56 protein-coding genes and 1 riboswitch (2 of these 57 cut by a window edge) are annotated in these 57671 nt (G+C 35.1%); of the genes, 38 read left to right on the top strand and 18 right to left on the bottom strand.

Going from position 1 to position 57671, the window contains the following annotated elements; all coding sequences use genetic code 11:
* Together CIB95_RS12085 and CIB95_RS12080 are read left to right on the top strand one after the other, a co-directional pair.
* Positions 1-25, top strand: partial view of a hypothetical protein gene (locus CIB95_RS12085; protein WP_094925520.1) — the end only. The gene continues 566 nt to the left of window position 1, outside the view; 25 of the gene's 591 nt are visible here — the last part of the coding sequence; its start codon lies beyond the left edge, outside the window; its stop codon occupies positions 23-25.
* Positions 26-125: 100 nt separating this feature from the next.
* Positions 126-491, top strand: a complete 366-nt coding sequence (locus CIB95_RS12080; RefSeq protein ID WP_233144128.1) for a DUF4870 domain-containing protein — start codon at positions 126-128, stop codon at positions 489-491.
* A 60-nt stretch (positions 492-551) separates the two neighbouring features.
* Here CIB95_RS12080 and CIB95_RS12075 read toward each other — a convergent pair whose 3' ends face one another.
* Both CIB95_RS12075 and CIB95_RS16250 read right to left on the bottom strand, forming a co-directional pair.
* Entirely contained in the window at positions 552-2969 is a 2418-nt protein-coding gene (locus CIB95_RS12075; protein ID WP_198949198.1) for a S8 family serine peptidase, read from the bottom strand.
* Positions 2970-3166: 197 nt separating this feature from the next.
* The gene (locus CIB95_RS16250) at positions 3167-5593 is read right to left on the bottom strand and encodes a S8 family serine peptidase (RefSeq protein ID WP_158217627.1); all 2427 of its coding nucleotides are present in this window, start codon (positions 5591-5593) and stop codon (positions 3167-3169) included.
* Between the two features lie 233 nt (positions 5594-5826).
* Here CIB95_RS16250 and CIB95_RS12065 point away from each other — a divergent pair, with 233 nt between their 5' ends.
* The gene (locus CIB95_RS12065) at positions 5827-7755 is read left to right on the top strand and encodes a cell wall-binding repeat-containing protein (RefSeq protein ID WP_094925518.1); all 1929 of its coding nucleotides are present in this window, start codon (positions 5827-5829) and stop codon (positions 7753-7755) included.
* 68 nt (positions 7756-7823) lie between these two features.
* On the opposite strand, the gene CIB95_RS12060 is transcribed toward CIB95_RS12065, so the two are convergent.
* The 5 genes from CIB95_RS12060 to CIB95_RS16245 form a co-directional block, all read right to left on the bottom strand.
* Positions 7824-9245 (bottom strand): HD-GYP domain-containing protein, encoded by a 1422-nt coding sequence (locus CIB95_RS12060; RefSeq protein WP_094925516.1) that lies wholly within the window; start codon positions 9243-9245, stop codon positions 7824-7826.
* 11 nt (positions 9246-9256) lie between these two features.
* Positions 9257-10483 carry a GGDEF domain-containing protein gene (locus tag CIB95_RS12055; RefSeq protein ID WP_094925514.1) on the bottom strand — a complete coding sequence of 409 codons (1227 nt, stop codon included), beginning with the start codon at positions 10481-10483 and terminating at the stop codon, positions 9257-9259.
* An 82-nt stretch (positions 10484-10565) separates the two neighbouring features.
* On the bottom strand, positions 10566-12311 hold the full coding sequence (locus CIB95_RS16635) for a S8 family serine peptidase (RefSeq protein ID WP_094925512.1): 1746 nt from the start codon (positions 12309-12311) through the stop codon (positions 10566-10568).
* 45 nt (positions 12312-12356) lie between these two features.
* Positions 12357-13997, bottom strand: coding sequence for a S8 family peptidase (locus CIB95_RS12045; protein WP_094925510.1), 1641 nt, complete (start codon positions 13995-13997; stop codon positions 12357-12359).
* A gap of 136 nt (positions 13998-14133) precedes the next feature.
* Positions 14134-14207: riboswitch (cyclic di-GMP riboswitch) on the bottom strand.
* Between the two features lie 240 nt (positions 14208-14447).
* Positions 14448-14606 (bottom strand): hypothetical protein, encoded by a 159-nt coding sequence (locus CIB95_RS16245; protein ID WP_158217626.1) that lies wholly within the window; start codon positions 14604-14606, stop codon positions 14448-14450.
* Positions 14607-14759: 153 nt separating this feature from the next.
* Between CIB95_RS16245 and CIB95_RS12040 the strand changes: the two genes are divergently transcribed.
* Positions 14760-15197 (top strand): DUF2269 family protein, encoded by a 438-nt coding sequence (locus tag CIB95_RS12040; RefSeq protein ID WP_094925508.1) that lies wholly within the window; start codon positions 14760-14762, stop codon positions 15195-15197.
* 38 nt (positions 15198-15235) lie between these two features.
* On the opposite strand, the gene CIB95_RS12035 is transcribed toward CIB95_RS12040, so the two are convergent.
* The 3 genes from CIB95_RS12035 to CIB95_RS12025 form a co-directional block, all read right to left on the bottom strand.
* Positions 15236-15337 (bottom strand): YjcZ family sporulation protein, encoded by a 102-nt coding sequence (locus CIB95_RS12035; RefSeq protein WP_094925506.1) that lies wholly within the window; start codon positions 15335-15337, stop codon positions 15236-15238.
* 148 nt (positions 15338-15485) lie between these two features.
* Positions 15486-18512, bottom strand: a complete 3027-nt coding sequence (locus CIB95_RS12030; protein WP_094925504.1) for an efflux RND transporter permease subunit — start codon at positions 18510-18512, stop codon at positions 15486-15488.
* A 177-nt stretch (positions 18513-18689) separates the two neighbouring features.
* Positions 18690-20003, bottom strand: coding sequence for a putative bifunctional diguanylate cyclase/phosphodiesterase (locus tag CIB95_RS12025; protein WP_158217625.1), 1314 nt, complete (start codon positions 20001-20003; stop codon positions 18690-18692).
* 204 nt (positions 20004-20207) lie between these two features.
* Here CIB95_RS12025 and CIB95_RS12020 point away from each other — a divergent pair, with 204 nt between their 5' ends.
* The 4 genes from CIB95_RS12020 (at position 20208) to CIB95_RS12005 (ending at position 23586) form a co-directional block, all read left to right on the top strand.
* A complete protein-coding gene (locus CIB95_RS12020) occupies positions 20208-20894 on the top strand; it encodes an ABC transporter ATP-binding protein (RefSeq protein WP_094925609.1) in 687 nt (228 codons plus the stop codon).
* Positions 20891-21916 carry an ABC transporter permease gene (locus CIB95_RS12015; protein WP_094925501.1) on the top strand — a complete coding sequence of 342 codons (1026 nt, stop codon included), beginning with the start codon at positions 20891-20893 and terminating at the stop codon, positions 21914-21916. Before CIB95_RS12020 ends, CIB95_RS12015 begins: the two co-directional genes overlap by 4 nt.
* Before the next feature lie 137 nt (positions 21917-22053).
* Positions 22054-22263: a hypothetical protein gene (locus CIB95_RS12010; protein ID WP_094925500.1), complete on the top strand. Its 210-nt coding sequence runs from the start codon at positions 22054-22056 to the stop codon at positions 22261-22263.
* Between the two features lie 6 nt (positions 22264-22269).
* Positions 22270-23586 (top strand): ATP-binding protein, encoded by a 1317-nt coding sequence (locus CIB95_RS12005; RefSeq protein ID WP_332893319.1) that lies wholly within the window; start codon positions 22270-22272, stop codon positions 23584-23586.
* Between the two features lie 91 nt (positions 23587-23677).
* On the opposite strand, the gene CIB95_RS12000 is transcribed toward CIB95_RS12005, so the two are convergent.
* Entirely contained in the window at positions 23678-24193 is a 516-nt protein-coding gene (locus tag CIB95_RS12000) for a CBO0543 family protein (protein WP_094925497.1), read from the bottom strand.
* A 103-nt stretch (positions 24194-24296) separates the two neighbouring features.
* Between CIB95_RS12000 and CIB95_RS11995 the strand changes: the two genes are divergently transcribed.
* The 12 genes from CIB95_RS11995 (at position 24297) to CIB95_RS11955 (ending at position 35522) form a co-directional block, all read left to right on the top strand.
* Positions 24297-25205, top strand: coding sequence for an aminoglycoside phosphotransferase family protein (locus CIB95_RS11995; protein ID WP_094925495.1), 909 nt, complete (start codon positions 24297-24299; stop codon positions 25203-25205).
* A 207-nt stretch (positions 25206-25412) separates the two neighbouring features.
* A complete protein-coding gene (locus CIB95_RS11990) occupies positions 25413-27077 on the top strand; it encodes a sensor domain-containing protein (protein ID WP_094925494.1) in 1665 nt (554 codons plus the stop codon).
* Positions 27001-27579: an EAL domain-containing protein gene (locus CIB95_RS16525; RefSeq protein ID WP_094925492.1), complete on the top strand. Its 579-nt coding sequence runs from the start codon at positions 27001-27003 to the stop codon at positions 27577-27579. The genes CIB95_RS11990 and CIB95_RS16525 overlap by 77 nt, the downstream gene beginning before the upstream one ends.
* A gap of 78 nt (positions 27580-27657) precedes the next feature.
* The gene (locus tag CIB95_RS11980; RefSeq protein WP_094925491.1) at positions 27658-28776 is read left to right on the top strand and encodes a PRK06851 family protein; all 1119 of its coding nucleotides are present in this window, start codon (positions 27658-27660) and stop codon (positions 28774-28776) included.
* Positions 28777-29089: 313 nt separating this feature from the next.
* Positions 29090-31072 carry a phospholipase D-like domain-containing protein gene (locus tag CIB95_RS11975; protein WP_094925489.1) on the top strand — a complete coding sequence of 661 codons (1983 nt, stop codon included), beginning with the start codon at positions 29090-29092 and terminating at the stop codon, positions 31070-31072.
* A gap of 142 nt (positions 31073-31214) precedes the next feature.
* Positions 31215-31388 carry a hypothetical protein gene (locus CIB95_RS16240; protein ID WP_158217624.1) on the top strand — a complete coding sequence of 58 codons (174 nt, stop codon included), beginning with the start codon at positions 31215-31217 and terminating at the stop codon, positions 31386-31388.
* A gap of 516 nt (positions 31389-31904) precedes the next feature.
* The gene (locus CIB95_RS11970; RefSeq protein WP_094925488.1) at positions 31905-32318 is read left to right on the top strand and encodes a YkvA family protein; all 414 of its coding nucleotides are present in this window, start codon (positions 31905-31907) and stop codon (positions 32316-32318) included.
* A 114-nt stretch (positions 32319-32432) separates the two neighbouring features.
* A complete protein-coding gene (locus CIB95_RS16235) occupies positions 32433-32606 on the top strand; it encodes a hypothetical protein (protein ID WP_158217623.1) in 174 nt (57 codons plus the stop codon).
* A gap of 291 nt (positions 32607-32897) precedes the next feature.
* Complete coding sequence (locus CIB95_RS11965) at positions 32898-34151, top strand: helix-turn-helix transcriptional regulator (protein WP_094925486.1); 1254 nt, start codon at positions 32898-32900, stop codon at positions 34149-34151.
* Between the two features lie 20 nt (positions 34152-34171).
* On the top strand, positions 34172-34333 hold the full coding sequence (locus tag CIB95_RS16230; RefSeq protein ID WP_158217622.1) for a hypothetical protein: 162 nt from the start codon (positions 34172-34174) through the stop codon (positions 34331-34333).
* Between the two features lie 39 nt (positions 34334-34372).
* Entirely contained in the window at positions 34373-34834 is a 462-nt protein-coding gene (locus tag CIB95_RS11960) for a hypothetical protein (protein ID WP_094925485.1), read from the top strand.
* 94 nt (positions 34835-34928) lie between these two features.
* On the top strand, positions 34929-35522 hold the full coding sequence (locus CIB95_RS11955) for a hypothetical protein (RefSeq protein WP_094925483.1): 594 nt from the start codon (positions 34929-34931) through the stop codon (positions 35520-35522).
* Between the two features lie 78 nt (positions 35523-35600).
* Here the strand turns inward: CIB95_RS11955 and CIB95_RS16225 are convergent, their stop codons facing one another.
* Positions 35601-35762 carry a hypothetical protein gene (locus tag CIB95_RS16225; protein ID WP_158217621.1) on the bottom strand — a complete coding sequence of 54 codons (162 nt, stop codon included), beginning with the start codon at positions 35760-35762 and terminating at the stop codon, positions 35601-35603.
* Positions 35763-36006: 244 nt separating this feature from the next.
* Here CIB95_RS16225 and CIB95_RS11950 point away from each other — a divergent pair, with 244 nt between their 5' ends.
* The 4 genes from CIB95_RS11950 to CIB95_RS11935 all read left to right on the top strand — a co-directional run bounded on the left by CIB95_RS11950 (position 36007) and on the right by CIB95_RS11935 (position 37722).
* Complete coding sequence (locus CIB95_RS11950) at positions 36007-36228, top strand: DUF1659 domain-containing protein (protein ID WP_094925482.1); 222 nt, start codon at positions 36007-36009, stop codon at positions 36226-36228.
* Between the two features lie 42 nt (positions 36229-36270).
* On the top strand, positions 36271-36489 hold the full coding sequence (locus CIB95_RS11945; RefSeq protein WP_094925480.1) for a DUF2922 domain-containing protein: 219 nt from the start codon (positions 36271-36273) through the stop codon (positions 36487-36489).
* Between the two features lie 76 nt (positions 36490-36565).
* Entirely contained in the window at positions 36566-36709 is a 144-nt protein-coding gene (locus CIB95_RS11940) for a YvrJ family protein (RefSeq protein ID WP_094925479.1), read from the top strand.
* 122 nt (positions 36710-36831) lie between these two features.
* Positions 36832-37722, top strand: a complete 891-nt coding sequence (locus tag CIB95_RS11935) for a helix-turn-helix domain-containing protein (RefSeq protein ID WP_158217620.1) — start codon at positions 36832-36834, stop codon at positions 37720-37722.
* A 157-nt stretch (positions 37723-37879) separates the two neighbouring features.
* Here the strand turns inward: CIB95_RS11935 and CIB95_RS11930 are convergent, their stop codons facing one another.
* Entirely contained in the window at positions 37880-39070 is a 1191-nt protein-coding gene (locus CIB95_RS11930) for a beta propeller repeat protein (RefSeq protein WP_094925476.1), read from the bottom strand.
* Between the two features lie 329 nt (positions 39071-39399).
* Here CIB95_RS11930 and CIB95_RS11925 point away from each other — a divergent pair, with 329 nt between their 5' ends.
* A complete protein-coding gene (locus tag CIB95_RS11925) occupies positions 39400-40179 on the top strand; it encodes a hypothetical protein (protein ID WP_094925474.1) in 780 nt (259 codons plus the stop codon).
* A 481-nt stretch (positions 40180-40660) separates the two neighbouring features.
* Positions 40661-41248, top strand: a complete 588-nt coding sequence (locus CIB95_RS11920) for an LPXTG cell wall anchor domain-containing protein (RefSeq protein ID WP_094925473.1) — start codon at positions 40661-40663, stop codon at positions 41246-41248.
* A 73-nt stretch (positions 41249-41321) separates the two neighbouring features.
* Here the strand turns inward: CIB95_RS11920 and CIB95_RS11915 are convergent, their stop codons facing one another.
* From CIB95_RS11915 to CIB95_RS11905, 4 genes are all read right to left on the bottom strand, one after another.
* A complete protein-coding gene (locus CIB95_RS11915; protein WP_158217619.1) occupies positions 41322-41900 on the bottom strand; it encodes a nuclease-related domain-containing protein in 579 nt (192 codons plus the stop codon).
* Positions 41857-42042: a DUF3805 domain-containing protein gene (locus CIB95_RS16610; protein ID WP_158217618.1), complete on the bottom strand. Its 186-nt coding sequence runs from the start codon at positions 42040-42042 to the stop codon at positions 41857-41859. Before CIB95_RS16610 ends, CIB95_RS11915 begins: the two co-directional genes overlap by 44 nt.
* Before the next feature lie 215 nt (positions 42043-42257).
* Positions 42258-43568 carry an O-antigen ligase family protein gene (locus CIB95_RS11910; protein WP_158217617.1) on the bottom strand — a complete coding sequence of 437 codons (1311 nt, stop codon included), beginning with the start codon at positions 43566-43568 and terminating at the stop codon, positions 42258-42260.
* 186 nt (positions 43569-43754) lie between these two features.
* Positions 43755-45731 carry a cell wall-binding repeat-containing protein gene (locus CIB95_RS11905; RefSeq protein WP_094925468.1) on the bottom strand — a complete coding sequence of 659 codons (1977 nt, stop codon included), beginning with the start codon at positions 45729-45731 and terminating at the stop codon, positions 43755-43757.
* Between the two features lie 354 nt (positions 45732-46085).
* Here CIB95_RS11905 and CIB95_RS11900 point away from each other — a divergent pair, with 354 nt between their 5' ends.
* Positions 46086-47036, top strand: a complete 951-nt coding sequence (locus CIB95_RS11900) for an SGNH/GDSL hydrolase family protein (RefSeq protein ID WP_094925466.1) — start codon at positions 46086-46088, stop codon at positions 47034-47036.
* Between the two features lie 94 nt (positions 47037-47130).
* Here CIB95_RS11900 and CIB95_RS11895 read toward each other — a convergent pair whose 3' ends face one another.
* Positions 47131-47646 carry a hypothetical protein gene (locus CIB95_RS11895; RefSeq protein WP_094925464.1) on the bottom strand — a complete coding sequence of 172 codons (516 nt, stop codon included), beginning with the start codon at positions 47644-47646 and terminating at the stop codon, positions 47131-47133.
* A gap of 131 nt (positions 47647-47777) precedes the next feature.
* Between CIB95_RS11895 and CIB95_RS11890 the strand changes: the two genes are divergently transcribed.
* The 11 genes from CIB95_RS11890 to CIB95_RS11845 form a co-directional block, all read left to right on the top strand.
* Complete coding sequence (locus CIB95_RS11890) at positions 47778-49529, top strand: hypothetical protein (RefSeq protein ID WP_094925462.1); 1752 nt, start codon at positions 47778-47780, stop codon at positions 49527-49529.
* A 148-nt stretch (positions 49530-49677) separates the two neighbouring features.
* Positions 49678-49965 (top strand): hypothetical protein, encoded by a 288-nt coding sequence (locus tag CIB95_RS11885; protein ID WP_094925460.1) that lies wholly within the window; start codon positions 49678-49680, stop codon positions 49963-49965.
* Between the two features lie 135 nt (positions 49966-50100).
* Positions 50101-50430, top strand: coding sequence for a hypothetical protein (locus CIB95_RS11880; RefSeq protein ID WP_094925458.1), 330 nt, complete (start codon positions 50101-50103; stop codon positions 50428-50430).
* Between the two features lie 95 nt (positions 50431-50525).
* Positions 50526-50840 (top strand): hypothetical protein, encoded by a 315-nt coding sequence (locus CIB95_RS11875; RefSeq protein WP_094925456.1) that lies wholly within the window; start codon positions 50526-50528, stop codon positions 50838-50840.
* A 155-nt stretch (positions 50841-50995) separates the two neighbouring features.
* Complete coding sequence (locus tag CIB95_RS11870) at positions 50996-51382, top strand: hypothetical protein (protein ID WP_094925454.1); 387 nt, start codon at positions 50996-50998, stop codon at positions 51380-51382.
* 99 nt (positions 51383-51481) lie between these two features.
* Entirely contained in the window at positions 51482-52870 is a 1389-nt protein-coding gene (locus CIB95_RS11865) for an SIR2 family NAD-dependent protein deacylase (RefSeq protein ID WP_094925452.1), read from the top strand.
* A 76-nt stretch (positions 52871-52946) separates the two neighbouring features.
* On the top strand, positions 52947-53936 hold the full coding sequence (locus tag CIB95_RS11860; RefSeq protein ID WP_094925450.1) for a WG repeat-containing protein: 990 nt from the start codon (positions 52947-52949) through the stop codon (positions 53934-53936).
* Positions 53937-53954: 18 nt separating this feature from the next.
* Positions 53955-54113 carry a hypothetical protein gene (locus tag CIB95_RS16215; protein ID WP_158217616.1) on the top strand — a complete coding sequence of 53 codons (159 nt, stop codon included), beginning with the start codon at positions 53955-53957 and terminating at the stop codon, positions 54111-54113.
* 12 nt (positions 54114-54125) lie between these two features.
* Positions 54126-55076 (top strand): hypothetical protein, encoded by a 951-nt coding sequence (locus CIB95_RS11855; protein WP_094925448.1) that lies wholly within the window; start codon positions 54126-54128, stop codon positions 55074-55076.
* 20 nt (positions 55077-55096) lie between these two features.
* On the top strand, positions 55097-56590 hold the full coding sequence (locus CIB95_RS11850; RefSeq protein ID WP_094925446.1) for a Sir2 family NAD-dependent protein deacetylase: 1494 nt from the start codon (positions 55097-55099) through the stop codon (positions 56588-56590).
* 175 nt (positions 56591-56765) lie between these two features.
* Positions 56766-57671: the 5' portion of a Sir2 family NAD-dependent protein deacetylase gene (locus CIB95_RS11845; protein WP_094925444.1), read on the top strand. It continues 429 nt past the right edge of the window; the window shows 906 of its 1335 coding nt (coding positions 1-906); it begins with the start codon at positions 56766-56768; the stop codon falls past the right edge of the window.

The following is a 57671-nucleotide window of genomic DNA, read 5'->3' as shown; positions in this document are numbered from 1 at the left end:
GAAGGAAGCCGCTAAAAAGTTCTAAGACTTAGCAGCTTCTTTTTATTGTTTTTTTAACATTATTTAAAATATTTCTATATAATATAGGTAGGTACCAAATTAAGGGGATATAGGGGGAATTAAAGTTGAATACTGAAAAAGAAGTAGTCATGTCTAACGATGAAAAAATGTGGGGCATGCTAAGCCATTTATCAGCGCTTGTCGGCTTATTAGGAATTCCATTTGGCTTCATTCTTGGACCATTAGTAGTATATTTAATAAAGCGAGATGAGTATAGCTTTGTTAACACGCAAGGAAAAGAATCACTAAACTTCCAAATTAGTATTTTAATTTACTATGCTATCGCTGGAGTTCTTTGTCTAATTTTAATTGGATTTGTACTGCTAGCAATTATTTTCTTATTCCATATCATTTATACTGTTATCGCTTCAATTAAGGCGCATAATGGTGAACATTACCACTATCCATTAACGATCAGATTTTTGAAATAACCTATAAAAAAATTAAAGCCACCTCAATTTAATTTGAGATGGCTTTAATTTTTTTCTTACTTAATAGTTATTAAAGAAACGAGTCATTGCAACTGCAAATTCACCACGAGTTACTTTATCACTTGCTTTAAAGTTTGCATGGATCGTAGGTTCTAAGTCATACGGTCCTTGTGTTGTGCTGTAGTATACATTCATAATTCCTAAATCGATTGCTAGTTGTACATATCCTTTAAGGTCAGCTGGGAAATCATCTTCTACAATAATACTTTCCCCTTTATAATCAACTGTTACATCACCTGAATGGCTTTGTGCAACATCTTGTAAACCTAAACTTTGGATTAAAGAGTATGCCAGTTCTGCACGAGTGACATCGCCCTTTTCATTAAATGAGCCATCTGCCTCTAATTGCATAACCCCTTGGTGATGTTGCGCACCTTTCATTGCAGCACCTTGAGCAAGTACTGCATCAATTGCTGCTTTACTTGATGTTTGTGCCACCTGTCTAATTCCCGCACCCATCACTAAATATTCTGCTAAATCTTTACGTTTCAAATTATGATCCGGGCGGAAATTATTGCGCTTATCTGAGTCAAATAAATGTTCACTTACACCTAATTTAATTGCACTTTCAGCTGCATGGCCTTCAACATCATTAATGCCAGTAAAACCGTTTATCACTTTTCTTGTGATAGTACCGTGAATTTCTTCAGGAAGTCCAACACCGTATAAACCATCAACCTCTAACGTCCAATCTCCAGGCATTGGATTGTTAACTGTTACAGTTCGGTCCATTGTAATACTGAATAATACTGGAATTCCCGCTCGATATTCTGTTCCATCAGGACTAGTTAAGATAATTCTTACTGTATTACCTTCTTCAATATCCGTTATACCATACGCACTAATTTTAGCTGATAACTCTGCAAGTCCTGCTTCAACTTTTACTGGGATACTATTATCACTCGATAATGGACTATAGTCGATGACAATATCTTCTCTTTCCGCTGTTACTTCAGCATTTGCATTAAACGATTTTGTAGCATTTAATGTTGTACCATATACATGGTCTGTATTCATTGCTTTATCTACCGCTGCATAAGCGTTTAAGTAACCTGCCCCAACTTCCCAAGACTCATGTCCTGGCATGTTCGTTGCTGTCATTTCAAGGATATCTTTTACTTCTTGTGGTGATAATAATGGATTTGCTTCTAACATTAATGCTACAACTCCTGCAGCATGTGGTGTAGCCATTGACGTTCCACTCATAAATGAGTAGTAAGGAATGTGTGCTGGATCAATTCCGTTAACATCTTCTTCTACTGCTAATGCTCCAAGTGGTGCAATTGCACGTGCTGAAATTATGTCAACTCCTGGTGCTGTAATCGTTGGCTCATCTTTCCACGTCCACGTTTCACCATCTGCTGTAGTGAATGTTCCACCTACACCTTTTGTTCCACGAGATGAAAAGTCTGCTAATGTTGCATCTTTCGTACCTGCAGCTACTGAAATTACCCAAGGAGCTTTTGCATATGGGTTATGTGTATCTTCTCCAGGACCTTCGTTACCTGCAGCAAATAAAACGACAATTCCACGGTCATAACATTTTTTACTTGCGATATTTACTGGGTGATCTTTGTTAAATCCACCTGAAGATCCCCAAGAGTTTGTAATAATGCGAATGTCGTGCTTGAACTGGTTAGTAAGCGCATAGTCGAATCCACCAATTGTATCTAAAATTAATAATACTGCTCCAGAACCGTATCCGATTAAGTCAGCCCCCGGTGCTGCACCTTCATATTTTCCACCGGAAGCTGCTCCAGTTCCACCAACTGTTCCTGCTACGTGTGTTCCGTGTCCAGAGTTGTTATCTGTATTTGGAATACCTTCTGTATAAGTAACGGGTAATAAGCCACTTACAGAGTTAAGATTTGTTGTACCTGCTACGTTTTCTACTAAATTTTCACCTAATTTTAAATCTGGGTGTGTCCCATCTACACCACTATCATTTACTACAACACCGATACCTTTACCAGAAACAGGTAAGCCACCATTAGCGACACGCATATCATTATCTGTGCGAACTTTGTTCACACCAGTTAATTCATTTGCGTCTGCATTATAATACTTTACTTCACTATTTAAAAATAATGATCTTACTTCAGCCTTTTCAGAAAGAGCTAAAATTTGATCTGCAGTAGCAAGCACCCCAGCAATCGGTAACGATTGCATTGTCACTCCTGTATTGATTCCTAAATTTGTTAATAAATCTAATTGAGTTGCTGTTGGAGCACTATCTCCATGGAAAGAAACAATGACATTAATAAGACCACTGTTTTGCTCCATTTCCTCTAATAATAATGGATCCATTGTTACATTGTTATTCGTAATAATTGATGCATTTGTTGTTGCTGGTAAAAACAAACCAACAATTAAAACTAATGCTGTAACTATTGAAAATAATTGTTTAGCTACTCTCATTCGGTATCTCCCCTTCAAATTTTAAATTTTTAGATTATTCTTGTTATTACAATTATTGCACCTATCTCGGGATAACTCTATTGCACAAATGACGTATTTTTTTGGTTAAAAAGGTAGTAGGTCAATCTAGTAACAAAGTAATATGCGGATGATAAAAGCCTTACTCTTATCGAGTAAGGCTTTCTCTGTTTCAAGATTTATTTATAATTATTGAAAAATCGTGTCATCGCTACCGCGAACTGAGCTCTCGTTACACTTTCATCTGCTGCATACGTCGCATGTAATGTAGGTTCTAAGTCATATGGTCCTTGCGAAGTAGTGAAGTATGCATTCATTATCCCTAAGTTTAGTGCTAATTGAACATACCCCTTCAAGTGTGCTGGTATTTCGTCTTCGATAACTAGTGCCTCTCCCTTATAAGAAACGGTAACTGTTCCCGAGAAGTTTTCCGCTTCATTTTGCAAGCCTAAACTTTGTACTAGCGAATATGCTAATTCAGCACGTGTGACATTTGCTTTTTCATTAAAGCGACCATTTTCATCGAGAAGCATAACGCCACGATCTTTATGCGCACCTTTCAACGAAGCTCCTTGTGCTATAACCGCATTTACTGCTGCATCGTTTGCTAACTGATCTACTTGACGGATTCCAGCTCCCATAGTTAAGTATGTTGCTAAATCCAATCGAGTTAACTTTTCATTAGGTTTGAATTCACCATTATTCATAGCATCAAACAATCGTTCATTTATTCCAACTACAATTGCTCCTTCAGCAGGATGTCCCGCAATATCTGTAAGTCCTGTCATTATAGACGCAGTTTTTTGTGTAATTGTTCCAACAATTTTTTCAGGCAGTGCTATTCCTGCATACGGTTCAATTGTTACTGTCCATTCACCTGCAACTGGATTATCGACTGTTATTGTATCAACGAGATCAATGCTATAAAGAAGGTTAATCCCCGATCCATAAGCTACACCATTTGGATCTGTAATCGTAAACCCAACTGGATTACCACCTTCTTCGGTCGGGTGATCCCCATCAGCGTAAACTTTAACTACTAATTGTGATTGTCCTTCCATTACATTAAATTTCTCAGAATCATTTCCAGTCAAACTATAATCTATCTCGAATTGATCTCGCAATACATTCATTGAAGTATATGCGTTAAATTTTTTCCCAATTGTTAATGTATTGCCATACTTTTTATCTTCATTTAAGGCTAAATCAACTGCTGCATATGCATTTACATAACCTGCACCAACTTCATAAGCATCTCGGCCTGGCATATTTGTAGCTGTTTTTTGTAATATTTCTTTGACATCCATTGGTGAAAGTAATGGATTTGCTTCCAATAATAACGTTACAATACCTGCAGCGTGTGGAGTTGCCATAGAAGTTCCACTCATATGTGCGTAAAAAGGTACATGTGCAGGATCTAAGTTTATATCTTTTGTAGCTGATAATGCACCTAGTGGCGCAATTACGCGAGTTGAAACGATATCAACTCCAGGTGCTGTTATCGTAGGTTCATCTTTCCACGTCCATGTTTCACCATCTACCTCAAATGTTTCCCCCACTCCTCTAGTACCACGAGATGAAAAGTTTACTAATGTTCCATCTTTTTTTCCTGCTGCAACTGAAATGACCCAAGGCGCTTTAGCATATGGATTATGCGTATCTTCTTCTGGACCTGAATTTCCCGCTGCGAATAAAACGACAATGCCGCGATCATAACATCTTTTACTTGCTACGTTTACAGGATCATCTGGGAAGAAATCATCATTTGTTCCCCATGAATTAGTTATAACACGAATGTTATGCTTAAATTGATTAGTAATAGCGTAATCAAACCCACCGATCATATCTAAAATGAATACTACTCCACCAGATCCGTATCCAATTAAGTCTGCTCCTGGAGCAACTCCGGCATGTAAACCACTAGACATTTGGCCAGTTCCACCAACAGTACCGGCAACGTGTGTACCGTGTCCTGAGTTTGTATCAGTGTTTGCCACATCTTCTAAATAAACGACTGGTGCTAATCCGTCAAACATTGTCATATTTGTTGTGCCTAATACATTTTGTACTAAGTTCTTTCCTAATTTTAAATCTGGATGTGTGCCGTCAACACCACTGTCATTAATAATGACTCCAACACCTTTACCAGAAACAGGTAAGCCACCATTAGCTTTACGCATGTCATCATCAACACGAACTTTATTAACTCCTGTTAACTCTGTCGCATCAGCATTGTAAAACTGGACTTCACGATTTAAGTAAATGGAACGAACTTGTTCACTTACTGCTAATGCATTGATTTGTTCATTCGTAGCAAGAACACCGGCAATCGGCAATGACTGCATCGTAATACCAGTATTAATGCCTAATGCCTTTAATAAGTTTACATTTTCATTTGTTGGTGCACTTTCACCATTAAAAGTAACAATGACGTTTAGTAAACCAGAATTAGATTTCATTTCTTCTATTAGGTGACTATCGATTGTTACCGATTTTGTTGAAATATTATTTGAACTTACAATTGTTGCATTTGCACTTGCTGGCAAAAACAACCCTAGTAGTAAAACAAAAGAAGCAATAATTGCAGATAATGATTTTTTATTCACTTTTACACACCTCTTTAACAGAATTTTTAAAATTCTAACAACTTAAAGTATGACATTAATGGTTATTAACCTCTATTACGCAAAAGTCATATATTTTAGGGTAAATAGTAGTAACTGTAATAGTCATAAAGAATTACACGAATTTACATCCCTTTTAATAATGTTTGTAAATATTGGATAAATCTTGTATTCTAATAATCTAATTAAAATACATATAGCAGGAAGGAACAAAAATGATGGCAAAGAAAATTTTATTACCTTTATTAATCTTCATTTTCACTATCTCTTTATTTTCGTTTCCGAGTGACTCAACAGCAGTAGGTGACTACTATCGAATCGCTGGTTCTAACAGAATTACCACTGCAATCGAAATCTCGAGACATGTTACACAAAGTCCTAATGTTGTTATATTAGCGAGATCCGACGATCCAGCAGATGCACTTGCTGCGGCAAGTATCGCCGGTTATCATAATGCTCCAATCTTATTAACAAAAACGAATAAGCTTTCTGACTATGTCATTGCAGAACTCAATTCTTTGCAAGTGTATGATGTATTCATATTAGGCGGATCAAAGGCTATAAGTAATGAAGTGGAAGCAGAATTAAAGCAATTAGGGTATCGAGTAACACGCTTCGCAGGTAGTAGTCGATTTGAAACAGCGGCAAAGATTAATAATCATTTAGCAAGTGAAAAAAATCTTTATGAAGGTGAAGGACCTAATACACCTAAAAAAGATAAAGCAATTATAGTTAATGGTTATACTGTTGCAGATGCTCTATCAGCATCAAGTAACGCTGCAATAAATGCCATTCCTATTTATTTATCAAAGAAATCACACCTTCCAATTGAACTGCCAAGCTATGTAAAGGAAGTAACAATCTATGGAGGAGAAGGTGTAATTAGTAAAGAGGTCTATGATAGCCTTGTAGCTAAAGGTTTAAAAGTAACAAGAATTGGCGGTAAAAATCGCTTCGATACGAATATAAAATCTTTGGATCCTTCAAATGGGGAAAATATTATTTTAGTTAGGGGAACATCGGTAAGTTTAACGAAAGAAGATTATCCTGATGCTGTTGCATCTTCTGCATTAGCAAAGAAGTTAAACGCAAACATCGTATTAGTTCACCCTACCAAACCAATTGCTGAAGTAGTTGAACACTTTAGTAAGAATCGTTATGTAAATATTTATGTGTTAGGAGGAGAAAGTGCAGTTTCTTCAGATGTTGCTATTAACTCAACAGCATTTGTTGATACGACACTTAGCTTTTTAATTGAAGATGGAATAAATGATTCCGTTATTCATCCGACAGAACCTATCATTTATTACACTGCAAAAAATGTAAACTTATTATGGTATATGAACTTTGAAACAGGAGAATCTGATTATATATGGTTCTCACGTAACCCAGAAAGTTTATATTTTGCAAATGGAAAATTATATGTAGCATTACATACGGGTCAACGAAGTAATTATTGGAACGTAGAATCACAATTAGGGTCTGTCGCAATTATTGACCCTGTCACATTTCAAGTAGAAAAAGAAATGGAATTAAATCTCGATCCATATGATATTGTTATAGATAAAAATGGTATCTTGTATGTATCTAGTGGCTCTGGACAATGGACAGATATTAGAAGTTATGACACTACTACTGAAGAACAACTTTCAAGAATGCGTATTTATTCAAAACAATATATACAGTTAGATCCGAGTGAAACACACATTTACACAGTAGACTGGAGCACTATTGAAATTTATACGATTGATTCCGGAAAATTAATCGAAGTTAATGAAGATAATAGAAATTATGAAGGGCATTATATTGTTCCAGATGGAACACTTGACTTTTCTCCTGATGGAAAATACATGTTTAATAATAGTGGAAATATTTTTCACACGGATAGCTTATATCACTATAAACAATTGGAATATGAATACGCAGACATTGGATTTGATGAAACTTACAACCTATTTATGATTGGTCGAAAAGGATTAATCTTATTCTATGATTACGATACGTTTGAAATAGTAAGTGCAATATCAACTATAGGAGAAGTCGATTCGTTACACTTAAATAACAATTATATCGTCTCATTAACGAAATTTACTGATCCACAAACAGAAGAGATAACTTACGGTGTAGAAGTATTTCCTAAATAAAAGTTTCGCAATAAAAAAGAACCTAACTGGGCAAATAGTTAGGTTCTTTTTGTTGTGGGGGTATTACTTTATGAAGCTGAAATATTTTTTTCCTTATGAAGACTTTCAATTGTCTTTTTTACACTAATGCGATTTACAATTTGACCTGTAATTTCCGCTTCATCCACTAGTTTGGCAGAGTTTTTGAAAACGTCATCGCCTAATTCTTCTCTTAATTCATTTAACTTATCAACAACATCGGGATGGAATTGTGTTCCTTTCCAGCGGTTTATTTCAGAAAGAGCTTCCGATGGTGGTAAACCTTTTTTATAAGAACGGTCAGACAAGATTGTATCCAACGTGTCCGATACCGCGATAATATATGATCCAATTGGGACATCATCTCCGCCTAATCCATATGGGTATCCTTTGCCATCATAGCGTTCATGATGCATTCCTACTAAATTAGCAACTTCTTTTAGACTAGTAATTTTTGATAGAATTTCCTCACCAATTTTCGCATGCGTTTTAATGACTTCATATTCTTCTTTTGTTAACCTACCTGGTTTGAACAAAATATCTTCTGAGATAGAAATCTTTCCAATATCATGTAACAATCCTGCGATTCGAATCTTCTCCACTTCATGCTCTTCAAGATTTAACTTTGATGCCAAAACTAGCGAATAGTTTGACACTTGCATTGAATGGCCATATACGTAAGGATCCCTGGCATCGATTGTTGACGTCAAAGATTGAATAAATTCTTCTAACGTTTGGTTTAACTCATCTGCTAGTTTACTAGCCCTACTATTACTTCCTTCTAACTCATCAATTCGCTTCTTCGCACCTTCTGCAGTAAAGCGCAAAATCGAACCAATTAAAAAAACGAATAGCATTGTAAATAAGAGTGCGAAATACCCATATTCTATGAACATTACTCCTAATAAGCCACCAACTAAAGCTATTAATAAAGTATGTGGTAAGTGTGGCGCTAACATATCGTTCATAATATCTCTGTAACGTTTCCCCGTTAATATTTTCATTAAAACAATAGCAAAGCAATAATTACTAAAAATGTATAACATGGAAACAACAACACCAAAGACGATTGGCTCACTAAATATATATGGAATTTCTATAAAATGTGCTTTTAAGTAATTTGTTACTATTAATGTCGCTACTAATGAAGAAATATTATATAAAAACTTAATCAATGGTAAACGATTAGGATATAGCGATGAGACGATACCAGAGATAATATTTACAATAATAGCTTCATTAATACCTACACCAATTAAGGTTCCTATACTTAATATCGTAGTCCAAGATACCGCTACTTGTTCTTTACTTTCTAGCATGTAAACTTTAACTTTAGACAACTCAGCTAGAATTGTTAAAAAGATTATCGGTAAAATAATTGTTGCTGCAAGTGGGTACACAGAAAATGAATATATAGTATAACCAATCGCTACTAAAGTTAAAAAAGTAATATATGCTCTTAGTTTAATCATATTCAATTCTCTCACCCCAATTTAGATGCTTTAATTTCACCCATCTCTTCAGTGTAAACCTTTACTAGGTTCCTTCCAGAGTTTTTAGCATGGTACAATGCTTTATCTGCAGCTTCAACTAAATCTTCTAAATTCATCTTAGTATCCGGATATGTCGCTACACCTAAACTAATAGTTAAACTTACTTCTTGATCATCTTTCACTACTAATATATTTTCTTCGACTTTACGTCTAATTCTCTCGGCTACTCTTTCTCCTTCTAGTAATCCTTTATCTTTTAAGATGACAACGAACTCTTCTCCGCCGAAACGAGCACAAATAGAATCTTCACCAGCTTCTTGATGAATAATATTCCCTACTACAGAGATTGCTTCGTCACCCACATTATGCCCATATGTGTTATTAATTTCCCTTAAATGATCCATATCTACAAAAATAATCGACAAAGGTTCCATTCGTTCCTCTGCTTTTACAAATAGTTCCGTTAACTTTTCATCAAAGTAACGATAGTTGTAGAGCCCTGTTTTTTCATCAATATATACAAGTTTTGCATCCTTTAAGCGACTTAATAACTTATGCAAATATAATAATGGTACTAACATAAAGATAATGATAAATGGATCAGCCATGTACATTTTACCTAATAATGCACCTGTAAAAATGAAGACCGTTTCAGATATTAGTGAATCTGTTGTTAAGGTAGGTGCCTTAAACCAATTGATCTTCTCATCTAATGCAATGATTGTTGTTATTATTGACATTTGGAATAATGCAAATGAAACAGTAGCTAAAATTAATGCTAGTGTTGGAGCGAAGCTATATTCACCGAAAGATCCATCCATAATAAAGTGAAAAAAGTTAACACTAATAAAACCACTAATTACGATATTAGAAGCATTAAAATCTGGTCCAACAAATGGTTCAGGATGCTTATCAATTACACGTTTACTAATAATTAATATTGTTGAAATCAGTAATGTTAAACATAATAAGGGAAAAGGTAAGATTAATACTGCTGCAAATTCAACAGCTGTAGCCCAACCATATGATAGTTTGGATCCAGTAAATGCAAATAAACCGCCTAATCTTGCGATAACAACAATACCCGTCCAAATAACAAAATGAACCCATGTTTCTGTGCTAAAGTTAAAATGCTCAAAATCCAAAACAAAGATCGTTATTGCTAGAAGATTACAGAACCATATAAATGCATACGTGGACAATGGATGTTTTTTCATTTGTCTACCCCCACTAAAATAAGAAAATAATAGTAAACAGGCGCCACCATAGGGCGCCTATTTTTATTTAATTTGCTGTTTTTTAATAATCGAAGCTATTGGCCCATGTAACGTTTGCCCACGTTACATTCGCCCAAGTGACGTTTGCCCATGTAACGTTTGCCCATGTGACATTTGCCCATGTAACGTTTGCCCATGTAACATTTGCCCATGTAACATTTGCCCATGTGACATTTGCCCATGTGACATTTGCCCATGTAACGTTTGCCCATGTAACGTTGTTATGAAGAACACTATCATCAGAGTGCGTTAAGATAGGATTAATTTGGTAATCCATATTAGCGCTAGGAATAACCTCCTCTTTTAACGCCCAGTCTACTGCTTTATCAGCAGAAACTATTCCAGGGATACTCATTGCAACTTCGAGATATTGTGGATCAATATTGTCAATATCTAAAGCATCTAATTCTTCTCTAGACAGAGACTGTAAGTATTCTTTATTAATGCTTACATAATCTCTAGCTGAGTGCATTAATATATACTTTATTTGATTTGGCGTTAAATTAGGATTTGCTTCAAGCATTAATGCTACAACACCAGTAACCATAGGAGCTGCCATCGACGTCCCTCCCATACGGAAGTAATCTGCATTATTTTCAACATTACCTTTAGCCATCTTCTTTAATTCACCCTCAGGCATATATGAAACAATTTTCGCACCAGGTGCCATAATTTCCGGTTTAGAAATACCAGCCATAGTCTCACCTGATGAAGACCAAGGTTTTTCATAATCATCATCTGTGGACTTTGTACCGTTGTCGTCAACAGCCCCAACTGTTATTACAAATGGATCGTTCGCAGGAGCATGACAAGTTGAACATTCTTCATAACCTGAGTTTCCTGCTGCTACAACTACTACTACTCCTGAAGCCCAAAGTAATTCTACAGCTGCAGAAACCATACTTTCTTGATAACGTTGCTTTGTTGCTAATGTAGATGAAATATTTACAACACGAATGTTGTATTCATCTTTGTTTTCATACACCCATTGTAGTGCATTTAATAAATCCATTTCCGATGACATTCCATTATCATCTGCAAATTTAACACTGATTAAATTTGCATCAGGCGCAATTCCCATATATTTGCCACCACTATTTTTTCCATCTCCAGCAATGATTCCTGCAACATGGGTACCGTGACCATATTTGTCAGCGCCATTTGATGCGTTCGGGTTCACATTTACCGATTTAATTAATCGTTTATTAAAATCGCTGTTAGGACCTTCATAAATCCCTGTATCTAAGACAGCAATTGTGACACCTTGACCTGTATAACCCTTTTCCCATACTTTGTCAGCTTTAACCGATGCATTAAAAGCATTCTCAATGATACTTCCATCAAAAGGACTGGCAACTTTATCGTCTGTAGTTCCCTCATCCTTCTCTTTTGTCGACATAACATGCCCTTCTTCAGTAATCATATAAACATCAGATAGGGTTGCTAATTCATCTAACATACTAGCCTTTATATCAATAGCAAAAGCATTAATAAATTCCCATTCTGCCTTCACAGTTGCCCCTAATAACTTAGCTGTATCAACTGCACTATTATTAGGGCTTTTTGCAACAATGACACTGACGATATCTTGAGAACTATCTTTCATGACAGCTCGTAATGCAGGATGAATTTTATTCATCTCTGCATTTACTGCTGAAGGCTTAGCTATTTCATTTTTATTAGGAGCACTATATGAAACCGATTGTGCTGTTGAAAGTAACATAATAAAACTTGTCGTTATAGCAAAAATACTTTTTAAGAGCTTCATGTGTAAGCCCCCTTTCTTCTACCTTTACTAGGCTTCATCAATTTTTTATTTCCAATAAACGTTTGACCATGTCGCATTTGACCATGTCGCATTTGACCATGTCGCATTTGACCATGTTGCATTTGACCACGTTGCATTCGACCATGTCGCATTTGACCATGTCGCATTACTGAACGTTACATTCGAATCATTCCCCCAAATCATTGGTGAGAACGTGAAATTCATATTTGCACTAGGAATCGAACTTGTTTGATAATTAACTGCGTAGTAAACTGCTGCATCAGCATTTACAATTCCGTAATCTCCACTACTGTAAGCTCGATAACTATGGTGAACGTTATCAATATCTAAATTATCTTTTTGTTCTTTACTTAATTGGCGTAAGAAGCGGTCTTTAAATTCTAAATAATCTCTTCCCGTAGCTTGTAAGATCCACTTAATTTGATTAGGTGTTAAGTCTGGATTCGCTTCAAGCATCAAAGCAACGACACCAGATACTACTGGAGCAGCCATCGATGTACCACCCATTTTAAAGTAAGCGCCATCAACTACATTTTCAGGTTTAACATTTCTGTTATTGCCATATGGCATATAGGCAACGATGTTCGTTCCTGGTGCCATTACTTCTGGTTTAGATACCCCTGACATTGTTACACCTTTACTTGACCAAGGTTTTTGGAAATCGTCACCTAAGTATTCTGTTCCATTATCATCAACTGCCCCTACAGTGATTACAAATGGATCATTCGCTGGTGCAGAACAAGTTGAGCAAGAGTCATAACCATTGTTTCCAGACGAAGTAACAACTACTACTCCAGATGCCCATAATAATTCAACAGCTGCTGCCGTTGCGCTTTCTGTATACCTTGACTTTGTACCAACTGTTGAAGAGATATTAACTACACGAATGTTATAATCTTGTCTATTTTCAAAAATCCATTGTAGCGCATCTACTAAATCAGCTTCTGTTGACATTCCATTTGCATTACTATATTTAACACTTAAAATATTTGCTCCCGGAGCAATACCTACGTATTTTCCGTTACTTGCTGTTCCGTCACCTGCTATTATTGAAGCAACGTGAGTACCATGGCCGAATTCATCTTGAACATTACTATTTAGGGTAACACGCCCAATTAAGCGCTCGCCGAAGTCATTCCTCTCCGATTGTGAAACCCCACTATCTACAACTGCAACCGTGACACCTTTTCCTGTAATCCCTCTTGCCCAAGCACCTTCTACTTGAACAGCAGAGTTATATGTGTTTTGAATGGCAGCAACATCAGAACTATTTGTAACATCAAATCCTGTAGAAACAATTTTACTATCTTCATTAATTACTAACACACCTTCATGTGCTGCTAACTCATCTAATAAGCTAACTTTAATTTCCGCTGAAAACGTATTAATGAATTCCCATTCAGACTTAATTGTTGCACCTAATAATTTTGCAGTTTCTAATACCCCAGTAGAACCTGGCTTTTTAGAGACGATAACATTGACTGTTCCCTCTCTATTCGTATTTAGAAGATCTACTAAATTAGGATGAATTTTGCTAGTTTCTAAGTTATCTTGCTGTTTAACTTGACCTAATGGTAATACAGAACTAGCTTGTCCACTGTGTACACTCACTAAAATCATACTTGCACATGCTGCTAAACCAAGTAATGCTTTAATTTTTTTCACAAAAAAATCTCCCTTCTTCCATAAGAAAAAACATCAAGCGACACAAAAAAAATAGACTAATGACTAGGTGGTCAACAGTCCATGCGCATGATGTAATTTTTCTTAGAAGTTAGGAGACTAATTAAACCCTAATCATTTCGAAAGCTGGCTGGCAGTGAAGCCCCTATAGCTTTGCGTCACTAGATTTCTCTAGCTTTGCCTTTCTCGATGATTTGGAATTTTTCCTTATGTAGTATTATTTTTCCAATAATTATACTATAGTACATAGCTACTAGCATGTCTACTATTTTTCTATAACTTTCGTTCGACAAAATACTAGTTTTTGTAAAATTACTAGTTACAAAGGTCTTAACCCTATTATTCTTAAGAATATTATTAAAAAAATCTTAAATTTAACCTAATATAATAGAGAAGGATGCACACTTATCATGAAGTGACATCCTTCCGAAATTATTCAGCGTTTAATTGTTGAGGATCACGCAAGTCATATGCATCTGGATTACTGTCATTTTCATGTCTTGCTAAAATTTGTGGCGGCATTCCTTTTTCGACAATGAGGTCTTTATCGGTCATAACCTCATCATGTTCAATTTTTTTCTTTTCATTCATTAGCTTTGCACCTCCATTAATAAAATGTGCTTTTTAAAGATTTTCATGCATTTTTATGTATAATCGCTACGCCAGTTTAATAAATATTAGTAGTTTAATCTTCTTTTGAATCTCCTCAACTTTATTTTAGGAGGGATAATTATTCTTTACAAAATGTTATTATCTATTCATATCTTATCTGCAATTGCAGGAATTGGAGCTACGTTTCTTTTCCCATTCATTCTTGCGTTACCTAAAAAAGTAAGCGAATTAACCCTTGCTTTACGTCTCATTCAAAAAGGAGCTAACTATCCTAAATTCGGCTCTATATTGTTACTTCTAACAGGTTTAGGAATGGGAGCATTAAATACTGACCTTTTTCTTAAGGGTTGGTATATTACAGCTATCGTTTTACTATTAGCCGCCGTTCTCATTTATGTAATTAAAATTTTACCTGGAATACAAAACGCATTAAATGTAGTGTGCGAAGTAAAAAGCGAGGAAATTCCTGAAACGTACTGGACTATAAAAAAAGGATTGAAACCTTTAATGATTACAGCATCAACAATTGACGTCTTTATTATCATCTTAATGATTTGGAAACCATTATAAGGAAAAACGCCCACAATTTATGGGCGTTTTTTTATCTATTAGTAGCCTTTTACAAAGCCGCCAGCACCGACAATAATTAACAAGATAAATAAAACAACGATTAGCGCGAAGCCACCGCCATATCCGAATCCGCCAGACATAATATCAACTCCTATAAATCATTTAAGGAATTTTTCGTCCTTATACAGTCACTATATGCCCTGATTTCACGAGTGATTGGACGTTTGTACCATATAAAAAAGCGAGACAAATAAATTCCTCATTTGCTCGCCTTACTTTTCATGTATTTTATGCTTGTTTTTTCTTAAGTCTTATTTTCTTCGTCCCGTTTGCAACATCTTCAAAAAGCATATAAACTCCTGGAATTAAAATGAGTGTAATCATTGTTGCGAATAATAAACCGGCAATGATCGCAATTGCCATTGGCGCTTGGTAGTTACTTGCATTTCCAGTCGCTAATGCAAGTGGCAGCATTCCGAACACCGTCGTTAAAGTTGTCATAAAAATTGGACGTGTTCGATTAATTCCAGCTTCAAGTAATGCTTCAGGTACTTTCTTTCCTTCTTGACGTAACTGTTTTGTGCGGTCAATAAGTAAGATTGCATTATTTAAGACGATACCAATTAACATGACAACGCCCATTCCTGTCATGACACTTAATTCTTGTTGTGTAATAAATAAACCAATAATTACTCCAACAATCGTCATCGGAATGACAGACATAATTACAAATGGATGTTTTATACTATTAAACTGAATAGCCATCACGACATATACAAGGAAAATAGCGATCGCTAAGATCATAACCATTTCTTTTACTCTTTCCATTTGTGTTTCTAAACCACCTGCTAGAGAGATAAAATAACCCGCAGGAACATCAATCTCCTTAATAGCATTTTGCACATCTAAGTTTACAGACGCTAAATCTTTTCCATCTAATTGAGCCCCGACTTTCACAATTCGATTTCCGTCAATGTGCTCAATCTCAACTGGTGCTTCATAAGGTTCTAGTTTTACATAGTCTCCAATTTTCCTAATGCCAATCGGCGTTATAAATTCCTTTTTTAATAATTCACTTTTGGAAGAAATAACATCGTCTGAGAACATAAAATATATCGGTAAATTTTGATAATCTAGCGTAATGCTACCTACTGGCATTTTCGTAAACGCTTGTTGGATTTGCGTTTTAATCTGTTCCTTCGTCAAGCCATCTTCTTTTATCTTGTCATGTAATACAACAATTTGTTGTTCAGTCTTTGTTTTATCCACGGTTGAAGATATGTCTGTTAACCCTTCAACTTCACTTAATTTGCTTTCTAACTTTTTAGTTAGTTGTTTTAATGTTTCATAATCGCTTCCGGAAATTTCAATTTGAACAGGCGAACTACCACCATTAAACGCTTCCATCCCACCGACAGCTTCAATTGGGTGAGCATCTACCATTTCCCGAAGTTCCTGCATGATGTTTTCATTAATCGTTTTTTGTTCTACTGTAGCATCTTCCGCCGGTGTCATATTAATAAATACACCTAAAATATTTCCAAACGTATAAACGATATTGCTATCGACATCTGTTACCTTTTGCATTCGCTCATTGATTTCTTCAGCAATTGCATTAACTGCTTCAGGTGTTGTGCCTTTTTCAAGCGTAATGTATATTTCAGCTTGACGATTATACATATCAGGCATCACTGTTTTCGGGACGAACATTAATAGTAAAAATGAACTAAAGAAGATTAGCGCAAATAACGAAATAATTCCGATACGACGACGTTTCTTCCCAGCCATCCACGTAATAAATCTTCGATAACTGCGTACAATACGACCGCCTTCTTCACTCTTGCGCTCCTTCGTTTTCAAAAACTTCTCTGACATTGTAGGAATTAACGTGAAAGCGACGATTACTGAACTTACTAACGTAATAATGACGACCACCGATAAAATGATCATTATCTTCCCAGCTTCTCCACCTAATAAGCCGATTGGTAAAAAAACAACGATCGTCGTTAGCATTGATGCAAGTACCGCTGTGGCAACTTCTTTCGTCCCTTGTAGAACAGCCTCACGATTTGCAAATCCTAACTCTTTCTTTTTGTAGATGGACTCTAAAATAACAATTGACGAGTCAACCATCATCCCAATACCTAGACCGAGCGCAATCAAACTAATCATATTAAAACTGTAGCCAAGCATACCCATTGTAGCGAATGTCAGTAAGATGGAAATCGGAATCGAAAGCCCGATAATAATCGTTGCCCGGATATTTCGTAAAAATAGAAATAACACAACTAATGCAAGTAAGCCCCCATAAAGCACATTATTGGAAACTCCTTCAATGGAATCCTTTACGTAATCTGCTTGAGCCATCATTTCATTTAACTGAAATCCTTCTATTAATCCTTCTTCTCGGATCTTAGCGACTTCTTTTCGGACCGCTTCAGTCATTTCAATTGTCGTCACAGATGCAGGACGACCAATTTGCACGAAAATAAATTCACTTTCGCCATCTTTCCAAGCAGTGGAGGAGTACACAGCTGTTTCTGTCTCTACGGACGCTACGTCTTTTAGCTTGACTAACTCTCCCAATGCGTTCGATAATTCTAATTCTTCTAATTCATTAATTGATGTAATTTCTGACTTCCAACGTACCGTTGTATCCGTTTCTCCCTCTAGTTTACCTATCGCAATGTTTTCGTTTGCTTGTTGCAAAACAGCGATAAATTGCATTGGATCGACGCTATTTTTCTGCAATTTTTCTTCATTAAAAGTAATAATAATTTCTTTTTGCTCTAATCCCATATAAGCTACTTCACGCACTTCTGGCAATGCTTCTAAGCGAGGCTTTAATACCTGGTTGGCAAAGTTAGTCATATCTTCCATACTACCTTTTGACAAGTCCATAAACATTTCATGTGGAGCAGTTGTTGCAAATTGATACGCTTGCACATCTTTTATTTCTTCTATTTCAGCGTTTAGCTTGGCAACTTCCGCTTCTATTTGCTTGAATCCTTCTTCCCCTTCACCAGACTCAAACTGTACGGTCAATGAACTTCTACCAATCGCACTCGTTGACTGGTACGATTTCACACCCTTCATACTACTTATCTTTTGTTCTAAGAGATTAGTAATCTTACTCTCTACATCTAGTGCAGGGAGATCTCCAGCAGAAATTTCTACCATTGCCATATCAAACGTAACAGCAGGCATTAATTCTTTTTCTAATTTTTGCGAGGCAAAAGTACCTAACAATAAAATAAACAAGATTAATAAGCCAACAATAATTTTTCGGTTCAATAACAAATGTAAGACTTTCATAATTTTTTGTATCCTCCTATGTACTACTTTCTTATTAGATTATAATACTTCTGCTCTATACATTACATCGTAATCATATTTCTATCTAGATATTCCATTCTCCTTTTCTTTATAATATAAAAAAGGCACCTTAGCAGATGCCCTTCCCGAATTTTCTTCATTTTTTTTCTTCATTTTTTAGGAACTGAGCTTTCCTTTTTCTTGCATCTTCTCCATCTTTTCAAGCATTGTCTCTTTGGTTATCGCAAAAGACATCGGTTTACTTATATAGTAGCCTTGAATTAAATTCGCCTTTATTTCTTTTAAAAGTTGCAATTGTTCTTTCTTTTCTACACCTTCGACAACAACTTCCATGCCTAGCTTATGAATCATTTTTACCATTGATACTAGGATTACTTTCATATTCTCTTTTTCATACTGATCTATAAAACTTTTACTTAACTTCACGGCATCTGCTTCTATTTTCGCTAAGTCTGAAAAGGAAAAGTAACCTTCCCCAAAGTCATCGATAGCTAATTTTATCCCCGCACGTTTCAAATAATGTATTTTTTCTGCCACTTCTTCTAATGAATATAATTTTATGTTCTCCGTAATTTCAAAGCAAATTTGCTCAGGAGGAATATCGTGAGCGTTAATAATTTCTAATAATTCATCCATGAAGTTTTCCTTCAACAATTGGTTAAACGAAATGTTAACGGAAAATGATAGTTGCTGACTTTCCATGGATGCAAATTTCACAATACTTTCACATACTTGCTTCATCATCCACTTCGTCATCTTATTAATATAGCCAGTACTTTCGGCATAAGTGATAAAGTCACCAGGGCTAATCAGTCCATATTTTGAGTGGTGCCAACGTATTAACGCTTCAAAACCTACTATCTGACTACGCTTTACACATAGCTGTGGTTGATAGACAACTTCCAGTTCCCCTTTTTTTATCGCATACTTTAAGTCAGTTTTTAAAATCATTTCTTGCGATTGCAACGAAGGATTTTCATAAACGACAACACTGTTTTCTCCTTTTTCTTTTGCGTGATGCATTGCAACCTTCGCATGATGAATTAATTTTTCTCTATTCTTTGTAATCGACGGATACATAGCAATACCTATATATGTACTTAAACTTACTTGAAAATCATGAATGTTAATTTCTTTGCTGACCGCCTCTTTTATTCTTAAAATAATGGCTTCTGTCTCTTTTTCTGTAACGCTTGTTAAGCATACGATAAAATCGCAGTCACTAATCTGTTGAATTGTATCAACTTCCCTTAAATTACAATAAAGTCTTGTGTCGATAATTCGTAACACTTTATTCATCATTTCATTACCAAAATGCTTTCTAATGTCACTTATCCCTGTTAGCCGCATATAACAAACGGCAACATTAATATTAAAACGATCGGCAAACACCGTCGTCAGTTCCAATCTATCAGTTAATCTACGAAACTTAACGTTGAATTGGCTTTGCTCACTCGTTAGCCTTTCCATATCGTCACTCCTTTTTAATAGCTCTACTTGACTATATGTATCTGCCATAAAAACATGACACTTTACTAGAGTTAATTAAGAAAAAAGGATAATATATTCCAAATCTTTCAAGTATACTCGTAATAGAAGCTTTTAATAGAAGAAGATCTAAGGTAGGTGTAAAAATTGGTTGAATTAGCTATTACTGTTGAGAATGTTGGGAAAATGTACGGAAAACAGGAAGTCTTATCAACTATTGAACTAGCAGTTAACAAGGGAGAAATCTTTGGTATTCTCGGCCCATCTGGGGCTGGAAAGACGACTCTCGTAAAAATTATTGCTGGCATTGAACATGCGACTACGGGGCGCACTATGATACTAAGTTCACAAATGCCTAATTTAAATACGATGGAAAACATAGGTTATATGGCACAATCTGATGCACTATATAATGAATTAACTGCATTAGAAAACTTAAAATTCTTCGGAGAAATTTACGGATTGAAAGGGAAGGAATTAAAACAGCGCATCTCTAAAGTCCTAGAAATCGTAAACTTAACGGACCATGTAAGAAAAAATATACATCAATATTCTGGCGGCATGAAACGAAGGCTCTCCTTAGCTATCGCACTACTGCATGAACCGGATGTCCTCATTCTTGATGAACCAACCGTTGGGATCGATCCAGTATTAAGACAACAAATATGGGCAGCCTTGAATGCGATACGTGCACATGGCACAACAATTCTTGTAACGACACACGTGATGGATGAGGCAGAAAAATGTGATAAGTTAGCGATGCTTCGCGATGGTAAGTTAATTGCCATTGGTAGCCCGCAGGCACTAAAAGATGAAACTTCTGCCACGACAATTGAGGAAGCCTTTTTAACGTTTGGAGGTGCTAGAGGATGAGGGTGAAAGCATTAATATTTCGCATTATTAAACAATTCTTTCATGACAAGCGGACCTTGGCGTTAATGATCGTCGCCCCAATGCTCATTTTATGGATTATGTCTCTCGTCTTTAATGGCGAAAAATATACGCCGCATATTGCAATCGTAGATGTTCCGGCGCAGATGCTGACGATTCTGGATGGGCAAGATCTTACACTGACTGAAATGAGCAATACAGAAGCAGAAAAGGCGATTACCTCGCAAGAAGTTGACGCGATAATTACAATAGAAGGAAATTCGCCAGTGATCACGCTAGAAGGTAGTGACCCTGCAGCAAATAAAACGGTTTTATTCGCTATTCATTCTGCGTTGCAACGCACTGGGGAAAAAGAACAATTGTTCCAGCCTACTATTCACTATTTACACGGTTCAGATGATATGGCTGCTTTTGATAATTTTGGCCCTGTGTTAATAGGCTTTTTCGTTTTCTTTTTCGTTTTCTTAATTTCTGGGGTAGCCTTCTTACGTGAACGAACGGGTGGCACATTAGAACGATTACTAGCAAGTCCACTTCGCCGTTGGGAAATCGTTCTTGGCTATGTTGGCGGATTCGGTATTTTCACTTTACTTCAGGCAACATTAATCGCTTTTTTCTCCATTGAAGTATTAGATATGATTATGGTCGGGTCGTTTTTTTATGTGCTATTAATAACACTTTTGCTAGCATTAACTGCCTTAACGCTAGGCACGTTATTATCGTCTTTTGCTAGTAATGAACTACAAATGATTCAATTCATTCCGTTAGTCATCGTTCCGCAAGCATTTCTATCAGGACTCTTTAACATGGATACCGTTGCTGATTGGTTAGCTAACTTAAGTGTTATCATGCCTTTAACATACGGTGCTGAAGCGCTGCGCGATGTGATGATACGCGGTGCAGGTTGGGAAGTTATCGCCCACAATGTCTATGTGTTACTAGGATTTTCCCTCACCTTCATGTTAGCGAATGTCTTCGCACTAAAGAAACATCGGAAAATTTAACAATATTATTAGAAAAAGTCTCAATTCTGGGACTTTTTTTATATTTACAGAAAGGAATTTACCGTTTCTTAGCGAAAATAGTTAGGGAAATAATTTGGAAATAACTACAAAATTACGAATTGGAGAGTAATAGAAAAATGAATAATGATAAAGTGCAACATCCATTTTATGAAAGTTTACAAGCTGCTGCAGATCACACCTTACATGTCATAAGTCAATTTGTCGGGGTTAATACATTTTGTGTCGCAAGCAATGATAAAGTAACTAGTTTAATATTTAGCGCCTTTCATCGAAAAGACCATTTATTTGATGCGGGGACGGAACTTCCTTTCACCGATGCCTACTGACACTTAATAGCAAAAGCAGGGCGTGACCCTGTCATTATAAATAATACGGCACTGGATTCGATTACTTCTCAAATGGATGTAACAGTGAATCTAAATATAAAAAGCTTTTTAGGTGCACCTATCCGATTAAAAAATGGAGAAATGTACGGAACACTGTGCGCAATTTCTACTGAACTTTATTCATTTTCTGATAAAGATATTGCACTTTTTCAATCGATGGCATCCTTTCTCTCCTATTATATTGAATTAGAAAATAATGAAAGTCTTTACAGGCAAGTAGTTGAAAAATCTCCCGATGGTATTTTAATCGAAAATAATGACGGGATTATATATGCTAACCATTCTGCAACAGAAATGCTCTCTGAACAAGAGTCTGATGTTATCGGGAAAAGTGTAGCCTCATTTATAGATATTCCAAAATTACATCTACCCCACTCCTCTTCACATCCTTCGAAAGATATAGATACCAAAAAAACTTCTGAGATGCAATTAATGAAAGATGATGGAAAATCAGTTGATATTGAAACGATTACGACACCGATTACATATAAAGAAGAAATCGTTAGCCAAGTAATGCTCCGCAATGTTACAAAGCGAAAAGAAATGGAAGACTTACTATTAAAAGCAGAAAAGCTCACCATTGCCGGGCAGTTAGCCGCTGGTGTAGCACACGAAATTCGTAATCCGATGGCCTCTATTAAAGGGTTTGTCCAATTATTAAAAGCTAGTCATATTAATAACGAAAAATATTGTGAGATTGTCCTAACAGAAATTGAACGAATAAACATGATTGTCAATGAATTTTTGTATCTAGCAAAACCGGAAGTGTACCAATATGAAATGCACAATTGTATAGCTATTTTAGAAGAAGTAATTACCTTATTAGATTCCCAAGCAAATATGAATAATGTACAATTCATTAAAAACTTCAATGAAAATTTACCGTTATTTGAATGTGAGAAAAACCAACTAAAACAAGTTTTTATTAACATTATCAAGAATGCAATCGAAGTTATGCCTTTAGGTGGAAACATCCAAATCATAATTACTAGTAAAGAGGATTATGTCTATTTCAAGTTCATTGATGATGGACCTGGGATACCGAAAGAACGCCTTGCACACCTTGGTGAACCTTTTTACACAACCAAAGAAAAAGGAACAGGACTAGGGTTAATGATTACTCGAAAAATTATTGAAGAACATAACGGTTCAATCGTGTTTTCAAGCGAAATTAATCAAGGAACGATAGTCGATATATCTCTACCCATATTTCAAGAACAGCAAGTAGACAAGAGCAAGCTGCAGAATTCAACCATTGCCTAAATAGTAGAAGTCTCCATTTCAATAAATGGAGGTTTCTTCACTTGTTACCACAGAAAAACCCTTTGAATCTCTATACTGGACTCAAAGGGTTTTATTTTTTAAAGATTGGATAATTAAACATAATCAAATAGAAAACGATCATTACGCTTGAAAGAATAATGGCTAATAATGGTCTGCGATGGTGTAACGCTACCATCGGGTACATTGTACTATAAAAAAACACTTCCCAACCAATGTTCCAGCCATTCATTAATTCAATATAATTAAGTTTAATAAAAACATATTCTACAAGAAGTGAAATACTTACCCATCTTCCGTATCTTAATACTCTGTGCTTAAGTGGTGCATCTTCTCTTTCATTGCTTAAAAACCAAATAACAAAAGCAGGGTAGGCAACAAATGCATAAATGGTGTCAGTTAGAAACAAGTTATAAATTGGTTTTTTTAGTTCCCACAACTTCTTATCTAAAACAAAAGCAATATATTGGTAAAATAAGTTACACAATGAAAAATAATAAATTGTCGGTAAAAAGCTCCGCCATTTCCGCCAATCCCCCCAATAAAGGGAAGCAATTAGAAAAAAAATGATTAAAAAGGCATGAAGCATGATATCCCTCTTTACTTTGGGTATAGTGGTACATACATATACTAAATTACCCTAACTTTTTCTATTTAATACCATTTCATAACAATGAGAGGGATGATTTAAGATGAATTTACCCGAACAATTTACTTCTAATATCCGAATGTTTTTTGGAGAAGTAGGTAAAAAATGGCTTGCTGATTTACCAAATATAATTGCTTATTGTGAAAAGCGTTGGAAAATTACTGTTCATGAACCTTATAAGCTTTCATTTAACTATGTTGCCCCAGCTACGACGAAGGACGGAAAAAAAGTTGTCTTAAAACTATCCGTTCCAGGATTTGAATGCGCACAGGAACTACAAGCACTAAAAATCTATAATGGACAAGGTATTAACAAATTACTTGATTTTGATGAAGAAAAAGCAATTATGATCTTAGAGCACATCATTCCCGGAGAGATGTTAAGTACCATTGAGGACGAAGAAGATGCCGTGATTATTAGTTCTAAGGTGTTATCCGACTTGTGGAAACCGGTAAGCACACATATCAACCTTCCAACAGTGGACAGTCGCGCTAACGCTATAAAAGAGTATGCCCTAAAGCACCCAAATGGTTTTGGGCCAATTGATGGCGCAACATTGCAACAAGCTGCCAAAGTGTTTACCTACATGGTCGACACATCAAAAGAGACAATGTTATTACACGGAGATTTTCACCATTACAACGTCCTTTCCCACGACCAAGGATGGATTGCCATCGACCCTAAAGGGTTAATTGGTGAGAAGGAATATGACTTATCGCAATATATGTTAAATTGTATTCCAGAAACGATTGAGGCTAAGGCGAAAACAATCGACCTCCGCGCTGAGCTTTTTGCCAAGCAATTATCATTAAATAAAGAACGGATATTACTTTGGGGATATTGTCACGCTGTGCTTTCATTATGTTGGTCCGTTACAGATGATGAAGAAAGTAATAACAAACTTTCGACTAGTAGCATCGATGCTTACAAACTATTGATTAATATGAATTAAATTAACTTTACGGTTCCCCTTTACATAAAAATTCCAATTATGTTACGCTAAATAAAAGCCGACAGAAGATTTATTTTTGTTGGCTTTTTATTTTTTACATCAGAAGATCAGAAGAGATGCATCAGATGTTTGACTTTTGATTTCTTAGGGTAATTTAAAAGAAATAATTGTTTGAAAAAAGTCTCATTATAAGGTGGTACTATTTCCATGCATTATAAAGGAAGACTTACAGCAGTTGCTTTCATTTTATCTTTTAGAGGCATTTGGTTTTATTACTACAATTTTTTATATGGGCACACATTACACTTTAGTGAAGTTACTATAACAATCCTATTACTTTTTCCAGCATGGTGGATTGGAAAGCAATTTGATCAAGTTTCAGAGCTTAAGCAGAAGTTAGAACTGCGCAAAGAAAAGCTACTAAAGGAGATTCGTGTTAGTGAAAACCGCTACAATAACTTTGTAGAAAAATCCCCAAACTTTGTCGTTATTTATGACACAGAAGGGAAAATAACTTATGCCAATAAAAAAACATTATCGCTACTAGAAGCTGAGAACGAATCAGAGGTACTAGGTAAAAGCATGTTAGACTTTATTGACCCTATTCAACATGACGAAGGACGAAAAAGGTTGAATGATGCTTTACAACACATCCCAGTTGAACCTATTGAGTACAAAGTAATTACGCTTAAGAAAAGAATAATCTACATTGAATCTGTCGTAATGCAGATTACTGATGAGGGCAAACAAGCCCTTATGTTTGTTGCATTAGACGTGACTAAGCGAAAAGAAGCAGAAATGCTAAGAAATCAACAAGAAAGAAATTACGAATCGTTAGTTAAAACATCTCCTATTGGTATAATTGTCCATAAAAATGAAAAGATCATTTGGGTTAACCCTGCCGCTTTAAAGATAGCTGGGGTGCAACATGAACATGACTTAATTGGAACATCACTTACAAAGTTAATTGAACCTACGAAAATAGATATAATTAATGAACGTATTCAAAAAATTGAACAAGGGCATCAAGTAAAGCCAATTGAATATAAAATCATTCGCCCTGATGGTTCATTTATTTACGCAGAAATAAATGGCTACAAGACAAATTTCCAAGGTCAAGATGTTATCTTATCTTTTGCAGTAGACATTACCGAGCGAAAAAAACAGTTAGAAAAAATAAATGATTTAGCCTATTACGACACATTAACGTCATTACCAAACAGGAATCTATTAACTCGCCACCTTGAATCCGCGATTACAGATGCAATAGAAAATGGCAAGAAAGGCTATACGCTATTTCTAGATTTAGATCGCTTTAAAAACATTAACGATACGTACGGTCATTCTTCTGGAGATGAATTACTAAAGAAAGTAACAGAAAAGCTTAAATCAATGTCGCTATTAAAAAACGAATTTATTTCTAGATATGGTGGGGATGAATTTATTATTGTTATTAATAGCAACAAATCAATTAGTGAAGTTGCTTTTATAGCCGAGGAAATTAGTAGCATACTCAGGAAACCAGTTTTTGTTAGAGGATTACCTATGTACATTTCTACTAGTATTGGTATTTCTATATTTCCGCGGGACGGACAGGATAGCGATACATTAATAAAAAATGCTGATATAGCAATGTATACTGCTAAAGAATCCGGCAGAGATAATTATAAATTTTATTCGAATAATTTATATGAAGAAAACGTCAGACGAATGGAAATTGAACGAGAGTTACGCACAGCAATAGAAAAAAAGCAGCTATATTTACAATACCAACCGAAAGTTGAAATAAAGACAAATAAAGTTATCGGCTCAGAAGCATTATTGCGTTGGAACAACAAGAAAATGGATAGACGAAGGCTGGCACGATGTTAAAACCGCTATTAACGTTTCTGTTCTACAGTTACAAAGACCAAAATTCCCTCAAGAACTAAGGGAAATTTTAGAGGATGAAAACTGTCATGGCAGCAAAATTGAAATTGAAATTACCGAGAGCCTTTTACGAGACAGTAAGTCAATTAAAAGTATTAAACGGATTAAAAAAATGGGTGTTAAAGTTGCCATTGATGATTTCGGGACAGGTTATTCTTCACTTAGCACGTTAAAACACGTCCCTATCGACTGCTTAAAAATTGATAAATCCTTTATAGATGATATTCACACACAAAATGAGGCCATCGTAAAAACAATTATTAATATGGGAAGCAACCTCAACTGTAAAATCGTTGCAGAAGGTGTTGAAACACGAGAACAAGTTGAATTCCTCCAACAACTAGATTGCCACTATATTCAAGGCTACTACTATAGCAAACCAGTATTAGCCTCGGAAATACCAAAGATCAAAATGACAATTCAGCAAGATACGCAATTCATTTAGGCACTCACCTACTCACTCCTTCTTGCATAAGTTATTTATGTGTTTTAATAACTACTGCCTAACATAGGAGTGATTTTTTTGAGTGGAAAAATACGAAATTATTATGCTGGTGGAAACACCGCTAAAGGCTTTTATAACTTATACGACTCTAACTTAGCTGGTCTTGAACGCTTGTTTATTTTAAAAGGCGGCCCCGGGACTGGAAAGTCTACATTAATGAAAAAAGTAGGAAAAGAATGGTCGGAAAAAGGGTATGACATTGAATATTTACACTGTTCATCTGATAACAATTCCATTGATGGAGTAATTATCCGTGAACTAGGCTGTGGCATCGTTGACGGCACTGCACCACATGTCATTGAGCCAAAAGCACCTGGAGCTGTCGAAGAGTATGTTAATTTAGGTGAAGCTTGGGATGCTAAAAAATTAGCTACGCAAAGGAAACAAATTGAAGCGCTACAAACGCAAATAAGTGCTGCTTTTCAAGCTGCATATGATGACTATGCTGAAGCACTTGCCATTCACGATGAGTGGGAAGAATTCTATATTAATAATATGGATTTTGCGAAGGCTAACGACCTAACATTACAACTAATCACGCAATTTTTCGGGGAGAACTCTCTAAATAAACCTGCCGATATCCGACACCGCTTTTTAGGAGCTGCAACTCCTAAAGGTCCAAACGACTTCATTCCAAACTTAACAGCAGATATAGAAAAGCGTTTCTTCATTAAAGGACGTCCGGGCTCAGGAAAGTCAACAATGTTAAAGAAACTCGTAACAGGTGCGGAAGAACGAGGTTTTGATGCAGAAGTATACCATTGCGGTTTTGCTCCAAACAGCTTAGACATGGTCATACTTCGTGAATTAGGAATTGCAATCTTTGATAGCACAGCTCCCCATGAATATTTCCCTGAGCGCGAAGGTGATGAAATTGTCGATATGTATGAAAAGACAATAACACCTGGGACAGATGAGAAATATGCTTCAGAAATTGCCGAAGTGGAAAAACGTTATTCCGAAAAAATGAAACAGGGAACTAGCCATTTAGCTGAAGCAAAAGCATTACACGACGACTTAGAAGAAATTTATGCCACTGCGATGGATTTCAAAAAGATTGAAGCAATTCAAAGCAACATCCAAAAGCAAATTACAGAACATGCAGGTGGAAGCGCGACCGACAAAATCGCTAAGTAATTGAAAAAGGATAGCCTAACTGTTTCTACTAACAGTCGGGGCTATCTCTTTTTGTTGTGTGCATAATACTTCACTTTTTTCACATCACGCCACAAACTTAACAATACTGTATATTTTAGTTTTAATATTCGTGTTTAAGTGCTTACATATTCTGGTTATACACCTTTTTTTCAATTGTTTATTTATAAATACGAAAATATAATACTTTTGGTCGGTGTTCAAAAAGTGAAATCCCTTTTATAATGAAAAAGAAGCAACAGTTTCGACACATACCGACAAAATATTCCAGTTTAAAGGGAGAGTAGGAAATTACATGAGAAAAATTCTATCAATCTTTAGTCTAGCAGTCTTACTTATTGCATCATCATTACCTGTTGGAACAACCCATCAACAAGTTATCGCAGCAGGACCAAACGATATCGTTATTAACGAAATAGCTTGGATGGGAACGACGACGTCATACAGTGACGAATGGATGGAACTTTACAACACTTCTAGCTCTGACATTGATATAACAGGCTGGACTTTAAATGCTCAAGATGGCTCACCTTCTATTACATTATCAGGTGTCATTCCAGCAAAAGGCTATTTCCTACTTGAAAAAACAGACGATAACTCAGTGAATGGAATTGCTGCAGATTTAATCTATAGTGGTTCGTTATCAAATACGACAGAAGTACTTGAACTTCGTGATGCAAGTGGCACGTTAATCGATTCCGTCGATGCTTGGCACGCAGGTGATAACACTTCTAAGTCGACAATGGAACGAACAGTCGCATTAAGTAATGGTACAGACTCTACAAACTGGAATAATGCCACAGCTACATATATTGGTGGTTACGGAACACCGAAAGCTCTAAACTCAAATTCAACAGAAGATACAGGTTCAGGCACTGGTGGAGGAACACCACCAACTGGTGAACAACTAAACAGTGTAAGTGACGCACTTCATGCAATTAATGTTTACTTTAATAAAAGTGCTGATACAAGCTATGCTACTACTGGTAACTTAGCAAACTATAACGTTAATTTAGAAAATAGATTAATCCAACGCTTAAATGAAGCAACAACATCAATTGATTTTGCAACGTACGAAATCAATTTACCAGGAATTGTCGATACGTTAATAGCAAAAGCAGCAGAAGGCGTTAATGTTCGTGTCATCGCTGATGCAAAAGATGCAACTGACCCACACTATACGGAAAGATATGAAACAATGCGTTTATACGTTGAAAAGATGGTGCGTGGTGCTGACATGAAAGTCGGAACGAGCGATGATATCACGGTCTTTTCTGATTCACCAATGTTTGTCGTGGAAGATAGCACAAAACGTGCTACCTATGGATTACCGAGCCAGTTTAATGACTTCCCTCAAGTGACGGTGAAAGTCGGAAGCACGATGACGACAGGATACTTATTCGTTGATGCCGAAGAAAAAAATCCTGGTGAATATTACTCTCCAGGTAACCAAATGCATAACAAGTTTGCCCTTATCGATCGCAAGTGGGTATTTACAGGAAGTTGGAACTTTACAGTAACAGGGCTTTACGGAACAGATGAAAATATGGCTGCAGGAATTCTTGATGGCAACCAGCAACATGTTGTTGAGATTCACTCTCCTGAATTAGTAGATATATATAAAGTGGAATTTAATGAAATGTGGGGTAGTGCCACATTAACGCCGGATAAAGCAGCTGCCAACTTTAGCACTCGTAAAATCGACAACACTACAAAGCTTGTAGATGTCGGCGGGACGACAGTTGAAGTTTACTTCTCGTCTGGTGATAATGCAGTTGGACGGATGACCGAGTTAGTAAAAAATGAAGCAGACATTAACACGTACTTCTCGATCTTTGCCTGGAGTGACCAAGCATTAGTGGATGAATTGAAATATAAATGGGAAGGTTCTTATAACGACATGGAAGGAACTCTTACAGGCTTTGATGTCAAAGGACTTTTCGATGCAAGTTTCTGGAACCAATGGTGGAGCGCAAGCATTGAAATGACTGGACGTACGGCTAGTCAAACGAGCATAAACAATCCGAATGTTCGCTGGGCAAATCCAGCACCCGTTTATAAAGGCAATGAATCTCGTAAACTTCATAGTAAAACAATGATAATCGATGCTGACACAAACAGTGATCCAACAGTTATTGTCGGTTCAACAAACTGGAGTACAAATGGAAATGACATTAACGATGAAAACATGTTAATCATTCATGATTCGGAAATTACAAACCAATTTGTACAAGAGTTTAACGCTCGATACGTGCAAGCTGGAGGAACATTAAACTAATTAACTATTAAATTAAGAGGTGCTTACGAATGCGTAAGCATCTTTTTTTATTAGATTATTATTTTTCCACTTCCTTCTTAATATACTAGTAGTAGCGTATCCATCAGCACCTAGAAAAATTATAAGGTAGGGGTTGAATTGTATGGATTGGATAATCATGTTTGGCGTTGTTGTCATCCTTGTAATAATTAACATCATCCGGGTAAAAATGACCGGCGGCAATTCTTCTAGCGGCGTACAACGAGAGGTAGACTTCGAAAGTAATGAAACGTACTTTGATAACGATACTGACAATGATGTAGATATCGAGTCTTAAACAATTTAATAATAAATAACGATTGCAGAATCTAGCCTAGCTAGATTCTTTTTTTGTGCACCCTCGACTAAATGTCCAACTAAACTGGTTCATCAATTAATACTTTTACTTCAGCTTTAATATACATAGATAGAGCATGTCAGATGCAAAACTCTAAAACATTTACGAAAGGAGTAAGCTCGGATGATGACTTTGTTTTTTATTTTCTTTTTTGCAATGTGCGCACTGCTATTCATTGGGATTTTCCTCTGGTTCATGCACCATGTAAGCCATGGAAGCCTCGCAAGTTCACACAAACATACGATTGATCCACTTGAACAAAGTAGTGAAACGACCTCCACCAATGATAAAGATTAACTTTTTGAACAAACAACATCAGGCGACAATTTTTCTACCGTTGAATATTTTTTTGACCTAGTAGATGTGCTAGGTTTTTTTCATGTGGAAGGATGAATGATACAATAGATGATAACAATAAGCATCATATTTCCACTATAAAAATAAGGCGGGTCTCCTATGGCAGATAAAGAAAAATATGAACATGGCATGAAAAAATATGAGTCAAAAGCAAAACAATATATTGATGATAAAGATAAGACAGAAGGCCTTCTAAAAAAAGCTCTATCAAAAGCGAAAACTCGCCAATCTTCCTTGGCTGATGTGTGGGAGAAGCTTCATTTACTTTTAGAATTAGTCCAAGCCTGGAAAAAAGGTGATTACAAAGAAATTCCACGTAAAACAATTGTCACGGTTATTGCTACTATTCTTTACTTTGTCTCTCCTCTTGACCTTGTCCCTGACTTTATCGCAGGACTAGGCATTTTTGATGATGCTGCTGTCATCGCTTTTGCAGTGAAGCAAATTTCAACTGACTTAGATAAGTTTAAACTGTGGCAACAAAAAAATAGTGAAAACATCGAGACAGAGTAATATTGAAAAGTACTAGGACATCTTCTTCCTTTAATAAACATACATTAACAAGCTCGTAACTCTCCTTACTACTAAGGTGGTCTTCCTGCTTGAAACTTTAAAGGACGTGATGCCATGAAATTGCTAGCGATTGATTGGAATATCGTACTTTTTACAGGTTCATCATTACTCCATGATTATTGGGTGACACTTGGTTTACCACAAGTTTATTATTTTACAGTTGAAGATAATACTCCAATAAGTAACGATCAAAACAACCCAGATGAAAGTGATGACAAAATAGCTTAAATTTGACTTACCTTAGGCAATATTTCTTGCCGATTGGTGAGTTTTTTTGTTGGGAAATGTTTCATTGTCCTTTTGAAAATTATATAACTTTGTAATTATCTTTATAGAACCATTGTTTACATTTATACTGTATTTTTTCCTTTTATACGCTTAAATGTGTTCTTTTTATGAAATATTTCCTAAAAAACGGCTTTTTTACCCCATTAAAGTGCAAATGTTTTTGCAATTTTCCCAATATATTATAATGTAGTTTAAGTATATAATAGTAGTAAGCAATGGGGAGGATAGCAAATGAAGATTGGGACGAAAATAAAATACTATCGAATTAACCAAGGAATGACCCAGGACGATTTAGCTCAAGGTATCATTTCCATTCCTTATCTATCTAAAATCGAAAACAACTTAATTGTCCCTTCTGAAGATGTCATCGAGTTATTATGTGAACGGCTAGAAATCAGCCCTGTAAGTGTGGAAAATAAAAGGGTTGAACAGTTACTCATAACTCTAGGTGAAACATTGCTTCGCAACCAGAAAGAAGAATCACAAGAAATTTTTACAGAGCTAGAAGAATTGAAGAGTTTTATGGAAGATCCTTCTGACGTAATGCTTTTTCAAATTTACAGAGTAAGGTATTACACATTAGTAGCTAAATATGAAGCTGCTAAGGAAACGTATGAGCTGGTTAAAGAGGAATATCAACACTTTGACCAAACATTACGCTACCTCTTTCATAAACATGCTGGGAACTTGCACTATGTTATGAATAATTTCCAAGCGTCTAAGTTAGATTTGCGCGAGGCGATAAAAAGTTTACCTCTTGGCATGAAACACTATGATGAGGAAAAGGCTGACACGTTATACTTAACCGCTTTAACATTTAGTAAGCTAGGTAGTGATGCATCAGCAATACAACATGCCAATGCATGTTTACAATTCTATCAATCTACATACCATTTTAAAAAATGTGCTGATATTCATCTCATTTTAGGTGTATCGTACCGACGAATTAAAAACATTGATGAAGCAATTGTGCATTATGAACATGCAAGTAATATTAGTGAAAAAATTAACTATGATTACTTATTAGGTAAAATAGAACATAATCTAGGCTACCTAAATTCTTTAAAAGGAAACCAAGAAAAAGCAATTACTCACTATAAAAGAAGCTTGCAAATGAAAAATAATGATGAAGTTGGTAGGTTAAATACATGCTTATCACTTCTCATAGAGTACCATAAGGTTGGAGACACCAAAAATACAGCCTATTACCTCAAGGAAACTGAGCTAATGGCAAAGGATGTAAATCCAGAGACGATAAAAGCTCAACTTTATGAACTCCAAATTTATCAATACTTACTAAGCGAGAAACATGATGAGTTAGAAAATTTATTAAGAACAACAGCACTACCATTCTTCAAGAAAAACAATAGGTTCTTATTCGGATTTTACTCTCAAATGCTCGCCGAACACTACGAGGCAAAAGGCAGATATAAACTTGCCGTTCATTACTATAAAGCAACACTCTCGATCTACAAAAAATTATAAAATAAAAGGAGTGCTAAAAAATGAAAAAATTTCTATTAATCGCTTTTACAACTGTTCTTTTATTATCCGGTACTAGTATGGTTATGGTAAGTATGCCTGAAGAGGAATTACCTCCACCAAACAGTAGTCAAGAAGAAGTATCTTCAGGTGAAGAAACTCCTTCAAATGTAACTTGGGCATAATTTAATTTTTTGTACTACACTAAAGAAAGGCTGGATAACATGGCAAGTCTACTAGCTGTTTGGAAAAATAAAAATGTTCAACACGCTTGGCCATCTAAGCGTATTCCTATCATTAATATTAACAGTTCAAAAAATGCCCATGTCATCGGTGTCATCGCAATCGGATCAAAAGCATATGGTTTAATTGCAATTGGCGGCATATCAGTCGGATTTATTTCAATAGGTGGCATTTCGATTGGTGCTCTTTCTTTAGGCGCAATATCATTTAGTTTTCTCGCAAGTTTAGGCGTCATTTCTGTGAGTCTTCTGTATAGTATTGGAGCAATAGCCATTGGAAAGCTTGCAATCGGGATTATTTCCGCTGCTGTAACAAGCTTCGGGCTCATAGCTTTTGGTAAATACGCATACGGTGGAATTGTCATCGGGAAAACTGGAGTTGGCTTAGTACCGCTAACATTAGCGTGCTATAAATGGTTAAAAGAATTTTTCATATGTTATTGACCCCCTATCAATTTCATATAACCTTCTCTCAAGCTGGCAATTTGCCAGCTTTTCTATTGTTGTAAGACTTTTTTATTGGGACGGTGAGAATAAAATGAAGCGACCTCTTTTACTAGCCAATATCATTGGGTTAATTGCAATTTTATTATTAGGCATCTATTTTAATATGCATTTCCACACTTCCGATAAAGGTGCCCAGCAAGAATTCATTGAGTCATGGGATGGCACAATAATAAGCAAGTTCATTTCTATTGATGAACACTCAAGAGCATTTGCGATTGACGAGTCTGGAACTATTTTCGTGGCATTGAATAATAGTTATCAGCTTCCTTTCGGAAATATTTATACTGACTATACCCTCTATGAGACAAGCTTAAACATTCATGAATTACCTGAGAAAGCCGAATATTACTATACGGAAATTCAGCATAACGATAAACCTTTTCATTTGTTGCTACTATCAAATGATGAGGTATTCACTAAAGTAATTAATCGGGAAAACATCGCAAGAATAGGAATTTCTGGAGCCGAAAAATATTTAATAAACAAGGATCAAAGTTCACCCATTCAATTGTACTTACTAGGATTTTGGGATCATGACAATATGACAAACCCGAAAGAGCAAATCTTCTTAAGTAGCGATGGGGAGCAAAAAGAAATCGTCTTAAAAGCTATCAAAAAAGACTAAAAACTCGCAGATGCGAGTTTTTTTAAATACTTATAGTGTTTTGGCAATTAGGAAAAGTAGCAATCTACTTCAGATTAGTTATGCTTTCAACTCATCTTTATACATTCCTGTTGCTCTTTTAACTTGCGCTTCAATGAGCGATAAAAAATCTGACACATTGTCTATTTTATGTGCTTCTTTTTGTGCTTTCGTTAATATTTCTTTCAATTGTTCTTGAGTTAATTGATTTTCTTTTTCCATTCTAAATCCTTCCTTTTACCTACTATCTATCCTACCAATGTCCACTTACATAATATGTAAGTACTATATTACAACACATTTTATGAAAACTGTGTCGAAGATTGTCTACAGTTATTTTTTTATTGTTTTTTCTTCATTTAATAGATATTCGAACTCCACTTACAATTTAAGACTTTAAAAATGAGACTAGTATGCCCCTCTCCCCTCTTAATCTCGTATATACAAAGTGAAGGAGGTGATAGAGATGGCAGCAGAAAGTTTAACAGATAGCGCACTTAAACTGACGTTCGAAACAGGTGTTGATGCAAATGGTGAACCTATCTTTAAATCTAAGTCACTAAACAATGTCAAAATCACTGCAACGCCAGACCAACTTTATGTGATTGCAAATGCTCTGCACCCGTTGCAAACTCATAATTTAACGAACGTCGAACGCAGAGACACTTCAGTCGTAACTGGACCATAATCCACGAGAAACAACTATTAATTAAGAAAGGAGGGATAATTGATGGCGAAAAAACTACAATTACAGTTTTACAATGAAGACAATAAGACGGTAACAATTTCGTTAGATGACCCAATTGAGCCAGCTGATCCCGCTGCAGTTTCTCAAGCGATGGATGACATTATCGCTCAAAATGCCTTATTTTCAAGTGGTGGCGACTTAGTGGCAAAAAAAGCTGCACGCATTGTTGACCGAAATGTGCAAGAAATCCCATTATCGTAATGTACTTTGAACATGGAGGAGGGCATACTGCCTTCCTATTTTCTAATAGTAGCCATTAGAAAAGGAGGTTATAAGTGTGGAAAACATTCTTCCCTTCATCTCTGACGTCGGATTTCCAATTGTCGTTACGCTTTATCTGCTGCACCGAATTGAAACAAAGCTAGATACGTTAAACGAATCGATTGTAACACTGCCAGACCGGTTGAAGGAAGTGAAGTAACATCAATGAGGGTGTCTAAAAGGCATCCTCTTTTTTAGTTACCACCAAAAGACAGTAGTATGCCATATTTGGTATATTATAGTTAATAGTTTTAAAAATTCCAGATGCTTGGAGCGATATGTATGGATTATTCACAAATTGGGAAAGAGATTAAAATAATACGAAAAACACAAGGAATATCACAAAAGCAATTAAGTGAAGGTATATGTACACAAGCACAAATTAGCAAGATAGAAAAAGGTGAAGTACACCCGCTGTCATCGACATTATACTTACTTGCAAAAAGACTTGGCGTTGATGTGAACTATTTGTACCAAGTTGGCTATGCCCCTCACCATCAATATGTACAAGAAGTAGAATTACAAATAAGACAAGCCGTCCATGCTTTTGATTTCGACATAGTTAAGGAAATGATTAAAGTGGAAAAGAAAAACCCACTCTACAAGAAATCAGTAGATTTTAAACAATTTATCCTTTGGAATGAAGGCATTAGTATGTTTCATGTACATAAAGACCCTGAGCGTTCAATTCTTTTACTTGAAGAGGCTTTACAATTAACGAAGTTTCATAAATCATACCTATCAGAAAGAGAAATTGAAATTCTAAATAGTATTGGTATTATTTATCAAGAAACTGAGGAGAATGAAAAAGCGATTGCTGCTTTATCAGAAGCATTAGAAAGCTATCACCACCTCTCTTATATAACAAATGAAAAGCTCTTTCCTAGAATCTGTTATAACTTTGCACGCGTACTATCAAAAGTAAATGAATTTGACCGCTCAATAACTCTTTGTAAACAAGGAATCGATTGGTGCAAAAAGTATCAACTACTTTATTTATTAGGAGAATTATATTTTCAAACAGGATTAAATTATAAAAGAATGAAAGATTTCGAACGAAGTAAAAGTTATTTTATTAAGGCTGTCCCGGTTCTTAAGCTTTTAGATAAACAACATCTAGTTGATCATATTAATAATAGATTTTTAAGCAAGGAAGAGTATACAAACGTATAAAAAGCTGTGTCACCATAAAGGCTTCACAGCTTTCCACTTACTTCTTAAAACAGTTCCCATCCACAAGGTCTGAAAATATATTGATAGTATTATGAATAATAATAGTTTCCCAACGTTGTTTTTAATTGCCACCATGCCTACGTCAACTCCTCAATTTTTACATTTCTCTTACTGTCATTAATTTTGGGTTCGTGAAATTCCATGTCATGCCACCGTCATTTGTATCGCATAAAATATACTTGTTTCCTTCCCCTCTAATAATGAGCCAACCTTTCGTTTCTGAAACAAACTCCAACGAAACAATTACGCTATCGGTAGTCTCGCCCATAATTTCCTTTACTGCCATGATTTGTATCCAGTTTTGCAAGCCGGCTTCTGTTCGATAAAGTGATTTCCCATCTGACATCCAACCATTTGTACTGCTTACAAAATCATGCATCAAGTAATCAGATTTATTTTCAATTGTACCGCTTTCTGACCACGTTTCCCCACCATCATTTGTCGTATAAAAGTGTGAGAATGCCTTATCTCGCGAATACGTTTGGACGAATAACATACCTACTTTGTCATTAAAGAAATTCGGCACTTCTGTCCAAACGCCTTCATATTTATTATTTTTCGGAGTAGGAATATCCTGTTTCTTCCAAGAGATTCCGCCATCCGCTGTTTTATAAATCCAAGGAACTTTATGCTGTGACTTCACGCCGACTATCCAGCCGTTTTTATGATCTTTAAAAGCAATTCCTGTTTTGTTCCCACTATGAGGAAGCATATTTTCACTATTATCTTTCGTTTCATCTATAACTGCTGACCAGGATTTTCCACCATTCTTTGTTGTTAATAAAATTACTTCACTATAATTAAGACCAGGATTTTTTGTAATCATTAATGAGCCTTCTGTTTTACTGTGAAAAGAAAAATTAGCAAAAGCACCTGCAACTGGTATGTCTTCGCCTGTTTCCCAACTTCCACCGCCATTTTTTGTATAGTAGATTTTCCAGTGCGTATTTTCATTTGACGCAATGAATGCTCGATTTCCTGTATGAAAGTAAACATAATCTGATGTTGTTGTAATGCCGCTCGGAGTTACATCTAGCCAAATTCGCCCACCATCTACCGTTCTATAAATGGAGTTATTAAAAACCGACCAACCTACGTTTTCATCCATCATTTGTACGTTTGGAATATTCATCGCATCTTCATCTAAAACATTTCCTCTATCAACATTTAATCCTGAACCCCCTTGCAAATCTCCATTTATTGAGGTCGAAGATCCACATGCTACTAAACTAATAATAAGTAAAACAATGAATAGAAAGAATACACCAATTTTCTTTACGTTACTCATTACGTTACACCCTCCTGCCTTAAACTAAGCTCTGTTTTCATTGTAGCTATTCTTCCAGATACTTTCTTTCCCTGCTTGAGTTAATAACGGTGTTAAATCAGCCAGTAATCTGCTATATACTCCCATTACCTCATCATAATATAACTGTAAGAATATTTTTATGAGTTTAAACTCTAGTCCTATAAAAAAATCTTTTTCTACTTCTACTAGTAAATAACTATTAGTAAAAAAATCTTTTAGTTTTTTCGTAGATTTTAAGCATGTCTCTAGAACTGTTGAATAGAGATTAAATAGAGATTAAATGAAAACTTATTAGGGATGTGGTTTATGTGATATCAAAAGAGAAATTCGATGAGTATAGAGAGTTCATTAAATCAAATGACCCGATTGGCAAAATACTAGTTTTTTTCGATAACTATAATAATGCTAATCACCGTGCAACTTTAGCACGACACTTAAAAAGGCATTTTAGTAAAGAGCACCCTGAACGAAGAAGAGATGCTATTCAACTAATAGAATCTTCTATCGAGATGTTCTATTCAGAGAAGGATGAATACGGAAAAATTGAGTATGACCAAATTATTCGGGCTTATAAAGATTTAGCAATATGGTATTGGCAAGAAACTCAAAATGCAAACAAACCATATGAATTAACGAAAGAAGCCTTAAAAATAATAAAACAATTAACGGATGCAGATGTGCCCTTCGGTATTAGGGGCCAAATTTGGTATCAACGATGGTTTTTTCTCTCTATTTTAGGACATGAGAAAAAAGCCAAAGCAGAGTGCGCAAAAATGATTGAAGACATAAAATATAAATACCTATCTTATAGCGTCAATAGTATATATTACTTCGGACACCTCTTTCTCTCAAACAGATACCAATGGTCCCAGGATTATTTAAGTGCAATAAAACATCTTGAAGAAGGAGCACAATATATTGACCTTATTGATGGTAGCTGGAAGTTTCAATATAAGAAATATAAAAACCTTTTAGAATTAAAAGATTCTAATCCTAAACAATGTTATGAAAATCTTTCTGTCTTAATTGAAAACGCTAGCCACAACTATCCTGACTGGGAGTTTGATTCATTTTATATAGCAAATTAATGTATAACATTTATATAATAAAGCCCTACTGACCATTTTCACATGGAAGTATGGCTTTTTGTTTTAAAAGGGACCTCGGTTGTCGAGGTCAAAAAGGGGATGCTTTATGCCATCTAGGCATTGTTCGAACATAACGGGAGGACGTTCGAACTTGTTTAACTATACCCTCTTTTAAAAAAGTTAAAACATATAATAGGGGGTTTTTTCTATTTTCTATTATATAGATCAAATGTAATAGTTCTGTTAGTGAATCATAGCTAATATATTGTAAAGTCACAGAGAAATACTAGGAAAAATTCTACCATTAAACAGCTAATAGAAATGTATAATTCCAGTATAAATAGGTGATATTTATAGTTAGGTAGATATTGTCGTTATGCCCCTTCCATACTAAGCAATGAATAGGATAGGGTTACATAAAATGTTGCGTTACTAGAGAAACTCGGAGAATCTTAAAAATGATAAATATAGGGGTGTTACAGTGAGAAGAATTCTATTTATGTTCGGCTTAGTTTTTCTAGTATTATTGCATATAACCATTAGCCCAGTTTTAGCTACAGCAGATACTAATACTCAGTCAGAAATAAAAATTAAATTACTACCCGAAAGTATCCTTTTTACTATAGAAAATATGAAACCTGGCGATTCTGCCTCTAGAACAATAGCTATTGAAAACTCAGGAGAAGATGAATTTAAGTTTAATATGCAAATTGAAGACGTTGGCTCGGAAAAATTATTTAACGAATTAATGATCGAAATTAGTGATGCAAAAGGTTTATTGTATTCCGGTAAAATGACTGATTTTGATGGGTTTGAAGCAAGAAATTTAAAGACAATGGAGAAAGATGAGTTTTATCTAACCATACATTTCCCTGAACATTTAGGAAATGAATACCAAGGATTAGAAGCAAAGTTCAATATCGTTTTTATTGCACAAGGATTAGAGCTTGGTGAGTTTTTTGAATTACCAAACACTGCAACAAATTATATTAATTATATGTTAGGTGGAGTTATCCTACTTCTATTTGGTATAACCGTTTATATAGTTAAAATAAAGAAGGGACTCTAGTAAATTAGAGTCTTTTTTTCTTTAGATTATAGCAAGTTGATTGAGAACATACATTGCCAGCTTTCACGGCCAGTTAGGAAAACTTTCTCTTTCTTCTAACTTCCTTCCTATGATTCTTTTTGATGAAATACCTCTCTTTCTTACCTTTTATTTTTAAATTTTCAAGTGTTTTGTTAATTTTTTTCAGTTCATAATCACTAATGATATAGTGGTCAAAACTTTTGATCACTTTCATTAACTTTGGAATAGTAGTGACATGCGCAGATGTAAAGTGCCCTTTAACTTTTAGTTTTGCTTTCGTTGAGAACACTATGATGGAATGTAATTTCCCTTCATTTAATTGAAGAAATTTAGTTACAGCACGAACATGGCCATAATTTTGTCTAATAGGGTTATATAATCTCTCTTTTCGCTTATATAGGACTTGTGTCCAGTATTTTTGGTATTCCTTTCCGTAGATCCATCCACTATAGTTTTTTGTCTCAATTACATAGATTCCAAAAGGAGATGTAACAATGTGGTCAACTTGTGTTGTTTTCCCGTTTATTGTTGGCACGTATAAATCATGAAAGACAGTATACATATCGCCAAGCCTCTTTAACTTATAATTAACATACCATTCTCCTAAATAACCTTTTAATGACGGTTTCATTAATTTTAATAGAATTGCTCCTATAATTAGTAAAAGTAGCATTAATGCAGGTGATCGAGTTAATAACATGATTGTCGCCATAAATCCAATGATGATTAGTATAGTTGAACCAATGATCTTCATATTCTCCCTCCCAATGCACATACCTTATTGCACTTAGCTCATGTAAAAAAAGTTTTTATTGAATTTGAATTAATTAAGTTATTGTACATATACCCCCACTGAAATTATTTGAAACATACATTGGATAACCGAATAACTTTATAACATTCATTACTTATAAGAAAATAGAGTATTTCAAGCAAAAAAATAAATAAAAACCAGCCCAAACTCTAAATTAGAGCTTGAACTGGTTTTTTAATTTGAGAAATCCCTGGATGTGGTCGGCAACTTATACGCTATACCTAAAATTAACCAAAAGAATGGAGCTACTGGAATAACACTTATATTAAAGACTAGTTTAATTGAATAACTAATTATTACTGCAGCTAAAACGTAAGCAAAAATTTCATCATTCCCCTTTAGCTGTCTAGCTTTTAAGAAAGTGACACTTACTATCGTTAATATAAATGCAACATAGACAATTAGCGCAGGTATCCCCATCGAGAAACCTATTTCCAAATACTCATTATGAGAGTTATCTATTGCATATCTTTCATCGTGTGAATGGTATGGGAATACATTTGAAAAGGTGCTAGGGCCGGAACCAATTAAGTAATACTCACTTATCAGTGGTACCGTCCTTTTCCATATCCCCCAGCGATTTGAACCCGCTTGATCTTCCTGTTCAGCTTGTGTAACGACCGCATTCACATCACTGCCTACACTAGCAACTCGATCATTAACAAAATTATTTTCTGTTACATTGACAATAACGAATAAAAATAGAAAGCTAACCATCAAAACTAACCAGGGTTTCCACAAATGTTTATTTTTCCAAACTACTAATATAGTAAGAATAACAGTGCCAATAAACGCAGCAATCCACCCACCACGATTTACTGTATACAAAAGAGAAACAAACAGCGTACAACTTATAACTCCATTGATACTCCTTTGTTTCCAACTATTCGCCACAAGAAACAAACCTAAAGAGAGAATAAGCATTATGACTAAGTATGAGCCAAAGTGGTTTGGATTATCAAAGAGTCCCCAACTGCTTACAAATCTAGCTCCTTTTCTTTCACTATCAATAATCCCTACAAAAAAGTGCTGAATGATGCCATAGATACCTACAATAAACGATGTATAAACAATCATTCTTACAACTTTAACGAGTTTATTTACAGGAATAAAGTGATAGGAAAAGATAAAAAGAGATATGTAACAAAACCAAGAAAGAAAACCATGATATTTCGAATAACTTCCTTGAAATGCTGTTACTGGGTCATGTGAAAAGAGTGTTGACAACAAGGCTAATGTTAAAAACGAAATGGCTAGTTTATCCCCTGTTGATTGAAAGAAATTAGGATATTGCTTCTCTTTATACAAGCGAAAAACTACTAATAACCAGAGGAAAAGAATAAAAATCACAAAATAATTAAACTTATAAAAAGTAGAATAATAGATATCCTTTATTGGATAAATTAAGAAAGGAAAAAGCATAATAAAGCCTACTAGCGTAAAGTAGATCGCCTCATGGAACTTTATTTCTTTATTCAACTGCATAGCTAGTACCTTCTCTCCTGTATATTGTACTCTCATTTTACTATATATACAGGTGACAGGCACCCCCATCGTAAATATCGAGAAGTGACAGGCACCATATGATTTAAATAAAAACCAGTCCAAACTCTATTTCTTAAGAGCTTGAACTGGTATTTTATTCGACAACTCTCGGGAAGTGACAGGCACTTAGCGTGGAAGATCGTCAATTACGTCCTCACTTACTGCACCTGTTCCTCCAAGAATAGTAAATGAATCTAACCCCATCTCAGAGATTAATGTTTGCATTTCAGCCGGGATACTATTTTGTCTAACTAACATTAATGGAGCATTTAGTTTAGCTGCTAGTACAGAACCTGTAAGTGCATCTGGGAAATTTATTCCCGTTGCTACAATTGCATTGGTTACAGGAGTTTGAAACGTTTTAATTACTTGATAAGCCGTGTCAAAACGACTTTTACCTGAAATCCTTGTTGGGTTAGGTAGTTCAGCTAATACCGTATCATAAATAACTCCAGTACCACCGATAACAAATGTGTTATCTACACCCATTAAAGCGCTACTTGTTTCTGCTGGAAGGGAACTTTTTCTCGTCAATAGGATTGGGTAGCCATTTTGTGCAGCGTATGAAGCAACTGCTAGGGCATCCGGGAAGTTCCCACCATATGCAATTACAGCAGTATTCGAAGTCCCAACCTCAGCTGCAATTAGTGCTGCTGTTTCGTAACGAGACTTACCAGCAATGCGGCGTACTTGTAAATTCATATTTTCTAATTCTGTTTGTACACTTTCTTCAACTGCACCAGTTCCACCGAGGATAATAACATTAGTTGCACCTAAACGCTCAATTTCAGCTTTTGTTTCTGCTGGTAGTTTACTAGTTTTAGTTAATAAGATTGGTGCATCTAGTTTAAAAGCAAGCGGTGTTCCTACTAATGCATCTGGATAGTTATCTCCACGAGCAATGATTACAGTGTTAGCTGTTTCCCATCCTTGTTTCGAAATCTCTACAGCTGTTCCGTAACGAGATGAACCTTTTATACGCGTTACATCCTTAGACTGATTTAATTCATAGTCATCTACATCAATAGAAATAATTCTTCCATCATGTGTATTAAAGTATATTTTGCCGTTTTTCCCCCAAGTACTATGTGGTGGAGATTCATTAAAATCTACCTTATTAATAACTTCCCAAGTTGTAGGATCAAGTGCAACAAATTCCCTTGATGCACCTCTATTTATAAAATATACACCTTTTTTCCCAAAGAAAATTTTGTCCATATTATAATGAGGGATTGTTATCTTTTCACCTTGAGCATTAAAACGTAGTGTTTCAGGACCCCTTACAGGAAGAATGACATCATTATTAGGAGCAACTTGAATGCTCATATACATTGTTTCTCCTTCGTTTACAGGATGTCTCCATAATTCATTTCCGTTAGCATCTAAGGAAATAACATTTCTCTCACCTAAGAAAGAAATATTGCCATCAGATGAAACAACAACGTTTATGAAAGAAGGATCTACCCCAACCGTTTTCTCCCATACCTTTTCACCAGTCGTTCCATTATATGAAGCAATTGAATTCATTGTAGATACGATAAGTGAATCATCATGGTTCGAAATTGCTCTTATTTCAAACCCACTAGGGTGAGACTTCTCAAAGACAATTGATCCATCATCACTATTTAAAGCAACTATTTTTCCATTCTCATTGTCAGAAAGATAAACGATTTTTTCATCTTCACTTAAATAGATTTTCGAAGGATATAAACCTAGTGAGTAGTTCCACTTTTCAACTCCATCTTTAGTAAGAGCTACTAATCCATTTACGTCATCTTTTTCGTAAGTTATGTAGAGATTATCTTGACTATCTATTTTAGAGCGATATTGATAATAAACACTCTCATTTCCAACACTCTTCTCCCAAAGTAAAGTTCCGTTAGGGTGAATAGCTTGGACAAGTGACGAGTGGTCTGTTATTGAATAAATTGTGTTATCTGATCCTATTAGAAGTTCACCGCTACACTCCCACATAGCTCCATCACAATTAATTTGAAAGACTTGTTCCGTTTCTAGCGTTGCATTGTTAGCCGTAATACTAGAAGGAAGTAATGCAACTAGTAAAATAAATGATAAAAATACTAAACTACTTTTCTTTAACATGAAATTCTCCTTATTATGTAATTTTTTGAATTTTTAAAACTAATTACTACATTACATAATTATACATAATTAGTCAATTAATCCTATGTCACTCATTTTAAAATTACAATCGCAGGTAACGTTCTTACCTTGATTCGGGAAATCATAGACTCATATTTTTGTGCGTTTAGTACATATGTAATCAATAATTTATAAAATAACAGCCCCGACTCTTTTCTAGAGCTTGAACTGGTTATTTATTTCGACAAATCCTGCGAAGTGTCAGGCACCATTTGTTTTTGCACTATTTGTTGAATTTTGTATTTTCTAAGGCTATCATTATAGTAATGAATACTATAAGAGGAGAAAATTGGAATGAAGAATATTATTGCAATCGTTTTCGCTGCACTTGGCCTGCTAATTATTGTTATTGGTCACTTTCATTACGAGAATAAATTAAGTGAAATTAATGAACGAGCAACAAAAGCAATTGAAATGTCTAATGAGGAAAATGAAAAGGACGATTCGGACAAAGATACAGTGGATAATACTCCTTCAAGCGATGATGATACGGAATCTACTAATAAAGAGGAAGAGGATTCTAGCAACAAAACTGCTGAAAATGACGGAGACGATTCAACCGAAGACGATGGTTCAACTGGTGAAGGCGAGAATGAATCTAGACTAACAGATGAACAAATCGCCTGGATGGTTGCTAACCTCCCAGAACAACTCCAAAAGAAAGTTATTAAAAAACTTTTCTACTCAGAAACAATTAAAATTGTAGCAATGGGATCTGAGTCTACCTCTCCTGAAGATACAGGTTGGCCTGCACTTTTAGGCGAGGAGCTGATCAGCGCTTACGGAGAGAATACGTTTGAAGTAACAGTTGCTAGTTTTGGTAAAAAGAATTCGATGGAAGTTGTAAACGAAGCCATGTATGAAGTAGTTTACGACCTGAACCCTGACATCATCATTTTTGAACCTTTCATGTTCCGCGATAATGGTACAGTCCGAGTAGAGCATACCCTCGAAAATCTTACGACGATTATCAATGATATAACAACGGAATTACCAGATGTTTCTTTCTTAATTCAACCATCGCACCCGATCTATAACGCATACTGGTACCCGAAGGAAATTGAAGCGTTACAAGCATATGCAGAAGAAATGAACTACACATACCTTAATCATTGGACTGCTTGGCCAGATCACCAAACAAGAGAAATCTTTCCATACTTAAATGAAGATGGCAGCGCACCTAGTGAAAAAGGACATGAAACTTGGGCGGCATTTTTAAATGAATATTTCATTGCAAGTGAGTAAGTTTCAAAACATACATCACCATATTTTAAAAGGTAGAGAATCTTAGATGATTTTCTACCTTTTTTGAAGTGACAGGCACCCAAAGAAATCCGTCCTACAACTCATTCTGTCTTTTAATAAATGTATGTAATTGCTCTAGGAAATTATCTGAAGTGAGCTCACCAACAAGCAATAATTTATTACCATCAAGTTCTTTAGTTGGATGGTTATATTGTGCAAAATGGTTTGCAATAACTTCGGCGTTGACACCTGTTCCTCCCATCCTTTTCCCGCGATGTAAAAGAAAAACTTTATCACCTTTAGCAGCAAACAATCCTTGCGTTTTACGCTCTCCATATAAAGGAACATTAACTTCACAAGTCGTAGACATTCCTTGGAAAGGTTTTTCAATTCCAAATGTATTCCAATATTTATAATCTGGATGAAATAATTTTTTGTAATAGTACCATATGTTCATACTACTATTCCAAAGAAGTGTTGCATTTGGTTCATACCCTCCAGGATATACAAATCTATCTAATGTAATCTCTTCAAATTTTCCTTCTTTCAGTTTTTGTTTTAATAGCAATTGACATAGTGAAATTTCATCATTACTAGTTATTAGTCTCAAAATTATCCCCCCTTAGATCTATTCAATTTTAAATATGTAAAAACAACCCCTTTTATTCATAAATCTAGAATTTTTGTAGTATACGTTTATTAGCACATATGTACTAGCTCAAAAAAACGAGGAGGGTTAATATGGAAAATATAGGTGATTTCGAAAAGTTTATTACAGATGATCCAGCAAATTGGCAGTTAAGAGAGAAATACAATACACATCTTTACAAATTAGAGCGGGATGAGGAAATTACTATAGGAGACTATATTCAGCGGGTAGAGAAAAACACTAGAGAATTTTTAAAAATAGAACTTAACCATAAAATTGCAAAACAAACGCTTGCATATATCCTAAAAAAGAAGCTTGGAGTAGTTACCTCAGAAAGTAAATTACATATTTACCGAGAGCTCGTCATACTTTCTAATAGTAAAACAGTGGAAAATGAATATATCAAATACCTATATACTAATTTAAATGTTAATACTAATAACCATCGCCTAGAGATGATCACTTTAATATTACAAACAGAAAACTTTCCTGAATACTTCTTATCGGTGTTCGATCAACCGAAAAATTGTTGCGATAAAGCGACCAAAAATGAAAATGAACTTATGCAAATAGAAGTGATATTAAGGAGACTTCATAAGTTAAACTTACATGTGAAATATAGTGACACACTTGCAATGTTACTTTACAATCGCATAGACTTTTCATGTACATTAACATTGCAAGACTATGAAAATATTCAAGTATCCTTATCCGAAGTGAATAAGATCTACTCAAGCAATAAGCAAATTAAAAACAAATACATCGAATTTATGCAGTCGATGGAACAGTTTGTTTTATCGGATGTTTCTAACGAAGAACAGCTAGTTTATTTGCTCGTATCAATATATCAAACGCTATTTAAACTTCAACCAGAAAACGAAGAAGTAATTGATAAATTTGAAAAAGCATTATTACAAAACATTTCTATCATCGAGCGGAATTTTCGCGGAATTTCCGCCACCAAACATAAATTAAATATCTATAAAAAACTTATAAATTGTCGACCGGAAAATGGTAACTATAGAAGGCAATATCAAGACCTAATATTGCAGTCCGGCAGAATGTCGAAATCTTACAACAATTTTCATTCAGCACACAATCAGTTTGATAGTCTACTTGCTGATCGTACGTTATCAATTAGAGACAGAGCGAAAGCGAACTATTATAAAGGATTAGCATATATGCAAGAACAAAAATGGAACGATGCGTACCAATGTTTTAATATCGCCACTAGGGATTTATCTGGTTTATATGAAGAATTACAATTTGAATTTTATTTAGCATATGCTATTTGTTGTATGCACAACAATAAACATGATAAAGCACATTCAATATTACATACGATGCGCAATAAGGATCGCGAGAGAACCTATATTAAAGAAACTGAATTTGTGAATATGTACATTAATTTATTCAGTAATATTAAAAAATTTAATCTTTTTGAAGCTTCTAAAAATGAAAACAAAAAAATTACACCGCAAGAGTTAGATAGATTATTAGATAGCACACTAGACGCAAATTCGACTATACTCATTCTCGACCGAAGAAATGAATCCTTACCTATTCTTTACGGTCCAAAAGGAAATGTAACTTTAAATCCAATAGCTGCATCAGTTTTAAGTTACATCATGCACTTACGTTATCCAGTTCCAGGGAGAATTATCTTGGAAAACACAGGTACAGCAGATAAGCAACACAGACCATTTTTCCAAGAAATAAATAGGAAAATAAAAGAAGTTCTTCCAAACCAAGAAGAGTATTCTGGCAAACTAGCTAATTATTCCGCTCCGAATGGCTACTTATGGCAATACCCACATCCAGCGTATGTTATTGAAGAGGAGTAAACCAACTTAATCGTACTACTACTGTCGGCCCATGAAAATGGGCCTTTTTTGTTTTCCTAAGTATGATCTGTTGCCGTAAGCTCTGCTCCTACACCCCAAGAATATTGGTATTAATGTCTTTAAAAAAAACATTAAAGGAGCGGGTATTATGGAAAGAAGCTTAGTTTATTATCTTGATCAATATAAACGAAATCCAAATTGGGTATTAAATTATTTAATAACTTTCCGTCAAGGGAAGTTATTTTTAAATGAGCCAACAATACAACGCACTTCCAAAGATTATCTAGCTTTAAATTCTGCAACTGAGGCTTCACAAAAACAAGTAATTAATACACTGCATTTTACGTTCGAATCTTTAAAAAATCAGAGCGAATCATTAACACATCATGAAATTGCAAAAACTTTTGAAGAAAACTTAAAGAATAATAAAAGTTAATTAAATATTTTAACAGTAGCAGTTTTCTTCCTGCTACTGTTTCATTCCTTTTGATAGATCATTAGTGTATGACAAATTCCTACGCCCCCTTCATAACGTATGAAGTGTAGTAAATCTTTAATCAGGAGTGATTCAATGGGAAAAGTAATTATTTGGTCGGCTAAGCAATATAAGCGGACAGGTAATAAAAGCTTACTTAACAACGTATATGAATTCCGAAATGGACGGTACATTATTAAAGATCCTACCATTCGCACTTTAGCTAATAAACATAAGGCACAATATAGATTAATGCTTGGTAAATCATGTGATTTCATTCACATTCTAGCTATTAATAGTACTTTTGAATCTATTAAAAATGAATCAGGAAACAAACGCATTACTTTAAGAAAAATTGTCAGTTACTTTAACATGCACCTTTTCCGCCGAACGAACAAACTTAAAAATGCTAAAAATCCTCAGTAACATGACTGCTGTTAATCCAGTGTAAGGCGTTTCCCTACACCACCTCTTTATATTAAGAAGTGTACATCACTAAAAAATATAAAGAGGTGTGTTTTATGGGCGAAAAAAATTTAACATTTTATATCAATGAATTTTTAGTTGGTAATGAGGTCGCTTTAGAACAACTCGTTACTACCCGCTTCATGAAATTTCACATAAAAGAACCTATCCTCCACTCTATCTCCCAACAATTTATCTTGCGCCATTGTTCTCTCCTTGGTAGAGAACAGTGCGAAAAATTAGTGAAATATTCTATTCGTGATTTATTTCTTCTATTAGATCGTAGTGAACTACAAATCGATGAAGGAGGATTTATCGATCTATTTCAAAGAAAGCTGAACTATCATATCTCGGATTATTACATGTATTAACAGTAGTAGATCTTTCTACTACTGTTTTTTACTAGATTCTTCACTTAAACCGGAGTTCATGTCCGCATATTCACAAACAAATTAGACCGTAGAGCGTTTCCCTACACCCCAAAAATACATTGTTCATTGTAACTAACTTAAGGGAGATGATTGTATTGACTAAGAAAATTTTCAATCCGAATTTACCAAATAACACTTCCATAAATAATTCTCGTTTTGACAGAAGCTTACGCACATATATTGAGCAATATCGTAGAGGCGGTAGCACTTGGGTAACTAACCACTTAATCCGCTTCCGTAGTAATGGCACACTTTTTATAAACGAACCTACACTTCAAGAAATCAACAAACAATTTATTACTCAATTTGCTTCGGCTTTAGGTAAAGATGACTGTTACTCTTTCATCATGGAAGTGTTATTAGATACTTTTGAACACCTCGGAAGAAGTAATATCTCTTTTACTCACCAGCAAGTTACTAAAATTTTCATTTCGAAAATAAACAAACGATTAGAAAAAGCGTCACAACTTAATAATCAATAGTTTGCCAGAATATGAGGTGTAGGTTAACCTCCTACACCTCTTTCTTATCATTAGAAATGTACTACTTAACTTAATAAAATGTAAAAGGAGTTGCTTATTTTGAATAAAAACACGTTAGTATTTGCAAAAAATGATTGGCACGAGCCACTTACAAACGGAAAGCATATCGATTATTACGGAGAAGAATATGTCGTCATCGATGAAAGTTATACAAATAACTACGGAACGTTTGTCCTACTACAATCTACTTCACCATTTGAAGACGATACTAGTCTTTGGACAGTAACGAAAGGTATTGAAGCTCACCCTAATAACCGATATGAATTTATAAAAGCAATCTCTGTTCCAACATTCCCAAACCAAATGCAAGCTGTCGGTTACCTTTTAAAAGATAAGCAAAGTGGTGAAAGCAAAGCCTATTCTTATCGTGAAGCATTTCGAATCATTCATCAAAACGGAGCTACAAATGCATACGCAACAACAAGCCGCCTGAAAAATTTCACTACACAATTAATTGACACCATCGACTGCCTCCCTGCAATGGATAGTACATTTTGGAAAGTGCCCGCTTATAACGACAACGGCGAACCTTACTCAGTCTTCACTCCTGCACTAGAAAAAGAACTTAAGCAACGAATCAACACCACAATTAATATGAGAATTGGTCAGCGAGTTAGAAAACTAAAATCACAAATCACTACTTCCTATACTAATGAAGAAATAACTAAACTTAATGAGCTAATCAAAACAGCAAATAAAATTACAGTCTTATCAGGCGCAGGAATTAGCACACTAAGCGGCATTCCAGATTATCGCTCTATGCTTGAAGGTATTTGGCGTAAAGATCCAGACCTTATCAAACAATTAAACCAAGCTAAGTTTGAAAACAGCCCAGCTTCCTTTTGGCAAACTTTTCATCAACTAATTCAAAACATCACAAACGGTATTGTCCCTTTTGAAAATCATAAAAATTCATTACAAATGACCATTGAAGCAATGAAACCAAACATTGCACATGAACTTTTTGCAAAATTAGAAACACATGGAAAAGACGTTACAATCATCACCCAAAACGTCGACCATTTACACTCTAAAGCAGGTAGTAAACACGTATTCGAAATTCATGGAAACTTTTATAAATATTTCTGCCCGACGTGCATGTCCAAGTACACGTTCGAATATATCTTAAAAGATAAACTTCCAAAATGTGGTTGCGGGGCAATCATACGACCTGATCTAGTCTTTTTCGGTGACGAAGTCCAACACTTGAGTGATGCAATGGCTCGGGCAAAAAACTCCGACTTATTTATCGTTATCGGTTCGTCATTGAATGTCTCTCCTATTAATCAACTACCTCACTTTATAAATCAGTACACAAATGCTAAATCAGTTATCATCAATGGCCATAAAACACAACTAGATAACCAATTTGATCTAGTTATTAATGGAGATATTGAGGATATATGTAAAAATATTTCCTTGTCCTAGAACTTAGCAATTATGGTAAGGCGAGCTAAAGCTTGCCTTGCCATACAAAAACAACTCTTTGAAAGGGGATTTAAAATTGACTTTATATACTGGGATGGAAGAATTAATACCAATAGAATTTGAACATCTCTATCTTCCAGCGAAACATTATATTATCGCCGGAAAGAATAATAAGTTTGGCGTCTTAAATTATAACAATGAAGTAATTGTTCCATTTGAATATGAGCATATATTAATGAACATTCCGAACACTTCATTAGAATATATGGTTGCTCGAAAAGGCGAAAAGTACGGTGTTATAAGTTATAAAGGCGAAGTTTTGCTTCCTTTCATTTATGAAGAAGCTCATACAGAAGAGGACTTTGATAATCTCATTCTAGTAAAAGTTGATAATAAATGGGGCTACATTAATTTAAAGCAAGAAGAAGTTATTCCCCCAATATATGATGAATTTTTTGAATCACTATTTCCTAAGGAACACGGAAGAATAGCTACAAAGAACGGTAAACAGGGAATTATTTCTGCAGAAAATAAAGTTATTATACCTTTTGAATATGAGGAAATACAATTTTATTCCGATAAGTACTTAGTAGTGAAGAAAAATAATAAATGGGGCTTAATCGATAAAATAGGGGAAGTCGTTATTCCTGCTAAGTATGATGCAGTAAAATACCACCCCAAAGCTAGCACCTTTGTTGTAAAACAGAACGAAAAGTGGTTCCATATTAACCAAAACGGTGAAGTTAAATCAGCAGTGACAACGGATGATTCGTCAAATCAAAAGACAGCTAAAGTTAGCTACTCCCCAGTTATTAAAGCTTATTTAAGTCGTACAGGCAAGATCAAAATATCTTTACTAGATAAGTTAAAAAGTCGATTGAAGAATCAAGTGCAAGTTTTTTCTTTTAATAATAGATATGGCCTTCTAAATCAGAAAGGTCAAATCATTGTTCAACCTAACTATGCTGCTATTACCTACAAACATTATTTGCTACATGACATTGCAAGAGTTATCATTCGCGAAAACGGAAAAGACAAATATGGTTTGATTCGACTCATTAAATAATTTAAAGGAGGTGTTTAAATGCTAATTCCATGTCAGGAATGTCGAACTGAATATGCAAAAGATTGGACTTGGTTTGTATGTGATACTTGTGGAAAGCGAATTTGTCACCAATGTTTAGCAACCGTTGGCTATAAGTGCAATGACTGTGCGTTTGGGTATTTTAAAGATAAAAATTAAGGGGGCACGCAGATGACAAAGCCAATTACAAAAGAAGAGTATAAGAAGCTTTTATCGTTTGTAGGTTATGGTAACTTACATGAAGCAAATATAATAGTTTTCGGAAATGAAGAAGGTACAGGAGGCCGTGGAGTACGAGAAAATATTAACGTTCGCAACTTATTCTATGGAACAGAAAATGGCGAGTATGAATATTGCCTCGATAATCAAAACTGGGAGAATGGATTTTGGGAACCAAATACGCTAGATAGACAGAGTACTAGAGATAGTTATTTAAATCCAGACAATCCAACCTTAAATAAATCTAATTCTCCATTTAACCAAACTGTCGCCCGGATTTGTCTTGCATCGGAAAATTCTGACAAGGATATAGATTACTGGTTTCAAAAATTTGATGATAATCAAGATGCTAAAAAAATAATAAAAGACTATGTTAGAAACTCGCTATATAGGACAAAAAGTGGCATACAAACCTATTTAGTCGACTGGGGACCATTACCTCGCCCAAATCAAGATTGGTGGGGAGAAGAATATTTTTCTATTAGTGAAAATAAAAATAACAATTATATTAAAGCTTTTGACTTTAAAAACATAGATACCTCAGATCATTCCTTCAGTGACTTTGCTTCAGATGTGGAACACAGATTAGATCTTCTAAGAAATACAATTACTAACATTCCATCAAACATACTTATTTGCCTAGGTGGCGCAAATGGATTTAAGAAGACTGCACTACAGAGAATGTTTAGTTTAAAAGACTCTCAATTCACCCCTTTAGAAATAGAAATTGAAAGCGAAAAAAATCTAAGCTCATATCATTCAATAGCGACACTCCCCAATAAAGAATTACACATCTTTATGCTGCCATTTCCGGCTGCAGGTAAGGTGTTTGAAAACGGAAACGTCATGATGTCATTTTATAAACAATTCACTCAAAAATATCTTTTTCCACTTTTTAATTAAAATGAACAGGAGTTGAAAGAATGGCAAGAACAATTTTAAAAGTATTAGATGATTTCTATGACAAAGATATAAAAGTTGGAGATAAAGTTTCGCTCTTCTTCTATAGAGTTAAAATTTTAGATATGGAATATAAGAATGAATATGGAACATTTATTAAATGTAAGGTTTTACCCGATAAGTTATGGGATGAGGTCTTGGACAATATAGATGAGTCTTCGGACAGTTTTGAAGAAAGACTTATGAACTACGATTATGAAGATGAGTCATTCGACGATTTAGAAGATGAAAGCAGTTCAGCTTCCCCTAATGAATATGAAACAAAAGCAAAGATTCAGCCACATCCTAATAACCCATTAGAAATTGTTGGAACAATTCATATTCCTGGATATCGAAACCTTTTAGGTGGGATGGGATTCTATGTGAAAAATATTGAAACAGAAGAAATTAAGGGATATTCCTTCGGGGAAACTTCATGGCTCATACAAAAGTATGGTGCTACAAACGCATATGCTTATGGAAACTTAATTGATACTATTGATGAACTCCCTTCATTAGACAGTCAACATTGGAAAGTAGCCGCTTATACCGATACCGGAGAGTTATTTGCCCCATTAACTGATCGAGCAAAATTAGAACTAAAGGAAGGTTTTAAGTATGCTGTTGAAAGTAAGACTAGGGAATATGCAAGTCAATTTAGTAAAAATAATAATTATAGAGAACTCGATTCCAACGCGTTAGAAGAAGTAATTTCTGCAATAAATACTGCAAAAAATATTGTAATTTTAACAGGGGCAGGAATTAGCACGATGAGCGGCATACCTGATTATCGTTCAACTGTAGAAAGCATGTGGAGCAGACAACCAGAGTACATTGATAAATTAAGCGAAAACACATTCAATGAAGACCCAGTATTATTTTGGAAACATTTTTATGATCTATTGAAAACAACGTTACACCCAATTATGCCTTTTCAAAACCACGAAAGTTTATTAGCTGCCATGGAAGGTATTAGCCCGAATGATGCACACCGATTTTTTCGCTTCTTAGAAAAAGACCTCAGTAAAAACATTTCAATTATCACACAAAACGTCGATGGGTTACACAATAAAGCAGGTAATAAAGATATCATTGAATTTCACGGAAGAATAAAAGAGTGCATCTGTCCACAATGTAAAAAGATTTATCTAATGGTAGATGTCCTCAAGGAAAATGAAACTCCTGTTTGTAATTGTGGAGAAATTTTACGCCCTAATGTTGTATTCTTTGGTGACGAGGTTAAATCTCCTGAATCTGCTGAAGAAAAAGTGAAAAATGCCGACCTTATCTTAGTAGCAGGAACATCTTTGCAAGTACATCCATTTAATGCACTTCTGCTAAGTAAGCGCAATGATGCTAAACTCCTTCTTTTAAACAATGAAAATACTAATTATTCGCAAGCCTTTGATGTTCACCTTAAAGGAAACGTCTCAACAGTATGTAGGTATTTAAGAAATGAAATGGCTAACGAAGATTAAACTAACTATCCTTTATGCTAGTACCAAGAATTTTTATCCTCTTGGTGCTAGTTCATTATGAGAATTGTTAGTTAGTCTAATATCATTAGAAAGGTCTGACTACTATTTGAGGTATGAAGTAAAAAATATTATTACCTATTGGCGAAAATCTGTCCAAAGCAATGAGAAGGTTGGATTGGTTTTACACGATAATATTGAGCAAAAATTCTACGCATTTACTGAGGCAGAGGCGTGGGATTTAATCCATAAATTCAAATGTATAAATGCGAAAGCAATAGTAAAAAATCTCGATTCATTTAAGAAAAAAGAAATCGAACCTCTCGATAGTTCATATCTACCCTTTTATCATACAGCTTGGCACATTCCTATCGACAAACTACCTAATGATGTCAAAGCTAGTAGTGCTTTTCAAGCGAATATTGACAGGTTACTTAACAACGAGATCCAACATCATGTAAACAAAAAAATGAGGCAGTGGAAACGAAAAAACAAAGACTTTATTTTTAACTTTCAAAAGAAAAACTACTATTTGAAAAATTGTATCGATGTCGCGCAACTACTAGGAAAAGCTAAAAAGATCGTTGTCTTAACTGGCCCTGACATTTGGAAAGAGACATCGCTTCCTGTTTACGACATATCAAAAATGACCAACCCTTCCTTTCAATCTATTAAGCAACTATTTGAAAACTACATTTCTTTTCAAGACGAACGTGTAGTTCAGCATGTCATGGACTTGATTGAGCCTACTCCAGCGCATCAATTTATTGCTAATTTAGAAGAAAAAGCAGCTGTTACTGTTTTCACTGAATGCGCTGATGACTTTCATGAAAAAGCGGGTAGCACAAACGTGCATCATTTAACTCCAAACGTCTACAAATGGCAATGTAAAGCTTGCCTTTCTTCAGTCCAATTAAATGAGTTAATCCAAAAAGGAAACACTAGATGTACAAAACCTAACTGCCAGGGTGAACTAACCTATGAAAATAATAAAACAAAAGTGATAGAAATGCAGAAAGTGATCATTCAAGAGGCAGATATTATTCTCTTTTTTGGTAAATCGAATCACGAAAAAATGATTACC

The organism is Lottiidibacillus patelloidae (assembly GCF_002262935.1).
Taxonomy (GTDB): domain Bacteria; phylum Bacillota; class Bacilli; order Bacillales; family SA5d-4; genus Lottiidibacillus; species Lottiidibacillus patelloidae.
The sequence above is the reverse complement of the archived record's forward strand: the minus strand, read 5'-3'. Positions and strand labels throughout refer to the sequence as shown.

Bases quoted from the DNA above. Each gene is read 5' to 3' on its own strand.
- CIB95_RS16230 (WP_158217622.1), top strand. From the start codon at position 34,172: ATGAAAAAATTTCTATTAATCGCTTTTACAACTGTTCTTTTATTATCC.
- CIB95_RS11970 (WP_094925488.1), top strand. From the start codon at position 31,905: ATGGCAGATAAAGAAAAATATGAACATGGCATGAAAAAATATGAGTCA.
- CIB95_RS16225 (WP_158217621.1), bottom strand. From the start codon at position 35,762: ATGGAAAAAGAAAATCAATTAACTCAAGAACAATTGAAAGAAATATTA.
- CIB95_RS12010 (WP_094925500.1), top strand. From the start codon at position 22,054: ATGAATAATGATAAAGTGCAACATCCATTTTATGAAAGTTTACAAGCT.
- CIB95_RS11965 (WP_094925486.1), top strand. From the start codon at position 32,898: ATGAAGATTGGGACGAAAATAAAATACTATCGAATTAACCAAGGAATG.
- CIB95_RS12075 (WP_198949198.1), bottom strand. From the start codon at position 2,969: ATGAGAGTAGCTAAACAATTATTTTCAATAGTTACAGCATTAGTTTTA.
- CIB95_RS11960 (WP_094925485.1), top strand. From the start codon at position 34,373: ATGGCAAGTCTACTAGCTGTTTGGAAAAATAAAAATGTTCAACACGCT.
- CIB95_RS11885 (WP_094925460.1), top strand. From the start codon at position 49,678: ATGGAAAGAAGCTTAGTTTATTATCTTGATCAATATAAACGAAATCCA.
- CIB95_RS11995 (WP_094925495.1), top strand. From the start codon at position 24,297: ATGAATTTACCCGAACAATTTACTTCTAATATCCGAATGTTTTTTGGA.
- CIB95_RS11990 (WP_094925494.1), top strand. From the start codon at position 25,413: ATGCATTATAAAGGAAGACTTACAGCAGTTGCTTTCATTTTATCTTTT.
- CIB95_RS12065 (WP_094925518.1), top strand. From the start codon at position 5,827: ATGATGGCAAAGAAAATTTTATTACCTTTATTAATCTTCATTTTCACT.
- CIB95_RS11900 (WP_094925466.1), top strand. From the start codon at position 46,086: ATGAAGAATATTATTGCAATCGTTTTCGCTGCACTTGGCCTGCTAATT.
- CIB95_RS12015 (WP_094925501.1), top strand. From the start codon at position 20,891: ATGAGGGTGAAAGCATTAATATTTCGCATTATTAAACAATTCTTTCAT.
- CIB95_RS11910 (WP_158217617.1), bottom strand. From the start codon at position 43,568: ATGCAGTTGAATAAAGAAATAAAGTTCCATGAGGCGATCTACTTTACG.
- CIB95_RS12035 (WP_094925506.1), bottom strand. From the start codon at position 15,337: ATGTCTGGCGGATTCGGATATGGCGGTGGCTTCGCGCTAATCGTTGTT.
- CIB95_RS11930 (WP_094925476.1), bottom strand. From the start codon at position 39,070: ATGAGTAACGTAAAGAAAATTGGTGTATTCTTTCTATTCATTGTTTTA.
- CIB95_RS12000 (WP_094925497.1), bottom strand. From the start codon at position 24,193: ATGCTTCATGCCTTTTTAATCATTTTTTTTCTAATTGCTTCCCTTTAT.
- CIB95_RS16245 (WP_158217626.1), bottom strand. From the start codon at position 14,606: ATGAATGAAAAGAAAAAAATTGAACATGATGAGGTTATGACCGATAAA.
- CIB95_RS16215 (WP_158217616.1), top strand. From the start codon at position 53,955: ATGCTAATTCCATGTCAGGAATGTCGAACTGAATATGCAAAAGATTGG.
- CIB95_RS16240 (WP_158217624.1), top strand. From the start codon at position 31,215: ATGGATTGGATAATCATGTTTGGCGTTGTTGTCATCCTTGTAATAATT.
- CIB95_RS11905 (WP_094925468.1), bottom strand. From the start codon at position 45,731: ATGTTAAAGAAAAGTAGTTTAGTATTTTTATCATTTATTTTACTAGTT.
- CIB95_RS11855 (WP_094925448.1), top strand. From the start codon at position 54,126: ATGACAAAGCCAATTACAAAAGAAGAGTATAAGAAGCTTTTATCGTTT.
- CIB95_RS12060 (WP_094925516.1), bottom strand. From the start codon at position 9,245: ATGATTAAACTAAGAGCATATATTACTTTTTTAACTTTAGTAGCGATT.
- CIB95_RS11890 (WP_094925462.1), top strand. From the start codon at position 47,778: ATGGAAAATATAGGTGATTTCGAAAAGTTTATTACAGATGATCCAGCA.
- CIB95_RS11915 (WP_158217619.1), bottom strand. From the start codon at position 41,900: ATGAAACCGTCATTAAAAGGTTATTTAGGAGAATGGTATGTTAATTAT.
- CIB95_RS12030 (WP_094925504.1), bottom strand. From the start codon at position 18,512: ATGAAAGTCTTACATTTGTTATTGAACCGAAAAATTATTGTTGGCTTA.
- CIB95_RS16235 (WP_158217623.1), top strand. From the start codon at position 32,433: ATGAAATTGCTAGCGATTGATTGGAATATCGTACTTTTTACAGGTTCA.
- CIB95_RS11955 (WP_094925483.1), top strand. From the start codon at position 34,929: ATGAAGCGACCTCTTTTACTAGCCAATATCATTGGGTTAATTGCAATT.
- CIB95_RS12020 (WP_094925609.1), top strand. From the start codon at position 20,208: ATGTACGGAAAACAGGAAGTCTTATCAACTATTGAACTAGCAGTTAAC.
- CIB95_RS12040 (WP_094925508.1), top strand. From the start codon at position 14,760: ATGTTATTATCTATTCATATCTTATCTGCAATTGCAGGAATTGGAGCT.
- CIB95_RS11850 (WP_094925446.1), top strand. From the start codon at position 55,097: ATGGCAAGAACAATTTTAAAAGTATTAGATGATTTCTATGACAAAGAT.
- CIB95_RS11875 (WP_094925456.1), top strand. From the start codon at position 50,526: ATGGGCGAAAAAAATTTAACATTTTATATCAATGAATTTTTAGTTGGT.
- CIB95_RS16635 (WP_094925512.1), bottom strand. From the start codon at position 12,311: ATGAAGCTCTTAAAAAGTATTTTTGCTATAACGACAAGTTTTATTATG.
- CIB95_RS11945 (WP_094925480.1), top strand. From the start codon at position 36,271: ATGGCGAAAAAACTACAATTACAGTTTTACAATGAAGACAATAAGACG.
- CIB95_RS11975 (WP_094925489.1), top strand. From the start codon at position 29,090: ATGAGAAAAATTCTATCAATCTTTAGTCTAGCAGTCTTACTTATTGCA.
- CIB95_RS11950 (WP_094925482.1), top strand. From the start codon at position 36,007: ATGGCAGCAGAAAGTTTAACAGATAGCGCACTTAAACTGACGTTCGAA.
- CIB95_RS11935 (WP_158217620.1), top strand. From the start codon at position 36,832: ATGGATTATTCACAAATTGGGAAAGAGATTAAAATAATACGAAAAACA.
- CIB95_RS11880 (WP_094925458.1), top strand. From the start codon at position 50,101: ATGGGAAAAGTAATTATTTGGTCGGCTAAGCAATATAAGCGGACAGGT.
- CIB95_RS12025 (WP_158217625.1), bottom strand. From the start codon at position 20,003: ATGGAAAGGCTAACGAGTGAGCAAAGCCAATTCAACGTTAAGTTTCGT.
- CIB95_RS12055 (WP_094925514.1), bottom strand. From the start codon at position 10,483: ATGAAAAAACATCCATTGTCCACGTATGCATTTATATGGTTCTGTAAT.